Source organism: Halodesulfurarchaeum formicicum, assembly GCF_001886955.1.
GTDB lineage: Archaea > Halobacteriota > Halobacteria > Halobacteriales > Halobacteriaceae > Halodesulfurarchaeum > Halodesulfurarchaeum formicicum.
Genome location: NZ_CP016804.1, coordinates 111,729 through 165,984, shown reverse-complemented (window position 1 = coordinate 165,984; position 54,256 = coordinate 111,729). Strand labels below are relative to the sequence as shown.

Annotated in this window: 59 protein-coding genes and 1 tRNA gene (1 of these 60 running past the window's edge); 27 read left to right on the top strand and 33 right to left on the bottom strand. The window is 65.6% G+C overall.

Annotation, left to right across the window (positions count from 1 at the left end):
* Positions 1 to 35 precede the first annotated feature (35 nt).
* From thsA to eif1A, 4 genes are all read right to left on the bottom strand, one after another.
* Positions 36 to 1,721: a thermosome subunit alpha gene (gene thsA / locus HSR6_RS00840; protein ID WP_070365884.1), complete on the bottom strand. Its 1,686-nt coding sequence runs from the start codon at positions 1,719 to 1,721 to the stop codon at positions 36 to 38.
* Between the two features lie 137 nt (positions 1,722 to 1,858).
* A complete protein-coding gene (locus HSR6_RS00835; RefSeq protein WP_070364157.1) occupies positions 1,859 to 2,410 on the bottom strand; it encodes a KH domain-containing protein in 552 nt (183 codons plus the stop codon).
* Positions 2,411 to 2,456: 46 nt separating this feature from the next.
* The gene (rio1, locus tag HSR6_RS00830; protein WP_071932547.1) at positions 2,457 to 3,293 is read right to left on the bottom strand and encodes a serine/threonine-protein kinase Rio1; all 837 of its coding nucleotides are present in this window, start codon (positions 3,291 to 3,293) and stop codon (positions 2,457 to 2,459) included.
* Between the two features lie 3 nt (positions 3,294 to 3,296).
* A complete protein-coding gene (gene eif1A / locus HSR6_RS00825) occupies positions 3,297 to 3,584 on the bottom strand; it encodes a translation initiation factor eIF-1A (RefSeq protein WP_070364155.1) in 288 nt (95 codons plus the stop codon).
* 100 nt (positions 3,585 to 3,684) lie between these two features.
* Between eif1A and HSR6_RS00820 the strand changes: the two genes are divergently transcribed.
* The gene (locus HSR6_RS00820; protein WP_071932546.1) at positions 3,685 to 4,143 is read left to right on the top strand and encodes an arsenate reductase ArsC; all 459 of its coding nucleotides are present in this window, start codon (positions 3,685 to 3,687) and stop codon (positions 4,141 to 4,143) included.
* Here HSR6_RS00820 and HSR6_RS00815 read toward each other — a convergent pair whose 3' ends face one another.
* Both HSR6_RS00815 and HSR6_RS00810 read right to left on the bottom strand, forming a co-directional pair.
* Positions 4,144 to 5,124 carry a tyrosine--tRNA ligase gene (locus tag HSR6_RS00815; protein ID WP_070364153.1) on the bottom strand — a complete coding sequence of 327 codons (981 nt, stop codon included), beginning with the start codon at positions 5,122 to 5,124 and terminating at the stop codon, positions 4,144 to 4,146. It abuts the gene before it with no gap.
* 44 nt (positions 5,125 to 5,168) lie between these two features.
* On the bottom strand, positions 5,169 to 7,160 hold the full coding sequence (locus HSR6_RS00810; protein WP_071932545.1) for a DUF460 domain-containing protein: 1,992 nt from the start codon (positions 7,158 to 7,160) through the stop codon (positions 5,169 to 5,171).
* Between the two features lie 262 nt (positions 7,161 to 7,422).
* On the opposite strand from HSR6_RS00810, the gene HSR6_RS00805 reads away from it, so the two are divergent.
* Genes HSR6_RS00805 through HSR6_RS00790 form a run of 4 tightly spaced genes read left to right on the top strand, consistent with a single transcriptional unit; the run spans position 7,423 to position 10,864 of the window.
* On the top strand, positions 7,423 to 8,208 hold the full coding sequence (locus tag HSR6_RS00805) for an electron transfer flavoprotein subunit beta/FixA family protein (protein WP_070364151.1): 786 nt from the start codon (positions 7,423 to 7,425) through the stop codon (positions 8,206 to 8,208).
* Entirely contained in the window at positions 8,209 to 9,222 is a 1,014-nt protein-coding gene (locus HSR6_RS00800; protein WP_071932544.1) for an electron transfer flavoprotein subunit alpha/FixB family protein, read from the top strand. It begins immediately after the preceding gene.
* Complete coding sequence (locus tag HSR6_RS00795) at positions 9,219 to 10,556, top strand: FAD-binding protein (protein WP_071932543.1); 1,338 nt, start codon at positions 9,219 to 9,221, stop codon at positions 10,554 to 10,556. Before HSR6_RS00800 ends, HSR6_RS00795 begins: the two co-directional genes overlap by 4 nt.
* Positions 10,553 to 10,864 (top strand): ferredoxin family protein, encoded by a 312-nt coding sequence (locus HSR6_RS00790; RefSeq protein ID WP_070364148.1) that lies wholly within the window; start codon positions 10,553 to 10,555, stop codon positions 10,862 to 10,864. The genes HSR6_RS00795 and HSR6_RS00790 overlap by 4 nt, the downstream gene beginning before the upstream one ends.
* On the opposite strand, the gene rnz is transcribed toward HSR6_RS00790, so the two are convergent.
* Positions 10,861 to 11,790 carry a ribonuclease Z gene (gene rnz / locus HSR6_RS00785; RefSeq protein WP_071932542.1) on the bottom strand — a complete coding sequence of 310 codons (930 nt, stop codon included), beginning with the start codon at positions 11,788 to 11,790 and terminating at the stop codon, positions 10,861 to 10,863. The genes HSR6_RS00790 and rnz overlap by 4 nt on opposite strands.
* A gap of 90 nt (positions 11,791 to 11,880) precedes the next feature.
* Between rnz and HSR6_RS00780 the strand changes: the two genes are divergently transcribed.
* Positions 11,881 to 12,906 (top strand): AAA family ATPase, encoded by a 1,026-nt coding sequence (locus HSR6_RS00780; protein ID WP_070364146.1) that lies wholly within the window; start codon positions 11,881 to 11,883, stop codon positions 12,904 to 12,906.
* Here HSR6_RS00780 and HSR6_RS00775 read toward each other — a convergent pair.
* Positions 12,872 to 13,840, bottom strand: a complete 969-nt coding sequence (locus HSR6_RS00775) for a methyltransferase domain-containing protein (protein WP_071932541.1) — start codon at positions 13,838 to 13,840, stop codon at positions 12,872 to 12,874. The genes HSR6_RS00780 and HSR6_RS00775 overlap by 35 nt on opposite strands.
* Positions 13,841 to 13,965: 125 nt before the next feature.
* Here HSR6_RS00775 and HSR6_RS00770 point away from each other — a divergent pair, with 125 nt between their 5' ends.
* Positions 13,966 to 14,526, top strand: coding sequence for a TATA-box-binding protein (locus HSR6_RS00770; protein WP_070364144.1), 561 nt, complete (start codon positions 13,966 to 13,968; stop codon positions 14,524 to 14,526).
* On the opposite strand, the gene hisG is transcribed toward HSR6_RS00770, so the two are convergent.
* Entirely contained in the window at positions 14,527 to 15,375 is an 849-nt protein-coding gene (hisG, locus tag HSR6_RS00765; protein WP_070364143.1) for an ATP phosphoribosyltransferase, read from the bottom strand.
* 97 nt (positions 15,376 to 15,472) lie between these two features.
* On the opposite strand from hisG, the gene HSR6_RS00760 reads away from it, so the two are divergent.
* Positions 15,473 to 16,756 (top strand): amidohydrolase, encoded by a 1,284-nt coding sequence (locus tag HSR6_RS00760; RefSeq protein WP_071932540.1) that lies wholly within the window; start codon positions 15,473 to 15,475, stop codon positions 16,754 to 16,756.
* Between the two features lie 40 nt (positions 16,757 to 16,796).
* Positions 16,797 to 18,077 (top strand): adenosylhomocysteinase, encoded by a 1,281-nt coding sequence (locus HSR6_RS00755; protein WP_071932539.1) that lies wholly within the window; start codon positions 16,797 to 16,799, stop codon positions 18,075 to 18,077.
* 69 nt (positions 18,078 to 18,146) lie between these two features.
* On the opposite strand, the gene HSR6_RS00750 is transcribed toward HSR6_RS00755, so the two are convergent.
* Entirely contained in the window at positions 18,147 to 18,602 is a 456-nt protein-coding gene (locus HSR6_RS00750) for a 30S ribosomal protein S19e (RefSeq protein WP_070364140.1), read from the bottom strand.
* A 92-nt stretch (positions 18,603 to 18,694) separates the two neighbouring features.
* Here HSR6_RS00750 and thiL point away from each other — a divergent pair, with 92 nt between their 5' ends.
* Complete coding sequence (gene thiL / locus HSR6_RS00745) at positions 18,695 to 19,588, top strand: thiamine-phosphate kinase (RefSeq protein WP_070364139.1); 894 nt, start codon at positions 18,695 to 18,697, stop codon at positions 19,586 to 19,588.
* On the opposite strand, the gene HSR6_RS00740 is transcribed toward thiL, so the two are convergent.
* The 3 genes from HSR6_RS00740 to HSR6_RS00730 all read right to left on the bottom strand — a co-directional run bounded on the left by HSR6_RS00740 (position 19,575) and on the right by HSR6_RS00730 (position 21,469).
* Positions 19,575 to 20,687, bottom strand: a complete 1,113-nt coding sequence (locus HSR6_RS00740; RefSeq protein WP_071932538.1) for a site-2 protease family protein — start codon at positions 20,685 to 20,687, stop codon at positions 19,575 to 19,577. The two genes, thiL and HSR6_RS00740, sit on opposite strands and share 14 nt — an antisense overlap.
* A 141-nt stretch (positions 20,688 to 20,828) precedes the next feature.
* Complete coding sequence (locus tag HSR6_RS00735) at positions 20,829 to 21,191, bottom strand: PIN domain-containing protein (RefSeq protein ID WP_233488543.1); 363 nt, start codon at positions 21,189 to 21,191, stop codon at positions 20,829 to 20,831.
* A gap of 29 nt (positions 21,192 to 21,220) precedes the next feature.
* A complete protein-coding gene (locus HSR6_RS00730) occupies positions 21,221 to 21,469 on the bottom strand; it encodes a hypothetical protein (RefSeq protein WP_070364134.1) in 249 nt (82 codons plus the stop codon).
* 116 nt (positions 21,470 to 21,585) lie between these two features.
* Between HSR6_RS00730 and HSR6_RS00725 the strand changes: the two genes are divergently transcribed.
* Positions 21,586 to 21,783 (top strand): DUF7557 family protein, encoded by a 198-nt coding sequence (locus HSR6_RS00725; protein WP_070364133.1) that lies wholly within the window; start codon positions 21,586 to 21,588, stop codon positions 21,781 to 21,783.
* Positions 21,780 to 22,175 (top strand): PIN domain-containing protein, encoded by a 396-nt coding sequence (locus HSR6_RS00720; protein ID WP_071932536.1) that lies wholly within the window; start codon positions 21,780 to 21,782, stop codon positions 22,173 to 22,175. Before HSR6_RS00725 ends, HSR6_RS00720 begins: the two co-directional genes overlap by 4 nt.
* A 482-nt stretch (positions 22,176 to 22,657) precedes the next feature.
* On the opposite strand, the gene HSR6_RS00715 is transcribed toward HSR6_RS00720, so the two are convergent.
* The 3 genes from HSR6_RS00715 to HSR6_RS00705 form a co-directional block, all read right to left on the bottom strand.
* A tRNA-Pro gene (locus HSR6_RS00715) sits at positions 22,658 to 22,730 on the bottom strand.
* 47 nt (positions 22,731 to 22,777) lie between these two features.
* Entirely contained in the window at positions 22,778 to 23,371 is a 594-nt protein-coding gene (gene trmY, locus HSR6_RS00710) for a tRNA (pseudouridine(54)-N(1))-methyltransferase TrmY (protein ID WP_071932535.1), read from the bottom strand.
* Between the two features lie 20 nt (positions 23,372 to 23,391).
* The gene (locus HSR6_RS00705) at positions 23,392 to 24,384 is read right to left on the bottom strand and encodes a DUF7544 domain-containing protein (RefSeq protein ID WP_070364130.1); all 993 of its coding nucleotides are present in this window, start codon (positions 24,382 to 24,384) and stop codon (positions 23,392 to 23,394) included.
* A gap of 88 nt (positions 24,385 to 24,472) precedes the next feature.
* Here HSR6_RS00705 and HSR6_RS00700 point away from each other — a divergent pair, with 88 nt between their 5' ends.
* Positions 24,473 to 25,768, top strand: a complete 1,296-nt coding sequence (locus HSR6_RS00700; RefSeq protein ID WP_071932534.1) for a tRNA pseudouridine(54/55) synthase Pus10 — start codon at positions 24,473 to 24,475, stop codon at positions 25,766 to 25,768.
* A gap of 24 nt (positions 25,769 to 25,792) precedes the next feature.
* Positions 25,793 to 26,437: a ribonuclease HII gene (gene rnhB / locus HSR6_RS00695; protein WP_071932533.1), complete on the top strand. Its 645-nt coding sequence runs from the start codon at positions 25,793 to 25,795 to the stop codon at positions 26,435 to 26,437.
* On the opposite strand, the gene HSR6_RS00690 is transcribed toward rnhB, so the two are convergent.
* Genes HSR6_RS00690 through HSR6_RS00680 form a run of 3 tightly spaced genes read right to left on the bottom strand, consistent with a single transcriptional unit; the run spans position 26,434 to position 29,490 of the window.
* On the bottom strand, positions 26,434 to 27,981 hold the full coding sequence (locus tag HSR6_RS00690) for a preprotein translocase subunit SecD (RefSeq protein ID WP_070364127.1): 1,548 nt from the start codon (positions 27,979 to 27,981) through the stop codon (positions 26,434 to 26,436). The two genes, rnhB and HSR6_RS00690, sit on opposite strands and share 4 nt — an antisense overlap.
* On the bottom strand, positions 27,978 to 28,838 hold the full coding sequence (secF, locus tag HSR6_RS00685; protein WP_070364126.1) for a protein translocase subunit SecF: 861 nt from the start codon (positions 28,836 to 28,838) through the stop codon (positions 27,978 to 27,980). The genes HSR6_RS00690 and secF overlap by 4 nt, the downstream gene beginning before the upstream one ends.
* A gap of 25 nt (positions 28,839 to 28,863) precedes the next feature.
* Positions 28,864 to 29,490, bottom strand: a complete 627-nt coding sequence (locus HSR6_RS00680; protein ID WP_335589184.1) for a metal-dependent hydrolase — start codon at positions 29,488 to 29,490, stop codon at positions 28,864 to 28,866.
* Positions 29,491 to 29,589: 99 nt separating this feature from the next.
* Here HSR6_RS00680 and HSR6_RS00675 point away from each other — a divergent pair, with 99 nt between their 5' ends.
* Genes HSR6_RS00675 through HSR6_RS00665 form a run of 3 tightly spaced genes read left to right on the top strand, consistent with a single transcriptional unit; the run spans position 29,590 to position 32,620 of the window.
* Entirely contained in the window at positions 29,590 to 30,192 is a 603-nt protein-coding gene (locus tag HSR6_RS00675) for a hypothetical protein (protein ID WP_071932531.1), read from the top strand.
* 43 nt (positions 30,193 to 30,235) lie between these two features.
* The gene (locus HSR6_RS00670; protein ID WP_070364123.1) at positions 30,236 to 31,531 is read left to right on the top strand and encodes a glucose-6-phosphate isomerase; all 1,296 of its coding nucleotides are present in this window, start codon (positions 30,236 to 30,238) and stop codon (positions 31,529 to 31,531) included.
* A gap of 3 nt (positions 31,532 to 31,534) precedes the next feature.
* Positions 31,535 to 32,620, top strand: a complete 1,086-nt coding sequence (locus tag HSR6_RS00665; protein ID WP_070364122.1) for a CPBP family intramembrane glutamic endopeptidase — start codon at positions 31,535 to 31,537, stop codon at positions 32,618 to 32,620.
* Here the strand turns inward: HSR6_RS00665 and HSR6_RS00660 are convergent.
* Positions 32,617 to 33,075: an NOB1 family endonuclease gene (locus HSR6_RS00660; RefSeq protein WP_070364121.1), complete on the bottom strand. Its 459-nt coding sequence runs from the start codon at positions 33,073 to 33,075 to the stop codon at positions 32,617 to 32,619. The genes HSR6_RS00665 and HSR6_RS00660 overlap by 4 nt on opposite strands.
* Entirely contained in the window at positions 33,076 to 33,318 is a 243-nt protein-coding gene (locus HSR6_RS00655) for a PRC-barrel domain-containing protein (RefSeq protein ID WP_070364120.1), read from the bottom strand.
* A gap of 112 nt (positions 33,319 to 33,430) precedes the next feature.
* Here HSR6_RS00655 and infB point away from each other — a divergent pair, with 112 nt between their 5' ends.
* Positions 33,431 to 35,227: a translation initiation factor IF-2 gene (infB, locus tag HSR6_RS00650; protein ID WP_071932530.1), complete on the top strand. Its 1,797-nt coding sequence runs from the start codon at positions 33,431 to 33,433 to the stop codon at positions 35,225 to 35,227.
* Positions 35,228 to 35,449: 222 nt separating this feature from the next.
* On the opposite strand, the gene HSR6_RS00645 is transcribed toward infB, so the two are convergent.
* The gene (locus tag HSR6_RS00645; RefSeq protein WP_071932529.1) at positions 35,450 to 36,268 is read right to left on the bottom strand and encodes a hypothetical protein; all 819 of its coding nucleotides are present in this window, start codon (positions 36,266 to 36,268) and stop codon (positions 35,450 to 35,452) included.
* 95 nt (positions 36,269 to 36,363) lie between these two features.
* Positions 36,364 to 37,056 (bottom strand): hypothetical protein, encoded by a 693-nt coding sequence (locus HSR6_RS10835; protein WP_148661788.1) that lies wholly within the window; start codon positions 37,054 to 37,056, stop codon positions 36,364 to 36,366.
* Positions 37,057 to 37,434: 378 nt separating this feature from the next.
* Between HSR6_RS10835 and HSR6_RS10950 the strand changes: the two genes are divergently transcribed.
* Positions 37,435 to 37,572, top strand: a complete 138-nt coding sequence (locus HSR6_RS10950) for a hypothetical protein (protein WP_157754347.1) — start codon at positions 37,435 to 37,437, stop codon at positions 37,570 to 37,572.
* Between the two features lie 75 nt (positions 37,573 to 37,647).
* Here HSR6_RS10950 and HSR6_RS00640 read toward each other — a convergent pair whose 3' ends face one another.
* From HSR6_RS00640 to hemA, 4 genes are all read right to left on the bottom strand, one after another.
* Complete coding sequence (locus tag HSR6_RS00640; RefSeq protein ID WP_070364118.1) at positions 37,648 to 38,013, bottom strand: DUF5811 family protein; 366 nt, start codon at positions 38,011 to 38,013, stop codon at positions 37,648 to 37,650.
* Between the two features lie 48 nt (positions 38,014 to 38,061).
* Complete coding sequence (locus HSR6_RS00635) at positions 38,062 to 38,535, bottom strand: pyruvoyl-dependent arginine decarboxylase (protein ID WP_070364117.1); 474 nt, start codon at positions 38,533 to 38,535, stop codon at positions 38,062 to 38,064.
* A 46-nt stretch (positions 38,536 to 38,581) separates the two neighbouring features.
* A complete protein-coding gene (gene pan2, locus HSR6_RS00630) occupies positions 38,582 to 39,811 on the bottom strand; it encodes a proteasome-activating nucleotidase Pan2 (RefSeq protein ID WP_070364116.1) in 1,230 nt (409 codons plus the stop codon).
* Positions 39,812 to 39,873: 62 nt separating this feature from the next.
* A complete protein-coding gene (hemA, locus tag HSR6_RS00625; RefSeq protein WP_157754346.1) occupies positions 39,874 to 41,130 on the bottom strand; it encodes a glutamyl-tRNA reductase in 1,257 nt (418 codons plus the stop codon).
* Between the two features lie 104 nt (positions 41,131 to 41,234).
* On the opposite strand from hemA, the gene HSR6_RS00620 reads away from it, so the two are divergent.
* Genes HSR6_RS00620 through HSR6_RS00610 form a run of 3 tightly spaced genes read left to right on the top strand, consistent with a single transcriptional unit; the run spans position 41,235 to position 44,098 of the window.
* Positions 41,235 to 42,332, top strand: a complete 1,098-nt coding sequence (locus HSR6_RS00620) for a radical SAM protein (protein ID WP_071932528.1) — start codon at positions 41,235 to 41,237, stop codon at positions 42,330 to 42,332.
* Positions 42,333 to 42,368: 36 nt separating this feature from the next.
* Positions 42,369 to 43,634: a protoporphyrinogen oxidase gene (hemG, locus tag HSR6_RS00615; protein ID WP_071932527.1), complete on the top strand. Its 1,266-nt coding sequence runs from the start codon at positions 42,369 to 42,371 to the stop codon at positions 43,632 to 43,634.
* Positions 43,631 to 44,098 (top strand): GNAT family N-acetyltransferase, encoded by a 468-nt coding sequence (locus tag HSR6_RS00610; protein WP_070364112.1) that lies wholly within the window; start codon positions 43,631 to 43,633, stop codon positions 44,096 to 44,098. The genes hemG and HSR6_RS00610 overlap by 4 nt, the downstream gene beginning before the upstream one ends.
* Here HSR6_RS00610 and pepF read toward each other — a convergent pair whose 3' ends face one another.
* Genes pepF through HSR6_RS00585 form a run of 5 tightly spaced genes read right to left on the bottom strand, consistent with a single transcriptional unit; the run spans position 44,099 to position 49,607 of the window.
* A complete protein-coding gene (gene pepF, locus HSR6_RS00605; RefSeq protein WP_071932526.1) occupies positions 44,099 to 45,886 on the bottom strand; it encodes an oligoendopeptidase F in 1,788 nt (595 codons plus the stop codon).
* Between the two features lie 24 nt (positions 45,887 to 45,910).
* Positions 45,911 to 46,726: a tRNA pseudouridine(38-40) synthase TruA gene (gene truA, locus HSR6_RS00600; RefSeq protein ID WP_071932525.1), complete on the bottom strand. Its 816-nt coding sequence runs from the start codon at positions 46,724 to 46,726 to the stop codon at positions 45,911 to 45,913.
* A gap of 6 nt (positions 46,727 to 46,732) precedes the next feature.
* Positions 46,733 to 48,031 (bottom strand): histidine--tRNA ligase, encoded by a 1,299-nt coding sequence (gene hisS / locus HSR6_RS00595; RefSeq protein ID WP_071932524.1) that lies wholly within the window; start codon positions 48,029 to 48,031, stop codon positions 46,733 to 46,735.
* A gap of 42 nt (positions 48,032 to 48,073) precedes the next feature.
* Positions 48,074 to 48,430 carry a DNA-binding protein gene (locus HSR6_RS00590; protein ID WP_070364108.1) on the bottom strand — a complete coding sequence of 119 codons (357 nt, stop codon included), beginning with the start codon at positions 48,428 to 48,430 and terminating at the stop codon, positions 48,074 to 48,076.
* 43 nt (positions 48,431 to 48,473) lie between these two features.
* Positions 48,474 to 49,607 (bottom strand): ABC transporter ATP-binding protein, encoded by a 1,134-nt coding sequence (locus HSR6_RS00585; RefSeq protein WP_071932523.1) that lies wholly within the window; start codon positions 49,605 to 49,607, stop codon positions 48,474 to 48,476.
* A 149-nt stretch (positions 49,608 to 49,756) separates the two neighbouring features.
* Here HSR6_RS00585 and HSR6_RS00580 point away from each other — a divergent pair, with 149 nt between their 5' ends.
* The 4 genes from HSR6_RS00580 to HSR6_RS00565 are packed head-to-tail and all read left to right on the top strand — an operon-like array spanning position 49,757 to position 53,583.
* Complete coding sequence (locus tag HSR6_RS00580) at positions 49,757 to 50,914, top strand: extracellular solute-binding protein (protein WP_083426069.1); 1,158 nt, start codon at positions 49,757 to 49,759, stop codon at positions 50,912 to 50,914.
* Positions 50,915 to 50,919: 5 nt separating this feature from the next.
* Positions 50,920 to 52,524, top strand: a complete 1,605-nt coding sequence (locus HSR6_RS00575; protein WP_071932522.1) for an ABC transporter permease — start codon at positions 50,920 to 50,922, stop codon at positions 52,522 to 52,524.
* 46 nt (positions 52,525 to 52,570) lie between these two features.
* Positions 52,571 to 53,071, top strand: a complete 501-nt coding sequence (locus tag HSR6_RS00570) for a TRAM domain-containing protein (protein ID WP_071932521.1) — start codon at positions 52,571 to 52,573, stop codon at positions 53,069 to 53,071.
* Positions 53,072 to 53,112: 41 nt separating this feature from the next.
* Positions 53,113 to 53,583, top strand: coding sequence for a Tfx family DNA-binding protein (locus HSR6_RS00565; RefSeq protein ID WP_071932520.1), 471 nt, complete (start codon positions 53,113 to 53,115; stop codon positions 53,581 to 53,583).
* A 1-nt stretch (position 53,584) separates the two neighbouring features.
* Here the strand turns inward: HSR6_RS00565 and HSR6_RS00560 are convergent, their stop codons facing one another.
* The gene (locus HSR6_RS00560) at positions 53,585 to 53,851 is read right to left on the bottom strand and encodes a DUF7091 family protein (RefSeq protein ID WP_070364103.1); all 267 of its coding nucleotides are present in this window, start codon (positions 53,849 to 53,851) and stop codon (positions 53,585 to 53,587) included.
* Between the two features lie 105 nt (positions 53,852 to 53,956).
* Between HSR6_RS00560 and HSR6_RS00555 the strand changes: the two genes are divergently transcribed.
* Positions 53,957 to 54,256: the 5' portion of a replication factor A gene (locus HSR6_RS00555; RefSeq protein WP_071932519.1), read on the top strand. The gene runs 630 nt beyond the window's last position; only the first 300 of its 930 coding nucleotides appear in the window; the start codon lies at positions 53,957 to 53,959; the stop codon falls past the right edge of the window.

Genomic DNA, 54,256 nt, shown 5'->3' with positions numbered 1-54,256 from the left:
GGCGCCGAAGGCGCCCCGCAGAGCAAAACGTGCGTTTACATCGCGCCGCCCATGCCACCCATACCGCCCATACCGCCCATGCCGCCGCCCATGCCACCGGCACCGCCGGGGCCGCCAGCGGGCATGTCGTCATCGTCGTCACCGTCGACGGCCCCACCCTTGAGGTCGCCGGCGGCGATCACGTCGTCGATGCGGAGGATCATCACGGCGGCCTCCGTGGCGGACTCGATCGCCTGGGTCTTCACGCGGAGGGGCTCGACGACACCTTCACCTTCCATGTCGACCACGTCGCCCGTGTAGGCGTCCAGCCCGGCACCGGTCGAGCCGCTGTCGTGCTGGCTGCGCAGGTCGACCAGGGAGTCGATCGGGTCGTGACCCGCGTTCTCGGCCAGGGTGCGCGGGACGACCTCAAGCGCATCGGCGAAGTGCTCGATGGCCAGGGCCTCGCGCCCACCGACCGAATCTGCGAAGTCCCGAAGCTCCAGGGCAAGCTGGGTCTCGGGGGAGCCACCGCCGGGGACGACCTTGCCGTCCTCCAGGGTGACCCGAACCACGTGCATCGAGTCCTCGATGGCTCGCTCGACCTCGTCGACGACGTGTTCCGTGCCGCCCCGCAGAATCATCGTGACGGACTTGGCTTCCTCGACGTCCTCGATGAAGATGCGCTCGTCGCCACCGACGTCACGCTGGGCGATCGAACCGGCCTGCCCGAGGTCCTCGCTGGTGATGTCACGGACGCTGGAAACCGGGGTCGCACCCGTGGCGCGGGCGAGGCGGGTCATGTCGTCGGACTTGACCCGCCGGACGGCGAGAATGCCCTCCTGGGCCAGGAAGTGCTGGGCCATGTCGTCGATACCGCCGTCGACGAAGACCACGTCGGTGTCGACCGCGACGAGGGCATCGACCAGCTCGCGGAGCTGGGCTTCCTCGCGCTCCAGGAACTCCTCGAGCTGATCGGGGTCGGTGACGTTGACCTCGGTGTCGATCTCGGTCTCCTCGACCTCCAGCCCGGAGTCGACGAGCGCGACGTTGGCGTCCTCGACCGCGTAGGGCATGTTCTCGTCGACGCGAGTCTTGTCGACGATGACGCCCTCGACCAGTTCGGAGTTGTCGATGGAGCCGCCGACGACCTTCTCGACTTTCACGTTGTCCGTGTCGATGCCAGTCTCGTCGGCGACCGACTGGACGGCCGAGACAACCAGCGAGGAGAGGGTGTCCTTGGCGGTTTCTGCACCCTTGCCGGTCATCGCCGTCGCGGCGATCTGTTCGAGGTGCTCGGTGTCCTCGGTGGAGATCTCGATAGCCTGCTCCTCCAGGAGGTCCTTGGCCTCCTCGGCGGCCTCGCGGTACCCCTGGGCCAGCGTGGTCGCGTGGATGTCCTGGTCGAGCAGGTTCTCGGCCTCCTTCAGGAGTTCGCCGGAGACGATGACGGCGGTCGTGGTGCCGTCACCGACCTCGTTCTCCTGGGTCTCGGCGACCTCGACGATCATGTTGGCCGCCGGGTGCTCGATGTCCATCTCCTTGAGGATGGTGACGCCGTCGTTTGTCACCACGACGTTGCCCGTCGAGTCGACGAGCATCTTGTCCATGCCTTTCGGGCCGAGTGTCGTGCGGACGGACTCGGCGACGGCCTTGCCGGCCGTGATGTTCATCGACTGTGCGTCTTCGCCGGATGTTCGCTGGGACTCCTCGGAGAGAACGATGAGGGGTTGATTACCCATCTGTGCCATGTTCGAGAGGGAGTTGTTTTGCCATTCTATATAAGTGCTTTGGACGAGCACGAAAACCGGCGGCCCAGCGCCCCAGAAGTGTGTAACCCACTCACATAGAACTGCCCTTTAGGAGGAAATCCTGGCACTCAGTCCGAGTACTCGTGGTAATCCATGCCCTGGCTCTTCAGCTCCTCGACGCGCTTTCGCTCCAGGAAGGAGTACACCGCACCGTGTGGCGCGCCGTCGAGCAGCATGTCCGCGGCGCTCCGCACGATCTCGACCTCGCGTGGCTGACCGATGATGCCCATGGTCGACCCGTAGATGACCACGCTCGCCCCGGTCAGCTCCTCCATCAGTTCGCGGGTGCGTCCACCCTCACCGATGAGTCGGCCCTTCTGACGTCGCAGGTCGTTGTCGTTCCGCGCGGCCCGCTCGATGTCGATGACGTCGAACATCCGGAGCTCGTCGTCCAGCAGGGTCAGCGCCTCCTCCGGCGAGAAGCCCCGGCCGATGGCTTCCACGATGTCCGTCGCCGTCATGGCCTTCACGGAGTCCCCCACGGACTCCACGCGGACGGCCCCGTTCTCGGAGTCGACGGTGAGTTCGACCTCCGCCAGTCGCTCGATGGTCTCGACCGTCTCACCCCCTTCGCCGATGAGGACCCCGATCCGCTCCGTCGGAATCTTCACGTGTTGCATGGGCGGACGTACCCACTCAGCGGGTTTAAGCGTTCGTTCCGCCGGGCTACGGCGGGGACGCTTCCGCGTCCAGATACGCCCGCAACGAGTCCGTCGTGACGTCCACGCCCAGATCGGCAAAAAACGAGGCGACGTTTTTGCAGTCCCGTTCGAGGAAGTCCTCGGCGTTCGGGTGGTGGACGGTGACCGCCTGGCCCACGTCGATCACGGTGATCTGGCCGTCGTGGACGACCAGATTGTACTCGCTGAGATCGCCATGCACCAGGCCCGCGTCGTAGAGCCGTCGCATGTACTCCCTGACGACCGAGAAGGCAGTCTCGGGGTTCTCGATCTCGACCTCGTCGAGGGTCGGTGCCGGCCCGTCCTCGTCACCCAGATACTCCATCACGAGGACGTTGCGCTGGACGGCGATCGGGTCGGGGACGGCCACCCCGGCCTCCCTCGCCCGACGCAGGTTCGAGAACTCCTTGCGCACCCACGCGATGACGACCTTCGTGGTGGTACCCCTGATCCCCTCGAATCGGGGGTCGCCGGCCAGGTAGTCGCTCATCTGCTGGAAGTTGCTCGTCGTCGTGAGATAGACTTTCACCGCGACGGTCTCCCCGTCCTCGCCGATGGCCTCGTAGACGTTTGCCTCCTTGCCCGTCGAAATCGGCCCCCCGAAGGCCTGGAGGTAGTCGTCCTGGACGAGTTTGTACAGGGCGGCGTAGGTGGCATCATCGAAGACCGAGCCCTCGACTTTGAACTGCTCGGTGTCCTTCAGCCGTTTCCGGAACTCGGAGAACTCCCGGTCCTGTCGGCGCGCGATCCGGTCGGCTTCGGTGTCCCGAACCTCGATCTCCTCCCACTCGGCGGAGTCGCCCGATTCGACGAACTCAGTCACGGGTCATTGGATGTGCCCTTCCTCGCGGAGTTGGTCGGCCTCGCTTTTCTCGTATCGCCAGACGATGTCGCCCTTCTCGTCCTGCCAGTCCCAGGGTTCGACCAGGACCACGTCGTCCTCGCGGATCCAGATCCGTTTCTGCATCCGGCCCGGAATGCGGGCAGTGCGCTCGACGCCGTCCGCACACCGGACCTGCACCCGGTTCGCTCCGAGCATGTTCTCGACCACGGCGAATACCTCGTCCTCGTCGGGCATCCTGAGGTCAGTCCGGCCACGCTCGTTCTCGCTCATGACTCCGGATTGGCGACACAAACGCTTAAACCCAATCACACGAGTCCGGGCGACCACCCATAGGAGCACCCCTTTACTTTCGGCCGCTCAAGGGACAGCGATGAGCGAGCCCACCCGGATCGCCTTCGTCTGTGTCGAGAACGCCGGCCGGAGCCAGATGGCGGCGGCATTCGCCAGGCGGACCGTCGAGGAGCGCGACCTCGACGGGATCGAGATCCACTCCGGCGGCACGGACCCCGCCGCGGCGGTCCACGACGTGGTGATCGAGGCCATGGCCGAGACGGGAATCGACATCTCGGAGAACCAACCCCGAAAACTCCCGCGCGAGACGGTCATGGAAATGGATTACGTGATTACCATGGGCTGTTCGGCCGACGACGTCTGCCCGGCCACCTGGCGGGGTGACAGCCGCGACTGGGGGCTTCCGGACCCGGGTGGGCAGCCACTCGACGTGGTCCGAGAGATCCGCGATGAGATCGCCGAGCGAGTCGAGTCGTTGCTCGAAGCAGTCCGAGCCGAGGACGAACCCACGTCGGGCGAAATCGAGCCCGAATTCTGATCAGGACCGCAGTTCTTGCAGTCGTTCCCGGCCGGGTGCGATGAGTTCGTCGAGGTGGGCGGCCAGCCCGGACTTCGCGTCGGCCGGGTGAAGTTCGCCCGACTCCAGATCAGCCGCGAGCGCCTCGAACGAGTCATAGACCAGGTCGCCGCCGTACTCCTCGGGACGGTCGATCCGCACCGTCTCGAAGCGGGGGAAGACGTGGTACTGGTACAGCTGGAGGACCGGATTGACCAGGTCGCCCTCGGGATCCCGGGTCGGCGGACAGAACGCCGCGTTGACCTTCTCCTCGATGTCCTCGCGGGAGTCTTCCATCGAGATGGTCAGCCCCGCACTGGAGGACATCTTCCCGTCGCCGCTCTCCAGATCCCCGAGAATCGGGGTGTGAATCGCCGGGCGCACGTCGTACTCCAGGCTGCGCAGGCCCTCGCGAGCGAGCATGTGGACCTTGCGCTGGTCCATCCCGCCCACGGCCAGGTCCAGATCGAGGTACTCGATGTCTAAGGTCTGCATCAGGGGGTAGACGACGTGTGAGACCGTGACCGTCTCGTCGCCCTTGATCTCGGCCATGGCGCGCTGGGCCCGGTTGAGCGACGTGTCGACCGCCAGGGCGTGCACGTCGAGCACGTACTCCTCGTCGAGCTGGAACTCCGAGCCGTACCGGAATTCGGTCTGCTCGGGGTCGAGCCCGTACGCGACGAACTGGGCCTGCATCTGCTCGGCCGTGGCCTGGATCTCCTCGAAGGTGCCCTTCCCGTTGAGATAGGCGTGGACGTCCGCCAGCAGCACGACGACCTCCATCCCGGCCTCCTGCAGGTCGATGAGCTTGTTCGCGGTCAGCAGGTGACCCAGGTGGAGCACGCCGGAGGGCTCATACCCCACGTAGGCCCGCTTCCCGTCGGGATCGGCGGCCAGGTCCCGAAGCTCCTCCTCGGTAACCACCTCCGAGGCGTTCCGCGTCAGGAGGTCGAACGTATCCATACAGCCCCGGAAACGGCCCGGCGGGTTAGTATTTCTGAAAGCACTCAGGAGTCGAGCAGTTCACTCGGGTCCGCGTCCCGCCGGTCCGCCCGGTGCTCGGAGATAAGCTGATCGACCATCGCGGCGTTCTGCGAGCGGGAGCGTTCCTCGGCGCGATCCGCCCAATCCGCGATAGCCGCCTCGATATCGTCCTCGCGGGCGACCGCCAGTTCGTCGACCTCCTGGATCGTGACCATCTCGGCGGGGGCGACTGGCACGTCGGCCTCGAAGAGCAGTTGATCGGCCACGTCCGAGATCCCGCCGTTCCGGACGACCAGCCGGGGTTCGTGCTCGATCAGTCGCTCGGCCGTCCGGCGACCCGCCCCGGAGGCGTCCCGCAGGTAGACCACATCCCCCGCCGCGATACCGTAGGCCGCCTCGGCGGCCTCGATGGCCTCGACGGTGAACTTCTCGATCACCTTCACTGGGGTCAACCCCTCCTGGGCCACGTCCGCGAAGTTCGAGTGATCGAGCTTCCAGAGGGCCTTCAGCCGTTCGAGTTTCTCTTCGAGGGTCTCCCGGGCCCGGCGCTGTTCGTCGAGTTCGGCCTCCAGGCGGTCGTTCTCCCAGCGGAGTTTCGACACCTCCCGCCTAGTCCGGGCCTCGGTGCGTTCCTCGCGTTTGGCGTCCGAGAGCTTGTCCCGAAGCTCCGCGATCGTCTCGTCTTTCGTATCGAGTCGGCCCTTGAGGTCCTCCACGTGTGATTGCAGCCGGTCGACCTGAGTCTCCAGGTCGTTGATCCGGCGCTGTTCGGGCGAGGGCTCGGCCGGTTCGGGTCCGGCGGATTCTTCGGCCCCCGTTTCGGGTTCCGCCCGGTCCCGGAGAACCGCCTCGACGGAGAGGTCCTCGGCGATCACCTCGCCCACGATCTCGTCCCGATCTGCCGACCGGGGCACCTTCCGGGTTACCCGCTCGATCGTGTCCGCGTAGTCGTCGTGGGCGAACAGTGCCGCCGCCAGGGCGTCCCGCTCGTGGTCGTTGGCCGTGGCGGCGTTCCGGGTTCGATGGAGCTTCTCGTCGACCGGGAGGTCCGCGGTGGGCGTCCAGGCCGCCGCGTCGAAGGAACGACGGATCTTCTCGACAGTCTCGGGTATCGGCGTGACGTCGGCCGCGACCAGCACTGGTCGACCGCGCTCGATGATCCACTCGATAACCGTCGCCATGTCCGCGGTTCGGCTGTGCCAGGTCTCCAGGGGCTCGCCGTCGAGGTCGACGATCCCCACCGCGGTCGTCGTCCCCGGGTCGACGCCCACAAAGACCCGGTCCCGGCGGGTGACAAGCGGTTCGAAGTCGATACCGTCCCGTTCGACCGGTTCGATCTCGATGCGGGTGTCACCGGAACGACCGCCCGAAACCGGGATCTCGCTCATTGGGGCCTCGACGGTGAAGACGGCATTCGAAAAACCGCCGTACTTCTCGGTGACCGAGCGCTCGAAGTCCAGGCCGGCCTCCTCCAGGGCCGAGGCCACCCGGCGAGCTTCGGTCTTGACGTGCCCGTGGATGCGCCGGGTGTATCGGTCCTCGCTCGACCCGCCCTTCCCGATGGAGCGGCCCCGGGAGACCTTGACCGTCGTCCGGTCCGTAAACGCCCGGACCGCAAACCCCACGTTGCGGGCGGCGAGTCGGGCTGCCGCCTCGGCCTCGGCCATGGGATCGGAGTCGTAGGGCACGCCGTGGCGGTTGGCCACCCGGGAGAGTGGCTCCGGGCGCTGATCGCCCGTGACCTGGACGAGCCGGGTCTCGGCGGGAAGGCGTTTCAGAAAGCGGACGAGATCGTCCTTGTCCGCCGCCAGCTCGTACATGTTGTCCGTCGCGAGGAGGGCCGGTTCGGTCTCCTGCACCCGACGCAGGAGTTTGTGATAGCTCACGGTCGTCCGTTCGAGGTCCGTCCCGTCGAAGACACAGAGGGCATACGACGGCGTGTCACCTCGCACGTCACCGCTCTGCACGTCGACGCCGAAGACCACGGCGTCGAGGGCGTCGGTCCGCGTACTCACGGACGGACATAACGGCGAGGCGAATAAGTTCGTTCCGGCCGGGGCAGCCCTGAGCGGACGTGTACGGATCGGACACTGCCGCCAGTCGGGAAAAAGGGGTGGATTGATAGCCGATGCCCGCAAACTTTGCCAACACTGGTGAGAGAGACCCGGGACGCGACTGGCCGACGGGCGAACGATTTGCCCGTCAAGAGCCAGTACGACCGACAATACGGGACTGGAAAGCAATTCGCGTAGCCGGGCAGCCACCACCGACACTCATATGTCACAGGAATGGAACATCGTCGTTTGCGTCAAACAGGTACCCGACGCCGACGACGTCTCGATCGACCCGGATACCGGAACGCTGAATCGCTCCGACGCCGAGGCCGTGCTGAACCAGCCGGATTACAACGCCGTCGAGTCGGCCCTCCAGTTGCGCGAAGCGGTCGGCGGGACCGTCACCGCCGTCACGATGGGGCCGCCCTTCGCCACGGCCGTGCTACAGGAAGCCGTCGCCCTGGGTGCCGACGACGGCGTCCTGCTGACCGACCGTGCCTTCGGCGGGAGTGACACCTGGCCGACGAGCCTGGCGCTTGCCGCGATCGCCGAGGAACTCGACGCCGATGTCGTGATCTGTGGCGAGGAGAGTACGGACTCCTCGACGGGGCAGGTCCCGCCGGGGATCGCCGCGCACAACGACTGGTCCCAGCTCACCTACGTCGAGGAACTCGAACCGAACCCCGAGGAGGACGAACTGATCGCGGTCCGTGACATCGAGGGCGGCCACGAGAAGGTCGCCGCGAGTCTCCCCGTGGTCGTGGCGGTCGGCTTCGGGCTGAACGAACCGCGGATCGCCGGCCTGCACCGCAAAATCTACGCCGAGAACGAGTTCGAGCCCCAGGAGTACTCCGCGAGTGACCTGGGCATCGAGGAGTCGGTCGGCCTCGCGGCCTCACCGACCTCGGTGGGTGGGATGGCCACCGCCGACCCGGTCGAGCGGAAACGGGAGATGGTCGAGGACGTCGAAACGCTCTTCGAGGAACTCGAAAGCACGGGGGCGATCTAGATGCCCGGGGAAGTCGACACCGAGGACTACGCGGACGTCTGGGTCTTCATCGAACAGCACGACGGCGAGGCCGCGAAGGTCTCCTGGGAACTGCTGGCGAAGGGCCGGGAACTCGCCGACGAGAAGGGCGAACGGCTCGTGGCACTGGTCATGGGCGACTCCGTGACACACCTCGCCGAGGAGGCGATCGAGCGCGGGGCCGACGAGGTCCTGGTGGCCGAGGATCCGATCTTCGAGCCCTACCTCCCCGGCCCCTACGGGGAGCAGTTCCGGTACCTCGTCGAGGAGCGTCACCCGGACGTTGTGCTCATCGGCGGGAGCCACACGGGCCGGGACTTTGCCGGTCGCGTGGCCGTCCCGACCTACGCCGGCCTGACTGCTGACTGTACCGAACTCGACATCGAACCGGACACGGGCTTGCTCCTGGCGAAACGGCCGACCTTCGGCGGGGACGCCATGGCGACGATCAAGTGTGTGGAGCATCGCCCGCAGATGGCGACGGTCCGCCCCGGAGTCTTCGACGCAGCCCAACCCGATCCGGACCGCGAGGGCACGATCACCGAGGTCGAGGTCGTCGTCGACGAGAGCCACCAGCGCTCCCGGATGATCGAACGAGTGGTTGGAGACATTACGGACATCACCGACGCGAACGTGGTCGTCGCCGGCGGGTACGGCACCGAGGGCGACTTCGGTCCGGTCGAGGATCTCGCTGCGGCCCTCGGCGGCGAGGTCGCCGCGACCCGTGAAGCCGTCGAGGAGGGCTGGATCGAAGCCGCGAGGCAAGTCGGGCAGACGGGCAAGACCGTCAAACCCGACCTCTACATCGCCTGTGGGATCAGCGGCGCGATCCAGCACCTCGAGGGGATGAACGACTCGAAGACCATCGTCGCGATCAACGACGACCCAAACGCGCCGATCTTCGACGACGCCGATTACGGTATCGTCGGGGACCTCTTCGAGATCTGTCCCGCGCTGACTGAACTCATCGAGCAGAAACGAGGTGAGACCGCATGACCGAGACGCCGAACTACGACGATCACTTCGACGCGATCGTCGTCGGGGCCGGCCTGGCTGGCAGCGCGGCCGCCCTGACGATGGCCCAGGAGGACCTGGAGGTGCTGCTCCTCGAACGTGGCGCCTCGCCGGGTTCGAAGAACGTCTTCGGCGGGACGATGTTCACGCCGCGGGTGCGAGACCTCGTCGGCGAGGACTTCGAGGACGCCCCGACCGAGCGCTACCTCGGTCGCAAGCAGTTCAGCCTGCTCTCACCCGAGGACGAGACAGCCGTCTCGGTCCGGCCCTCGGCGTGGCAGGACCCCCCGCACAACGACACGCACATGGTCCTTCGAGGGGACTTCGACGAGTGGTTCGCCGACCAGGCCGTCGAAGCGGGTGCGACCCTGCTCACCGAGACCACCGTGACCGACGTGATCCGTGAGGGCGAAGACGGCCCGATCGTGGGCGTCGAGACCGACCGCCCTGATGGGGCCATTCGGGCCCCAGTCGTGGTACTTGCCGAAGGAGGTAACTCCCTGGTTTCCGAGGCCGCGGGGCTCAAGGAACCCGACAAGCGCCAGGAGGTCGCCATCGGGGCCAAGGAGGTCCGGAAGTACGACCGCGAGACCATCGAGGACCGGTTCGGACTCGGCGAGAAGGATGGGGCCTCCCACCACTACTTCGGCGAGGGGGCCTGCGGTGGGGCCGTCGGTGGCGGCTTCATTTACACCAACAAGAACACCCTGGCCATCGGCGTCGCCTACACCATCAGCGACGCCGTCGAGGACCCACGGAAACCCGACGAGTTGCTGGACGACTTCAAGCAACACCCGGCCGTCGCGCCGCTCGTGAAGGGTGGGCGGCTGGTCGAGTACTCCGCGAAGGCCATCCCGGAGGGCGGGGCGTCTGCCGTCCCCGATCTGGCCCACGACGGGGCCGTGATCGTCGGCGACGCCGCCAGCCTCGTCCTCAACAACGGCATCCACCTCGAAGGGACGAACATGGCCATCGAGAGCGGGTACTGGGCCGGCAAGGCCGTCGCCGAGGCCGCCGCGGCCGGCCAGTACGACGCCACGGCCCTACAGGCCTACCCCGAGAACCTGGAGGACTCCTTTGTCATGGAGAACCTCGAACACTACGACTGGTTCGGGGACTTCGCCCACGACGAGAAGCAGTTCCTCTTCCAGGAACTCCCGAAGGCCCTCACCGAGGCCGAACTGGAGTTCTTCAAACAGGATCGCGAACCGAAGGAAACCCACGCTAAACGGGCCAAGAACATGGTGATTCGGGCCCTGGGCGGCTGGACCGGCGCGGCCAAACGTGCCTGGAAGTACCGGAAACTCCTGTCATGAGCACACCCAAAACACCCGACATCGAGACCCCGAGCATCGAGGATCGCCTGTACACGAACAAATACACCGACCACGAGGAGTCCCACCTGGGCGTCTTCGAGGAACAGACCTGCCTGGACTGTGAGACCTACGACTGTGTCTCTGTCTGTCCGGCCAACGTCTGGCGCGATGAAGGCGACGGTGACGTGCCCTTCATCGCCTACGAGAACTGCCTGGAGTGTGGGAGCTGTCGGTGGGCCTGTCCCTACGACAACGTGATCTGGGAGAACCCGCCGAACGGCACTGGCATGACCTACCGGTACGGCTAGGCCGACTCCGGATAGGGCACCTCGATCGTCCGGCCGTCCTCGGCCAGGACGATTTCGCCGTCGAAGGCATCCCTGGCCTCCCGCAGCAGGAGCCCAGTGTTGCCGGCGTACCGCGGTGAGACGTGGGTGAGTACGAGTTGTTTCACGCCGGCGTTGCTTGCCAGCCGGGCCGCCTCGCGAGCCGTCGAGTGGCGAGTTTCCCGGGCCCGACCGGCCTCGTCGTCGGCGAACGTGGCGTCGTGGATCAACAGATCGGCGTCTTCCGCCGCTGATTCGACCGTGTGGGTGGGCCGGGTGTCCCCCGTGTACACGACCGTCCGACCCGGTCGAGATGGACCGACGACCTGGTCCGGGTCGACGACCGTCCCGTCTTCGAGTTCGACCGACTCGCCCTCGTGGAGCCTGGAGAACAGCGGGCCAGCCGGGACACCCAGTTCTTCGGCTCGCTCGCGGTCAAAGCGACCCTTGCGATCGGCCTCGACCAGGGCATAGCCCACCGCCGGAGCGTCGTGATCGACCGCGATGGTGCGGATCGTATACTCCTCACGGTCTCTAATGGTCGATCCCGGCGAGACCTCTTCGACCGAGACCGGGAAATCCGGTTCGTGACCGATCGCGTGAATCAACTCGACCACGCTGGTCCGGGTCCCCTCGGGCGTGTAGATCACGAGCGGTTCGCTCCGGCCGTTGAACCCCCAGGTCTGGATGAGTCCCGGGAGCCCGAGGACGTGATCGCCGTGAGCGTGGGTCAGAAAGACCGCATCGACGTCGAATCCGGTCCCAAAGCGCATCATCTGGCGCTGGGTGCCCTCGCCGACGTCGAAGAGGAAGGCCTCGCCGGACCGGCGCAGAAAGATCGAACTGGGGTTGCGGTCGGTCGTCGGAATCGCCCCGCTGGTCCCCAGAAAGGTGACGCGTAGACTCATAGCGGGGGTTCGGCCGGTTCGGATAAACGCGTTTGGACTTCGGGCCCCGAACCGACCGATTCTTACCCGCCGGACGGGTAGTGCCCGGCGATGGAGCGGCCCCTCTGGATCGACCGCCACGCCCCCGAACTCTCGGAGTTGCCACAGGAGCCGGTCCGGGAGCGACTGACCGATGCGGTGAGCGATCCGGTCAACCTGGTCCTGCACGGACCGGCCGGCGTGGGCAAGACGGCCGCGGTCAGAGCGCTCGCCGAGGCGGCCCACGAGGACCCCGAGGGCGATCTGATCGAGATCAACGTCGCTGACTTCTTCGGGATGACCAAGGCGGAGTTGAGCGAGGACCCCCGTTTCGAGCGGTTCATCACGCCCAAGCGCAAGCGCAACTCCTCGAAGGCCGATTTGATCAACTACGTCCTCACCGAGTCCGCGAGCCACCCGCCAGTTTCGGGCTCCTACAACACGATTCTGCTCGACAACGCCGAGGCCATCCGGGAGGACTTCCAGCAGGCCCTCCGGCGCGTGATGGAGCAGTACTACGAGGCGACCCAGTTCGTGCTCACGACCCGCCAGCCGAGCAAGCTCATCTCGCCGATCCGCTCGCGCTGTGTCCCGATTCCCATGCGGGCCCCGACCCGCGAGGAGACGGTCTCGGTCCTCGCGGACATCGCCGAGGCCGAAGGGGTCGACTACGACGAGGAGGGCCTGTCCTATCTGGCCTCCTACGCCGAGGGCGACCTCCGGGAGGCGATTCTGGCCGCCCAGACCGCCGCGGAGAAGCAGGGCGAACTGCTCGGGACCGCGGTCCTGGATCCCCTCCAGGACGTGGGTCTGGCCGACCGAATCGAGGAGATGCTCGCGGCCGCCGAGGACGGACAGTTCACGGACGCCCGCTCGATCCTCGATGACCTGTTGGTCGAAGAGGGCCGGTCCGGGGAGGAACTCCTCGAAGAGCTACTCGCGGTCGCTCGCACCCGATACAGCGGGGACCGCCTCGCCACGCTGCACGCAAAAGCTGGCGAGATCGAGTTCGACCTGACCCAGGGCACCAGCGACCGGATCCACCTCGCCCACCTGCTCTCGACTATCTCGGCTCCAGAACGTGAACGAACCGCGTGAGCGAGCGGTGAACCCGGCGGTCGTGTCGCTCGCGTAGCGTCCAGCCGGCCTCGCGAACCAACTGATCGTACGCCCGATCGGCGACGACCACGGCCCGCGAACTGACCCGCCTGGCCTCCGTGAGTGCGCCCCGGACCAGCTGTTCCAGACCGTGGGTCGCGATTTTCGACTGCCGACCGTAGGGAGCGTCGAAGACGACGGCGTCGATGCTGTCATCGGGAAGCGGCAGTGCAGTGGCATCACCCCGACCAACCAGGAACGGCCCGTCGAGGGCCGCCTGGAGGTTCCGTCGCGTGCCGTGGACCATCTTTGCCTGGGCGTCAAACCCGATGGGGACCCCACCCAGCCGACCCGCTTCGATGAGCAGACCGCCCGTCCCACACATCGGGTCGAGCACGCGATCCGCGGGACCGACCCCGGCAAGGTTCAAGACGGCCCGGGCCAGTCGGGGATCCATGCTCCCGGGCTGGAAGAACGGTCGGTCGGTCGGCTGGCGGCCGTAATCCCGGCGGGCAGTGAGTACCTCCCAGCCCAGCACCGCCAGGTCGTCGGCAAAGAGCGCCACGAGCGTGTGATCCGGGTTCGAGAGGTCAACGGCAAAGCCTCGATCCACGAGCACCTGACCGAGTCGCCGCTCGGCCTGCTGGGTGTCGATCCCGGCCGTGCCCCGAATATCTCGGGCTCGAACCGCGACCGACCCCGAGCGGGAGATCGACGCGGATTTCAGTACTGACGCCGCCGCTTCAGGGTCCCCAGCACTCGTTCCCACGGCCTCGCTGACCCGTCGAGTGAAGGCCAGCCCCCGGGCGCGATCCGGACTCACTGACTCGGCCCGCCCGAGCCCCGGCGCGAGAATCTCGACGTCCGTAGCCGCCGCTCTGGCCTCCGCGGCCGAGAACGGGTCGTCCTCGCCGGCAAACTCAAGGACGTACACGATCGGTCAACGGGTGGCCACGTTCCTGAGCGTGTCGGTCCGGCCCGACTGACTCATCAGTTACCGTGAACACCTGCCATCGACTACAAATATTTATAAGCCTTAAATACAAGTTTAAAACGCACATGACTGATCCCAAGGAAACCATCAACATCGAGAACGTGGTCGCCTCGACCGGGATCGGGCAAGAGCTCGATCTCCAGTCGGTCGCCATGGATCTCGAAGGGGCCGACTACGACCCCGAACAGTTCCCCGGACTGGTCTACCGGACCCAGGACCCCAAGTCGGCCGCGCTGATCTTCCGCTCCGGCAAGATCGTCTGTACCGGCGCGAAAAGCACGGATGACGTCCACGAGAGCCTCCACATCGTCTTCGACAAGCTCCGGGACCTCAGCATTCAGGTCGAGGAGGAGCCCGAGATCGTCGTCCAGAACATCGTCACCAGCGCCGATCTGGGCCGCCAGCTCAACCTCAACGCCATCGCGATCGGCCTGGGTCTGGAGAACATCGAGTACGAGCCCGAACAGTTCCCCGGACTGGTCTATCGACTCGACGAGCCCGAAGTCGTCGCGCTGCTGTTCGGCAGCGGCAAGCTGGTCATCACCGGCGGGAAACAGCCCGAAGACGCCGAACACGCCGTCGACAAGATCGTCTCTCGGCTGGAAGAACTCGGCCTGCTCGAGTAGTTACTCGACGAGTCGCTCGATCTCGGTGATGAGGATGTCCGTCGCCCCTTCTGCTTTGAGTCGGGTGACCGCCCGGAAGACCTCACTCTCCGGCACCACGGCGTGGATCGCGACCTGATCGGTATCCGCGATGTCCATCACGGTCGGGCCGCCCATCCCCGGAATGACCTCTTTGATCCGTTCGAGGTTCGCCGCCGGCGCGTTCAGCATGAGATAGCGGCGATCCTCGGCCGCGAGCACGGATTCGAGCGCGCGGTCGATCTCGGAAGTCTTCCGGTCGTTCAGCACGTCCTCGTGGGCGAAGAGGTGCGCTGAACTCTCCAGCACCTCGTCGATGATCGCGAGGCGGTTGACCGCGAGGGTCGTCCCGGTGCTGGTGATGTCCACGATGGCATCGGCCATCTCGACGTGGGGCGTGAGTTCGGTCGCGCCGGTGACCTCGACGATTTCGGCGTCGACTCCGGCCGCCGCGAAGTGCTTTTTCGTGATGTGGGGGAACTCCGTCGCGACGGTCTTGCCGTTCAGGTCCTGAATGTCCGTGATCTCGCCCTCCTCGGGAGCGGCGACGACGATTCGGCACTGGCCGAATTCGAGGTCCAAGAGCGGTTTCACCACGTCACAGTCGGCCTCCTGGGCCTGGTCGAAGCCGGTGATCCCCAGGTCGGCCGCACCGTCGGCGATGTACTCGGGAATGTCCGCCGCCCGCGCGAAGAGGATCGTGATCTCGGGGTCGACCGTGTCGGCGTACAACTGTCGGTCCTCGCCGTCGACCACGTGGATGCCCGCCCGGTCCAGCAGGTCGACTGCCGGATCGTGGAGCCGGCCCTTGTTCGGTATCGCGATACGCATTAGCGGCCTCTTATAGGCGGGTGCGTATTTGCGTTTCCATCGGACGGCCGAGTACGCAAGCGGCAGATTCAGGGCCGCCCACCGAGAACCGGCGGCCATGTCGACAACGCTCACCAACGGGCACGTCCTCCATCCCGACGGCTCGGTCTCGCGGGCCGACGTTCGTTTCGAACAGTCCACCGGCGAGATCGAGGCGGTCGGCCAGGGACTCGCCGCCGACCGGACCCTCTCCGCCGCGGGCGGCCTGGTCATGCCCGGGCTGGTGAACGCCCACACACACGCCGCGATGACGCTCCTCAGGGGCTATGCCGACGACAAGCCACTCGATGCCTGGCTCAGCGAGGACATCTGGCCGGCCGAGTCGGCCCTGGAACCGGCCGACGTCCGGGCCGGCACCGAACTGGCGCTCCTGGAGATGATTCGGTCGGGCACCACCGCCTTTGCGGACATGTACTTCCACATGGACGAAGTCGTGGCCGCCGTCGAGCGGGCTGGCCTGCGGGCCCGACTCGCCCACGGGATCGTGACGGTCGGCAAGGACGAGGAGGCAGCCACAGCCGACCTCCAGGAGGGCATCGACTTCGCACGCCGGGCGGACGGCGAAGCCAAGGGCCGGGTTCAGACCGCCATCTCACCTCACTCGTTGACGACCGTGGACGAGTCGACGCTGCGAGAGGCGATCCAGGCCGCTCGCGAACTCGGCGTCCCAGTCCACCTCCACGCGAACGAGACCACCGAGGAAGTCGAGCCGATCGTCGAGGAGCGAGGGGTTCGCCCACTCGCCTACGGCAGCGAGCTGGGACTGTTCGACTCCCAGGACTTCTTCGCTCACGGGGTCCACCTGGACGAGACGGAACTGGAACTCCTCGCCGACCGTCAGCCCAGCGTGGTCCACTGCCCGGCCTCGAACATGAAACTGGCCTCCGGAATGGCCCCCGTCGAGGCCCTGCTCGATGCGGGTGTCCCGCTCGCACTTGGGACGGACGGGGCCGCTTCGAACAACGACCTCGACATGTTCGACGAGATGCGAGACGCCGCGCTTCTGGGCAAACTCGCTGCGGACGACGCCAGTGCAGTCCCGGCCGAGGCAGTCATCGAGATGGCCACCGCCGGTGGCGCACGGGCACTCGGCCTTCCGGGGGGCCAGGTCACACCGGGTGCGGCTGCGGACCTGATCGTCGTCGACTTCGAGGCGCCGCGGATGACGCCCGTTCACGACCACGTCTCGCATCTGGTGTATGCGGCCCAGGGGAGTGACGTGCGCCACACGATCGTCGACGGGACGGTGCTCATGCGCGATCGAGACGTTCTGCCCCTCGACGAGCAGGCCGTCCGGGAGACGGCCCAGACCCGCGCGGAACGCCTGGCCGACCGCGCCTGATCCCGGTAACGTTTAAAGCGCGCTGGCCCTCCATCCGGACATGACCGTTTCTCCGATCAGCGACCGGCTCGCTGACGTCGAGTCCGCCGTCGCCGACGGCCGGACGAAAATCGACTGGGCGTACGAACACATGCCGATCCTCCAGTCCCTGCGGGCGGACTTCGAGGCCGAGCAGCCATTTGCGGGACTCACCATCGGAATGGCCCTCCACGTGGAGGCCAAGACTGCGGCCCTCGTCGAGACACTCGCCGCGGGCGGGGCAGAAGTCGCCATCACTGGCTGTAACCCACTCTCCACGCACGACGACGTGAGTGCAGCGCTGGACGCCCACGAGGCAATCACCTCCTATGCCGAACACGGCGTCGACGAGACCGGCTACTACGACGCCATCGAGGCCGTCATCGCCCACGAGCCCGACATCACCGTCGACGACGGCGGCGACCTGGTCTTCCGGATTCACGAGGAACACCCCGAGCTAATCGACTCGATCATCGGCGGCTCCGAGGAGACGACCACCGGGGTCCACCGGCTCCGCTCGATGGACGCCGACGATGCACTCGACTACCCCGTCTTCGCCGTGAACGACACGCCGATGAAGCGGCTGTTCGACAACGTCCATGGCACCGGTGAGGCTTCCCTTTCGAGCATCGCCATGACCACGAACCTCTCCTGGGCCGGCAAGACCGTCGTCGTCGGCGGGTTCGGGCAGTGTGGCCGTGGCGTCGCGCGAAAGGCCGCCGGACAGAACGCCTCGGTCGTCGTCACGGAGGTCGATCCGCGGCGGGCCCTGGAAGCCCACATGGAGGGCTACGAGGTCCTGCCGATGGCCGAGGCCGCAAAGAAAGGCGATGTCTTCATCACCACCACGGGCAACCGGGACGTCATCACACCCGAACACGTGCAGCACATGCAGGACGGCGTGATTCTCGCCAACGCGGGGCACTTCGACGTGGAGATCGACCTGGACGGTCTGGCCGACCTCGCCGTCGAGCAGCGGGCGGTCAGGGACGGTGTTCGGGAGTACAAACTCGAAGATGGGCGCCGGATCAACGTCCTCGCCGAGGGGCGGCTGGTAAACCTCGCGACGCCGGTCTCGCTTGGCCACCCCGTCGAGGTCATGGACCAGAGCTTCGGGATCCAGGCCGTCGCGGTCCGGGAACTGGCGACGAACGGCGACGCCTACGACGCCGGCGTCCACGAGGTTCCCGACGCACTCGATCGGGAGGTCGCGACGATCAAACTCGAAGCCGAGGACATCCAGATCGATGAGTTGACCGACGAACAGGCGGCGTACCTGGACAGCTGGTCACAGGGAACCTGATCGACGGCGAGTGAACTTCTTCGGCTGAGAAGCAGCGCAAAAACGCCCCGTTCGAACCGCTGTGCCCGATCAGGCGTAGCGTTCCAGCGCCGGATCGTCGAGGGACTCGATGACGGCGCCGGCCGTCTCGTCGAGGAGTTGTTGGCCTTCGGCCGTAATGTCCCGGCCCTCACCCTCGCGAGTCATGAGCAGGCCCTCGTCCTCCAGGTCCTGGAGAATCTCGCGGATGACCTTCTGGGACCCGTCGCTGCGCTTGCTCGGGGCGACCGCGTAGCGGTTCGAGCCGCCCTTCGTGCCGCCGTAGGCCGTCGAGAGACTCTCGACGCCGATCGGCGCGTTCATCGCGACCTTCCGAAGGAGACTGGCGGCCCGGCGGGCCCAGAAGTCCTCCTGCTCGGGCGGCAGTTCCCGGTTCGCACCGGTCTTCGTGTAGTCGGCCCAGTCGGGCGCCTCGATTCGGTCCGCGAGCTCCCCGGCGAGCGCGTCGATGAGCTCGTCCGCGGGGGCGTCGTAGAGAGTTGCCATGCCCGCGGATTCTCGATGGCGCTGTTTAAACTATTCGTTCGGCGTTCAGGCTGGACCGGGCGACTTTTTGAGTGGGCTCCCGAGGAGCGAGCATGGACGAACAGGCGGCCCGGTCGGTCGTCGAGGGCCTCGTGAACGCCGCCGGAGACGACGCGGCGGTCGTGGACGGAACGGTGCTCACGATCGACATGCTCCACGAGCGGACGGACTTCCCCCCAGGAACGAGCCGGTATACGACTGGCTGGCGATCGGTGGGTGTCTCCCTCTCGGATGTCGCCGCGATGGGCGCGACCGCGACCGCCACCGTCGCCGCGTTCGGCGTCCCCGAGTTCGATGCGGACGTCCTCGAAACGTTTCTGGAGGGGGCACGGGACGTCTCGACGGCCGTCGGCGCGCAGTACGTCGGGGGCGATCTGGACCAGCACTCGGAGTTCACCGTGGCGACGGCCGCGATCGGAACCACCGAGCAGCCAGTCCGTCGGTCGGGTGCCAGCCCAGGCGAACTCCTCTGTGTCACGGGAACGCTGGGCCGGGGCGCGGCCGGCGTCCGGGCCTTCGAAGCGGGTGCGATCGGTCTCGGGAACGACCTCTTCCAGTTCACCCCCCGGGTCGAGGCCGGCCAGGCGCTCGCCGGGGTCGCGACCGCCATGATGGATTCCAGTGACGGGCTCGCTCGCTCGTTGCACCAGCTCGGGGCGGCAAGCGACGTGGGTTTTCAGGTCGACGGCAACGCGATCCCGGTCGCCGACACCCTCGATCGGTTTCTCGCTGTCGGCGAAACCGGCAGCGAGGTGGCTGGGACATACGGCGGGGATTTCGAACTCGTCTTCACGATTCCAAAAGCCGAACTCGAAGCCGTCCGATCGGCGCTCTCGGTTCCTGTGACAGTTATCGGCGAGGTCCGGCCAGCGGCTGCCGGGATCGAACTCGACGGCGAGCCCCTCCCGGACCAGGGCTACACCCACGGCGAGTCTACAGACCGGTGATCTCGATCGGGACCGGCGTAAAACAGAGCAGTCCGAGGGCGAAGGTTGCCACCCCGAGGAGCTGTCGCCGGCGATCGAGCGGGGTGTCGACGACCGGCGAGGCAGAACCGATCCAGGCCGCGAGCATCGCCATGAACCCCCAGATAACCCACACCGTGACCATCTGGCCGGCGTCGGTCAGCGCGTAGAGCCCGCCGGCCAGCCCGAAAAGCGACAGGGGCACCAGCGGGGCGATCCGCTCCTGGGCCGGCCCGACCATCGCCCGCAGGAGGTGGCCCCCGTCCAGTTGGCCCACCGGAATGAGATTCAGGAAGGTGATGAACATCCCGACCCAGCCGCCGATGACGACGGGGTTGACGACCAGCCGGGGATCGGCATAGGAGAGTGGCTGGCCCATTACGGCGGCGATCGCCTGCAACAGGAGCGGGTAGTTGAACTGCACCTCCACGGTCGACTCCGCGGCCATGACCCACTCGGGGACTTGCACCGGCGGCAGGGACAGTCCGATGACGGTCACGACGACGGTCGCAACCAGGCCCGCCAGTGGGCCGGCGACCCCGATGTCGAAGAGCGCCCGTCGATTCGGGATGCGGCCCTTGACCTTGATCACCGCGCCCATCGTCCCGATGATCGACGGGAAGGGGATGAAGTAGGGGAGGGAGGCCGGGACGTCGTAGTAGCGACTCAGCACGTAGTGACCGAGTTCATGGGTCCCCAGCACGCCCATCACCGCGAGCGTGAACGGGAGGGCCTGCAGGATCGCCGGCGAGAACAGGTCCTCGACGTAGTACCACTGCGTGCCGACCAACAGCGTCGAGAAAATGGTCGCGACCGCGAGGATCACGTTCGTCCAGGGGACCCCGTCGTCGGTTCCCTGGGGGGTCGCCACGAGCACGTACTCACCCAGGCGGCGCTCCAGGCGGACCTCGTAGCCGGCCGCCCGAAACTCGGGCCAGACGGCCTCGACGAGTCGCTCCCGATCCACCAGCGGGTCGCCGTAGTAGTGGATTCCCTCCTCGGCCTCGCTCACCTCGTACACGCGGAAGACCGAGCGCATGGCCTCGGGCGAGGGAAGCCTGTCCGGAGCGGCCGGCGGCATGGGCGGCGATTCGTATTCGAACAGTAAAACGGCGTCGCGTTCGGAGAAGCGACCCGTACGGGGCGAAACGATGGTGGAGCGATCTGCACGTGGGAGTTCCCACGTCGGGAGCCTGGCCCGAACGGCTGAATGCTGGCAGTCTCAGTAGGTTTCGACTGGGACACCCAGCCGTTCGAAGTCCTCGACGTTCGCCGTCAGGACGGCGTCGTCAAGAACCGAGGCCATCGCAGCGATATACGCGTCGTTTGGACCAACGCCGGCGTGGCCGCCGGCCTGATCGTCAGCCGCCGCAAGTAGCTCCCCTGCCGTTCGAGCGATTTCCGCATCGACTGCAACCCGTGGATAGCCCAGCATGCGATTGCGCACCTCCTGACTCGTCGTATCGCTTCGCGCTGTCCCAACACCGTAGTAGACCTCGGCGATAACTGGCGTCGGCAACCATTGCATTTCCCCGTTTTCGACGAGTGTTGTGCCCTTCGCAAACGCACCTGGATCTTCTGCCATCAAATCGAACAGATACGAGGAGTCGATGATCATTCGCCAGTCTCGTTGGTTTCAAACGCGTCGTGAGCGTTTTCGAGGCGGTCCCGATCACCGTTCCGAAAGCGCTCGGCCGCTTCTTTGGCGTTTCTGGCCTCCGCCTCCGTCAGCAACCCGGCGACATCGCCCGGGGGCGGGCCGCGAGTCATCCGGCGAAGTGTCTCTTCCATCGTCTCCCCCTCGTTCTTGTGGGCGCTCAGCCACTCGTGGTATTCCTCGGAGACGCGGATGGTTTTGACCATGGCATATATTAGGATATATGAGTCGAAGAGTGTTACGGCCACTCCCGAGCACGCTCACCGAGCGCGTACGCGAGAGCGGCGAAAGGTAATTACAGCTGTATACAGTTTGCATACACATGAGCACGTCACTTCGGGTTTCCGAGGAAACGAAAGCCATCCTCGAACGGCTGAAACGGGAGGACGAAACCTTCGACGAACTGCTGGCACGGCTTGCAACGAACGAACAGCCGATCAACGTCGGTGCCTGGAGTGAGGAGCAGGCAGACCACGCACGAGAGGCTGTGAAACGCTCCCGGGAGAGTTTCGAGCGATAATGTTCCTGGACTCCTCGGTTATCATCGACATGCTCGAAGGCGTGCCGGCGGTCGTCGAGTACGTCGAAGATCGCGGACAGCCCTACCTCACGTCCACACTGTGTGTGTTCGAGGTCATCAATGGCGAAGTCGGCTTCGGGGCCACAGATGTCGTCGCGATTCGCCAGGAGTTCGGTGGGGTTCGAGCGCTCGATCTCACTGAACAGATCGCCCTGGAAGCAGGCCGGATGCAGAGCCAGTTGATGGACGACGGGGAGCGGATGGCGACACGGGATCTCTTGATTGCCGCGACAGCCCGATCGACGGGGGACGAACTCGTGGTCTCCGATGGGGATTTCGAAACGCAACTGCTCGCGGATCTGATGGACGTGACCTATCTAGGCGAATCGTAGTGGTGGCGACTCTTCTCGATCGTCTGAATTGAGGTGTATCGCAGCCGGTTTCAAGCGATTTCAAAGGTCCAGGACTGCTCACGATAACACGCCTGCGGTCCACCGTCAAGCACGCTCACCGAGCGCGAAGCGCTCGGGCCGAGGAACCCCCGAAGGGGGTGACGACGGCTTTTGGTCTGCTCACGAAGCGAAGCTTCGTGGCAGTGCCAGACCGCTTTGCGGTCTGGCTTGCAGTCAGAAGCAGCGCTTCTGACGACATCCAGCAGGAGCTCCGCTCCTGCGCGACAGATTTTGCCAGCGAGGTCGCTCCGCGACCGAGCGCAGCAAAAGGTGGGTGTGAATGGGCCGGCGCGAATTTGAATCTCGGTCACAAATCAAAGATTTGTTCCCTGATTCAAATTCCCGTGGCAATTTCCCACCGCCGAGGGACTCGCGGCGCGACCTGCCGGGTCGCACCGCTCGTCGAAAAAGCGGTGGGAAAATGGGCCGGCGCGAATTTGAATCGCGGTTACGGCCACCCGAAGGCCGAAGGATACCAAGCTACCCCACCGGCCCGCATCCAAAGCGAAGGCACGACACGGGTTTAACGTTTCGAAAGCGCCCTAGAACGAGTAGCCGTCGGTGTCCAGATAGTTGTGCACGACCGAAATCGTGTGATCGGCGTGCAGGGCTTTGGGCCCCACGCTGACCCGGTAGTCGGCGTACTCCCTGAGAAGCTCGCTCTCCGCAGCGGTGAAATCGAGGTGATCCGAGAGCACGAACGCCGGATTCTCCGGCGGCTCGACGCTCGCGAGCGGGTCCCCGTCCTCGTGGAGCTGGACGATCGCTCCCTCGCGGGCCGCCGCCTTGAGCACCGGTTCGAAGCCCCGATTCGAGACGTAGATCCCCGGGGTCGATTCGACCTCGCTGTGGCCGATGGCGTCCGCCCGGGCCTCCAGGGCCTGGCGCAGCAGGCTGGCGATGTTCCGCTCGTCGGGGTTCATGTAGCGGAGCTCCACCCCCTCGATCTTGATCGTGACCGTATCCGAGAGCACCAGATACACCCGGACGTTCTCCCGGATCGCATGCGAGAGGAAAAACGCCGAGTTGACACACCGGGCGAGCACGTCCAGGCGACCCGCCCCGCCCGCGAGGTCGTCGAGGTCGAAATCCGGGTCCGTCGGGGCGGTGTGCCCGAGGACGATGAAACGGCGCATACCCTACCCACGGGGGCCGCTCACGAAGGCGTTTCGCCTCTGACGGCCTGGCGCTGCTCGGAAATGAGATCGAGTTCGGGCTCGACGTCCCCCAGCACCAGCAGGGCCCAGTACCGGAGGTAGGTCTGGACCGGCACCTGGACCAGCGCCCAGGCGACGATCCCCACGATCGCGAAGGGGATGGCGAGAAGCCCGGCCCAGAGCGGGCCCGCGGCGATCAACACCGCCACGACCGGCAGCGCGACTGCAATGCCGATCACCGCCATGGCGATCCCCACGACGATCCCGATCCCGATCATCAGGAAGAGCCCGACGAGGAGATAGACCAGAAAGTCCTTCCAGGCGGCCTTGAAGACACCCCAAAACCGCTTCCAGGCCGAGATGACACCCCGATTCTCCAGGAGCATGATCGGGGCGACGAAGGCGGTCGTGAACACATAGACGATCGAGCCGAGGATCCCGAAGACCAGCAAGACCGGCATCACGAGCAGCAGAACCAGAAGCGGCCCGCCCGGGGCGACACCGGCGAGGATGGGACCGAGGGTGAGCAGGAGCACGGTCCCGACGATCAGGAGCGTGAGCAGGCCGAACACCAGGCGGAACGCGAACAGCCGCGTCCCGAGTCCCTGGAAGGCACTCACATACCGGCGAACCCGTACCTCGTCGGTTCGCAGCGATTCGAGGAAGGCAAACTCGAAGGTCGCCGCGAGCCACTGGACGACGAGCAAGACGAGAAGCCCGACCAGGGCCACCAGCGCGATGACACCGAGATGTTGTGAGAGCAGGGCCCCGAGTTGGTCCATCGTGAGGTCTCCACCCGGGGTCTGCCCGGGGGTAGTCCCACCGTTGAAGGGCATCTGGACGTTCCCCGACGGGGCACCGCCACCGCTAGTGCCCGCGACGAACACCGAGAGGAGCGCCAGTCGAAGCCAGCGTCCCCACTCGATGGGGAAGAGAAAGGCACGCGTCGCTCGATACGCGTCCGAAAGGTCATCGACTGCGTGGAGGGCCATCGTGTGGACCGTCAACCGGCCAACACATAGATGTACCTCTTGAAACCGGACCGAAGCATACGAACCCCTGCCTGCGTAACGGGAGAGCATGACGCTACTTCGGGACGCGGCGGCGGTCCTCGAGAACGGGCCGGTCTGTGATCCCTGTCTGGGGCGGCCCTTCGCCGACCTGAGCCACGGCCTGACGAACGCCGAACGGGGCCGGGCCCTGCGGGTCGCCGTGGCCCTCGACGCGGACGAGCCCTTCGAGCCGAGCGAGGAGTGCTGGGTCTGTGAGGGGGAGACAGCGGCCTTCGAGGACTGGGCCGATCGAGCCGTCGAAGCCATCGGCGACGTGGAATTCGAGACCTACCAGGTCGGGACGCGTCTCCCACCGCTGATCGAGGAGAACGAGACCTTACTTCGGGAACTGGCCGGGCTGGACGAAGCGGCCGGCGAACGGCTCGGGTCGGAGATGAACCGCGAGGTGGGCAAGCGGGTCGGACAGCAGACGGGAGCCGAGGTCGACTTCGGACGGCCTGACGTGCAGTTGCTCCTCGACGTCGACGCTGGAACCGTCGACGTGACGATCAACTCCGCGTTCGTCTACGGCCGCTATCGCAAGCTCGAACGGGGGATCCCACAGACCGAGTGGCCCTGCCGGGAGTGTCACGGCAGCGGCACCCGAGCGGGCGAACCCTGTGTGTACTGTGACGGAACCGGCTATCAGTACCCCGAGTCGGTCGAACAGTTGACCACACCGCCGGTCGAGGCGGCCATGGACGGCCGCGACGCGACCTTCCACGGGGCCGGTCGCGAGGACATCGACGCCCGGATGCTGGGGACCGGTCGGCCGTTCGTGATCGAGGTCGCTGCGCCACGGGAGCGATTTCCGGACGTCGATGCGCTCGAAGCCGAGATCAATGACTTCGCCGACGGCAAAGTCGAGGTCGAGGGACTACGACTCGCGACCTACGAGAGTGTCGAGCGGGTGAAACGCCTCCCGGCCTCCAAGACCTACCGGGCGACGGTGAGCTTCGAGGAGCCGATCACCGAGGACACACTCACGGCGGCACTTGAGGCCCTCGACGGGGCGACCATCGAGCAGGAGACCCCGACCCGGGTCGACCATCGCCGGGCCTCGAAGGTCCGGACCCGCTCCGTCTACGCCATCGAGGGTGACCTCGACTCGCCGACCGAGGCCACCGTCGAGATCCACGGCGAAGGCGGACTCTACGTGAAGGAACTGGTCAGCTCCGACAACGGGCGGACCGAACCGAGCCTGGCCGGCGAACTCGGGGTGTCCTGTCACGTCACCGCCCTGGACGTGCTCGCCGTCGAAGGCGAGGACGAATCCTTCGAGGACGAGGCCTACTTCCGGACGGCCCCAAGTCCCAAGAGCTAACCCGGCACCGAGCGAGGAAAGCGTATGCCCTTCGGGGTCGACGAGGCTGGCAAGGGACCGGTGCTCGGTTCGATGTTCGCGGCCGCTGTCGTCGCCGACCCCGAGGATCTCCCGGACGGGATCGCGGATTCGAAGACACTTACCCCACAGCGACGGGAACGGCTCGCGGCGACACTCCGGGCTGCGGAGGCCATCTCGATCGGCGTCGCGGAGATCCCGGTCGCGAGGATCGACGATCCCGAGACGGACATGAACACCCTGACCGTCAGCGCCCAGGCCCAGGCCATCGACGCGACCGGGGTGAGCGGAGAAACAGGGTACGTCGACGCCGGGGACGTTGACGCCGAGCGGTTCGGGCGACGGGTCGAGAAGCGAGTTGACACGGACGTGCGGATTCAGGCCGAACACGGGGCCGACGAGACCTATCCCCTAGTCGGGGCCGCAAGCGTGATCGCGAAGGTCAGCCGGGACACACATGTAGCGGCGCTCCGTGCCGAGTACGGGACCGACCTCGGCAGTGGCTATCCAAGCGACGAACGCACCCGATCGTTTCTCGAAGCCTACGTAAAGCGAACCGGCGAATTACCCGACTGCGCGCGTCGCTCCTGGCAGACGAGCAGTGATATTCTTTCAGCGGCCACCCAGACTGGCCTCGAAGACTTCGATTAGTCCTCGGAGACGACCAGGTGGCGCAGAATGTCACCGTAGGCCGGGCGGGTGATGAAGACCCCGATGAGGACCCCGACGATGGTAATGATGGCAAAGCCGGAGAGATCACCCAGCGAGAGCACCGTGAGCGGACTCATCGCCACGATGGTCGTGGCGGCGGCCGCCCCGATCACCCAGAAGGCCTTCCGGAAGCGACTCTGGAAGACCCGACCGGTCGCCACGTTCCCCTGCTGGAGGATCTCGTCGGCGATGATCACCAGGTCGTCCACCCCCGTCCCGATGACCGCGATGAACCCGGCGATGTGTGAGAGATTGAGCGGGTACTGGACGAAGGCGACGAAGCCGAGCAGGAGATAGACCTCCGAGAGGGCGGTCACGACCATCGGCGCGGCCACCTCGGGCCGACGATAGCGGCCGTAGACGACCAGGCTCACCGCGATGACCGCCAGGATACCGACGATCAGCGAGTTGCTCTTGAACCGGTCAGCCAGCGCGGGCGAGAGCGAGAGGCTGTCGGAGTTCTCGAAGTCCAGCGGTGCCGGCAGTCGCCCGGCCTTCAGGCTGAGTTCGAGGTTTCGGGCCTCCTCCATCGAGGTGGTGGTCATGGTGAAGGTGGGGCTCTTGGCGAAGTCGCCACTCCGGAAGTCCTCGCCCAGTCCGGGCTCCACGCCCCCGACGAAGACGGGGTTCCCGTTCAGCGTCGTGACCATACAGTCCCCCTCGATGCTCTCGATCGAGTCGTGCTCCTCGGCCGCTGCGGTACAGGTCGAACCGTCGCCGAAGCCGAGTTCGACCATCTCCTGGGAGAAGGACTCCGCACTCGCCTCCGCGATCGTGACCTGCACGCCAGGTTCACCGTCCTGGTTTGTCGTCGCCGACCCGACGCGGGCAAACTCGTCCTGGTTCAGGACCTGTGTCGGCTCGTAGGCACCGCTCTCGTTCTGCGAGACCGCGTAGATCCGGACGACACCGCGGTCCTCCAGAATCCTGACGAGTTCCTCACGGTCCCGATCGGGGGCCGTGATACTGATAACCTGTCGTCCACCAAGCGTGATCTTCTGGACCGAACCCCCGCTGAGTGCGGACTCGCTTAGCTTCTCCTCCACGCGTTCGACGAGATCGGTGGCCGTCTCATCGGTCACTCCGTCCCGGACCGTGCCGGGGTCATAGCCCTCAGCTTCGAGTGCGCTCCGCAGTTCGTCCCCAGAGACGTCCTTCGTGAACACTTCGACGGTGTTGGTCTCGTTTGCGACCCGGATGTCGATCGGGTCGATTTCCAGGCGATCGGCGAGTGAGGCCGTGAGGGCCGTCTCCTCCTCGACAGAAACGCGCACCTCCTCGGCCGTGATCCCGACCGGTGGGGCCCGAATTCGGGTCCCGCCGCTGAGTTCGATACCGTACTGCAGGTTCGTCGTCGCGTCCGATTCGGCGACCTGTTCTCCAGTGCTGCCGGCCGGGGCCCCCGGGACGAACAGCGCGACCGAACTCAGGACGACCAGGACCACGAGCAGGACCAGGCGCCAGTTCTCGCGGATGGCGCTCATCGGGCCACCCCCTCGTACTTGTACCAGCGAAGCAGGGAGACGTTGAACATGTACGTGTTCAGCAGATCAGTCGTGAGTCCGATGACCAAGATCAGTCCGATCGAGGCCATGAGGTCGATCCCGAAGAACGTCGCGGCGACGGCCATCACGGCCATCGCGGCGATCGAGGTCACGGTCATTGTCACCCCGGTCTGCATCGCCCGGTAGGTCGACTCGTAGAAGTCCCCGGAGCGTCGGAGCACGTGGTTGGTCAACAAAATGTCCGAGTCCACGGAGTACCCGATGAGCATCAACAGCGCCGCGACGGTCCCAAGCGAGAGTCTGATACCCAGCAGGTTGAGGACGGCGATCGGAACGAGCATGTCGGAAAAGGCCGAGACCACGATCGCCAGGCTGGGAATGAACGTCCGGAAGAGAGCAAAGGCGAGCACACTCATCCCCAGGAAGGCGATCGCGAGCCCGATGATCGCCCACTTCTTGTTCTCGTCGCCGAAGATCGCGGATGTCTCACCACTCCCGAGGACCGTGAGGCCATCAGCGCTCTCGGCGGTTGCCCTGACCGAATCAACATTCGCCGTCTCGAAGGTCACGACGTAGGTGTTCTGTCCCTCGATTCCCTGGACGGAGACCACCGGTTCGTCGAACTGGGCGGCGATATCCGCCTGTGAAAGTGAGGATTCGACGGTGAGCTCTGAGCCACCGGCGAAATCGACCCCCATATGGGCCGGTGACCCGGTGATCGCCCACATTCCGCCGACGATCAACACGGCGACAACGAGGACCGCCAGCGGGACCGCCACGAGCTGGCGGTTCGAGTACCGGCTGTAATCGACTTCCGGGACCTCGAACTGCGGCATATCGGCGTGTGAGGCGGGGCCCGGGTTAAGACTTCGTATCTCCGTTGACAGTCTCCTCGAGGAACCGATCGGGGAGGCGGGTCTGTACGGTCGACGGGACCCGTTCGAACAGCCACTCGGCGGCCGCGACCATCGGTTTGCGGACCAACGTGTACACGACCGAGACGAGCAGCAGCGCCCAGATACCCAGCGCGATTGGGCCCTCGACGGTGACCAGTACTGGCACAGCCACGATCGCACCCAGCGCGAGGTCCTCGGGCGCGCCGTCGTAGCGCACGTACCGGCGAGGTCGGAGCCATCGCCGGTGATAGTGGCTGTAGACGGCCCGCTGGGAGCGACCCCGCCAGGGGCGGAGTTCGAGTCCACCACCAGCCGCATCCATGATCGAGTGGGCCGCCGCGGCGAGGAGGAAAAGAGCCAGCGCCCAGGCGACCGGCGTGGCGACCACCAGTGCCAGCAAAACCGCTGGGACCGCTGCGAGACCGAAGTAAACTGGATAGTGCAGCGTCCGGCGATGGCCAGCGTACAGGTCCAGGTCGGGAAACACGCCGCCAGCGGCAGCCGCGATAAATCCCAGAAGCGTGACTTCGGGAACCGCCACGGCGGCCGCCGCTGCGATCGCGATTCCCACGAGCGCGTGGGTGGTCGCCATCATCGTGGCCATCCTACAGCGCGAGCGGGTATATGACTGTCGCCTGTTCGAGGTCAGAATGGCGAGTTATAGGCCCCCGGAACTTACAGGCCGCTAGCCGTGCTCCTCACGGGACTCATCCGTGCCATCCAGGTGGCGATCGCCCTGGTCGTCATCTACGGGACGGTGACAATGGATCTGGTCGTCGTCGTGAACGGCCTCCTCGGCCTCGGGACGACTCTACTTCCGACGGGCCTGAAACGGGCCTATGGAGTCTCCTTCCCGACCACAGTCGTCCTCTGGGTCGCCGTCGCGGTCCTCCTCCACACCCTCGGCATGGCGGGCCCGTACACCACGGTCTGGTGGTGGGATCACCTCACCCACACCCTCTCGGCGACGCTGGTTGCGAGTGTGGGCTATGCCTTCGCCCGGGCTTTCGAGGAGCAGGCCCCGGGAATCACGCTCCCTGCGGACTTCCTCTTCGTGTACGTGGTCCTTTTTACGATGGCCGCGGGGGTGCTCTGGGAGGTCCTGGAGTTCGTGGGGCGGCTGCTCGCAAGCTGGCTCGGCCACCAGCCCTTGCTCGTCCAGTACGGGCTCCAGGACACGATCCTCGACCTGCTCTTCGACGCGGTGGGTGCGATCGTCGTGGGCGTGTTGAGCCGCGGCCGGGTCGACTGGCGCGAGACGCCGATTCGGGAGCTGGTGCAACGCACGCGCTAGGGAGAACCGGAAAACGCCTTAGGCCCGCGGTCCACCCGAGGGTATGGAAGTGACCATCGAGAGCGCGCTGGCCGAACACAGCCCTATCGGCGTGCCGCGAGCCGATCTGGAGGAACTCGACGCGGCGGTGCGTTCGGCCGCCGAGCGCATCGCGACCGGTCGGGAACAGGACGAACACGGCTATGCAGCCCTGAATCTGCCCGACGAAACGGACCCGGAACCGATCGAAGCGGCCGTCGAGTCGGTCACACCGGCGGAGAACTGGCTGACGATCGGAATCGGCGGGAGCGCATTGGGCGCGGCGACGATCACCGAGGCCCTGGACGGCGACGGAGCGACCTACTCCCTCGATAACGTCGACCCCGCCGCGATCGAGGCTTTGCTCGCGGATATTGACCTCTCCGAGACCGCGATGAACGTCGTCTCCCGCTCCGGGAGGACCGCCGAGACCCTCGCGAACTTCCTGGTCGTCCGTGAAGCCATGGAGACAGCGGGGGTGGAGTGGACCGAGCGGACCGTCGTCACCACCGGCGAGTCGGGGCCACTCGCGACCCTCGCCGACCGCCACGACCTCCCGACGCTCACCGTCCCGGAGGGGGTCCCCGGACGGTTCTCCGCGCTCTCCGCTGTCGGCCTGGCCGCCGCAGCCTTCCAGGGGCTCGATCTCGAGGCCATCCTGGCCGGCGGTCGCCAGGCCGAAGCGAGCCTCGCGGACTCGCTGTTCGAGTCCCCGGCCTACGCCTACGGCGCGACGATGTACGCCCTCGAAGCGCGGGGCGCGAACGTCGCGGCGATGATGCCCTACGCCGAATCCTTGGAAGCCTTCGCGGAGTGGTTCGCTCAGCTCTGGGCCGAGAGCCTGGGCAAGGACGGGCGCGGGCAGACCCCGGCACGGGCCCTCGGTGCGACCGATCAGCACTCGCAACTCCAGCTCTACCGCGCCGGTCCGAAGGACAAGGTCGTCACGCTCGTGCGCCCACGCGAACGGCCCTCCGTCCCGATTCCGGAGACCGACCAGGACGCCATCGACTACCTTGGCGGCAGCGACCTCCGGGCACTGATCGATGCGGAGTTCGACGCGACCGAGGCCAGCCTCCGGAAAGCCGGCGTGCCGGCCATCCGGATCGAGATCGACGCGCTCGACCCGGCCGGGATCGGCGAACTGCTCTACACGATGGAGGCGGCGTGTATCATGGCCGGCGAACTCGCTGGCGTCGACACCTTCACACAACCCGCCGTCGAGTGGGGCAAGGACACCGCCCGAGCGCTCCTGCGCGGCGAGCAAACCCTCGAAACGGTGGACGGGCTTTCGGTTCGCACCGGGCCCGAGTCCCAGTAACTCATGAGCCGGGATCGCGGAGACTTCGCGCCCGCCCTCGGGTTCGTCCTGGGTGGGCTCGGCCTGGGGACTGGGTTTCTCCGGTGGACGAACCTCGTCGCCGTCGGCCCGGTAGAGAGTCTGCCAGGGGTGCTCTTCGGCCTGCTCTCGCTCGTGGGCTTTGCGGCGCGACGCTACGGAGCCACCGATCGCCGGTGGAGTCTGCTCGCGGGCGTGGGCGCTGGGGGCCTGGCAACCGCCGCCGGGGCCGCGACGCTTCACCCATCGGCGATGGCCGACCCGGGAGTCGGCCCCGGGGTGCCAGTGGCGTTCGTCGTCGGCGTGCTGGGAGTCGGCATCGCCTACGCCGACTATCTGGGACAGGATCGGGCGCAAGTCTTGGTTCGCAGCCACGCCACCTCGACGGCGCTGTTCATCGGACTCACCGGCTTGCTGGTCGGGTTTGCGTTCTCGACGGTCGCCGTCCTGGCACTGTTCCCCGGTGGCTCCATCGCCAGCAACGGGGTTGCGACCGCGGCGTTCAGCGTCGGGCTGGGCGTGGTCGCCGTGGGCTATGTCATCCGGACCGATCGGGGCTGGGACTTCTTCGACGTGGCCTGGCCGACCCGACGGGACTGGCTGTACGTGATCGGGGGCACGATCGCGATGTTCGTGATCCTGGGGGTCTCGGGCTGGCTCGCGGAGCTCGTGGGCGTTCCATCCGTGGAACACGGACTCATCGAGCAGGCCCGGGAGGATCCGGTGATTCTGCTCGCGTTCATCCCGCTCTCGTGGCTCGCGATCGGGCCGGGCGAGGAGCTGCTCTCCAGGAACGTCGTTCAGAAACACCTCTACGACGCGTTTTCCCGCCCTTCGGCAGTGATCGTGGCGACGGTCGTCTTCACCGTGATTCACCTGCCCGCCTATGCGACCGGCCCACCGCCGGCGATCTTCGCGACGCTCTTGCGGCTGTTCGGGATCTCGCTGGTGCTGGGGGTCGTTTACGAACGAACGGAGAACGTCGTGGTGCCCGCCCTGGTCCATGGCACGTACGATGCCATCCAGTTCGGCCTCGCCTACGTGGCGATCACCGCCGGCGTGCTGGGCTAGTTCGGGTTCTTGCGGGCCAGGTCGGCCCCACAGATCGGACAGCGGTCGTGTTTTTCGTCGAACTCCTTTCCACAGCCCTGACACTGCCACAGCCAGTCACGCTGTTCGGTGATTCCCTCCTGGGCGATGACCTCGATGGCCACGTCGAGTGATTCGGCGACGTTCTGGATGGCATAATCGTCGGTCACCAGGGTCCCGTCGAGTTCGAAGGCCGCGGCGAGCAGGCGCAGGTCGGTCTCGGAGAGAGTGTCCAGGTCGCCGGTGGACTCGGCGGCGCGTTTGACCCGATCGAGCACGTCGGGGTCGGGAATGTGGACGTGCATCCCCGCGCCCTCCATCGCGTCGTAGCGATACCCGGCCCCGTCGACCAGTTCTTCCCGAACGGCGGGAATGGTCGCGACGGGTTCCTCCGTGTCGAACTCCTCGATGAACGCCGACGCGTCGAGGACGTACATCTACCGGTCGACGACGATGTAGTCTTTGACCGCCTGTACCCGGGCAACCGGGATCTGGAAGCGGCCCGACTCGTCCTGCGGGAAGTCGACGTGGGCCGAGCCCTCCTCCAAGGGTTCGACCAGGAGGTTCTCGATCCGACCCGATTCCAGGTCCATCGTGACGTTGTACAGTTTTCCGAGTTCGGTGCCGTCGGCCCCCATCACCGACTTGCCGGAGAGGGTCTCAGCGAGCATATCGGCCATACGCCATCGGACTCGACCCGCGACCATAAATGCCCTGGGCTGCCCGGGCCGGGTGACGATGCTCTTAACTGCCGCCCGTTGATCTGTAGGAGTAACCGGGTTCTTTACTCGCATGTCGCCTGACCCAGCCCAAACCGACGCGTTTCGAACCCCCATCGTGGCCGTCCTGGGCCACGTTGATCACGGCAAGACGAGCCTCCTCGACAAGATTCGGGGCTCGGCCGTGATCGAGGGCGAATCGGGAGCGATCACCCAGCACATCGGCGCGACCGCAGTCCCGCTGGACGTGGTTTCGAAGATCGCCGGCGACCTGGTCGACCCCGAGGAGTTCGACCTGCCGGGCCTGCTCTTTATCGACACGCCGGGCCACCACGCCTTCACCACGCTGCGGGCCCGGGGCGGGGCGCTGGCGGACATCGCCATCCTCGTCGTGGACGTGACCGACGGCTTCCAGCCACAGACCCACGAGGCAGTCTCGATTTTGCAGGACAGCGAGACGCCCTTCGTCGTCGCCGCGAACAAGGTCGATACGATTCCGGGCTGGAATCCCAGCCCCGACGCCCCGATCCGGGCGAGTTACGAGGCCCAGAGCGACCGCGTGCGCGGGGACCTCGACGAACGGCTCTACGAGATCATCGGCGACCTCTCGGATGCGGGCTTCTCCGCGGACTTCTACTGGCGGGTGAAGAACTTCCGACAGAACGTGGGCGTGATCCCGGTGAGCGCGGAGACCGGCGAGGGCATCCCGGACCTGCTGGCGGTCCTGATGGGGCTCTCCCAGCGCTACATGGGCGAAGAGATGGAGGTCGACATCTCGGGCCCCGGTGCGGGCACCGTCCTCGAAGTCACCGAGGAGCGGGGCTTTGGCTCCACGCTGGACGTGATCCTGTACGACGGCACGATCGAGGAGGGCGACGAGATCGTCGTCGGCGGGACCCAGGGCCCGATCGTCACGACTGTTAGAGCGTTGCTCCAGCCACGTGATCTGGCGGAGATCCGCACCGAGAAGCGCTTCGAGCAGGTCGAGTCGGTCTCGGCCGCGATGGGGCTGAAGATCGCCGCGCCGGATCTCAAGGAGGCCCTCTCTGGAGCGCCAGTCCGGGTCGTCGGGGACCGGGAGACCGAGGCCGTCGTCGAGGCCGTCCAGGAGGAACTCGCGGAGGTGGCCGTGAGCACCGAGGAGGAGGGCATCGTCGTCAAGGCCGACACCCTGGGCAGTCTGGAGGCCATCGCCAACTCGCTGCGCGAGGCCGAGATTCCGATCCTCCGGGCCGAGGTCGGGGACATCGCGCCCCGGGACGTGAGTGTGGCATCCACAGCCGACGAGGACACCCACCAGGCGATCCTGGGGTTCAACGTCGACGTACACGACGACGCCGCGGAGTTGGCCGCCGAGTCCGACGTCCGGCTGTTCATGGACGACGTGATCTATCAGCTCATCGAGGACTACGAGGCGTACGTCGAGAACATCCACCGACGGCAACGCGAGGCCGTCTTCGAGAACGTCGTCCGGCCCGCCCGGTTCCGGATCCTCCGGGATCACGTCTTTCGGCAGTCCGGGCCCGCCGTGGTCGGCGTGGAGGTCGCGACGGGCACGCTGGGACGGAACGTTCCCGTTGGCTACTTCGAGAACGGCGAGTTCGAGCGCGTGGGCGTCCTCAAGACGATCCAGGACGAGGGCGAGGACCTGGACGAACTTCGGGCCGGTGAGCGCGCCGCGGTCTCGATCGACGGCCCGACAGTGGGCCGGGACATCGAGGAAGAAGACGTGCTCTGGGTCGACCTCCCCGAGAATCACGCCAAAGTGCTCGAACAGGAACTCCGCGAGGACTTGCCGGCCGACGAGCGGGAGGCGCTCGCCCAGTTCCTGGAGACCCGGCGCGAGCGCGAGCCATTCTGGGGGAAGTAGGCGTTTTGTGTAATCAATTGTTTACACAAATTCGGAGGTTTTAGCCGGTGGTCGGGGTCAACCCCGCCAGACTGCTCTACCAATCTGATAGATAGCCGCTTCGCCAGTTCTCGCGCGTCACTCAAACCGACGGACACCACCCCCAAACGACCCCGTCAAGATTACAGAGCGGACGGGTCCCTATCGCTCCATGGTAGGGGGTGGATTTGAGGGCGCCAAGCGTTACCTAAAGTCCATATTCTCGGGATTGAGCGGTATCATAGCCGCGGCGTCATCTTCGGTAAGAGGGTCACCAATTCGACTATGCTTACTTCCCCGCTCAAGAGCCTCCTCAAATGTCAAATCCATACTGAGCGGAATATCCGAGTAACTCTCCACATGCATTCCATACTCCTCACCCACTACGTCGGTGAAAAATACGAACAGGTCAATAGCGATATGGTCAACATCGTTCCATTCCCGACTAAGCCTCTGCATGACTTCGGAGAAAGGGGCATCGTAGGGTTCAGACCCGCCACTGAACGGCTTGAGTTTGATCACACCATCAAGTAGAATATTCATCTCTCCCGCCTCAACGGTACTTTCTCCTACCTTGTTCATATCGGGCGGCTTGTCGTCATGCATCGACGTAGTAGGTTTACGAACCATGGGGTTTAGCGCTGAACTGACGACCGTTCCAGCCCCTTGGTATCCAGGCTTAAATTGGGGACCGTCGCCACCAAACTCTTGTTCGTAAATCACACACTGTGAATGGATATTGTCCGCGGGACCCTCGCCACTATTGTCTATACTAAGTTTCAGGGTATCGTCGTCCCCCCGATGGCTGTCAAACGTTAGTCTCGGCTGATGGTTTGCCGCCATCAAAGCGGTCTGTCTCTGCATCAGCCTATTTTGAGTTCGCTGAATCGTATTCTGTTCGTCCTGAATATTCCTCATACTGAAATAGACCAAAAACAGTCCCACCGTCAAAAGTAGTGAAACAACATCCGCGACATCAACAGACCAAAAATTGGGAGGAAGCGACTGCAATATAGTCGGCATACAAGCATGCACCTACCTTGATGAAATAAGCGTTTTCCCTCTGCAGGTTACATGGCTCCCCGAATGGCCCACGGCGGTGTGACCGTTCTTGAAAGTCAGTGGAAACAACTTGTAGAGACTTGACTATCATCCGTCGTCTCTGCATATTGTTCCCATATACCCCTTGGCGTCACCTCGTGGGGGATCTCATCAATTAAATTATCAAGTGAATATACTTCTCCCTCACTTTCTACAATCCGACGAGCGTGACTATCGAACAAATTTTGAGCATCCTCATATTTGCTATACTGATCTCTCGTATGATGGTTGCAACTTGGACATTCCCAAAAGTCTGGCCCTCCACCCGCAGTGGCCACAGCAACAGGAGCGCGATTTTCACCGTCATACATCACTGTCTGGCAATTTGGACAGATTGCTTTGTATTCCACGTCAATATCAGATATCCTTTCATCTGATATTTCAGCTGTTCCTCTCCAACAACTTCCCTCCACCTCAATACACCCCTCAATTTCTGAGACTTTAGCATCACCATTGATGTCTGTCCCAGTTTCTTCGTCCGGCGCAATATCCCTCTCTGACTCGTTTTCCCCTTCCCAAATGCCCCTCACAATCCACCCGCTCATAGCCCCGATAGCGAGAATTCCTGTGCGGGCCATCCAGGAGAAAATGACGTTAATCGGTAATCGATCAGCCAAACCAGCAAATAAGGGCGGATAAAAATTGGCAGCAGTGGGAATTCCGATTAGAACAACTGTAACCAAAATGGAGATAATCGTCCACCTGCTCATGACATAGACCACTTCACGGACACGCCAAATGCCAGGCTCTTCAGGTTATTTGTTTGTTGTTCACTTCTCATTTTTATCCAGTCTTGGAAAATCACGAGCGACCAGATGGTGGGCTACCATTGAGAGGTCCTTTCTATACATAATCCACAATCCAAACAATGAGTGGACATAAGATATTGTATTAACGATTATCTATACAATTCCACACACCTTTTGGGAGAATGGGAATTTAAAGGGCACACACAGTCAGTTTTGGACACCAGCACCGAGAACAAGCGCCGCCGCTTGCCAGACCTTATATGAATATAAGGTTCTAATATTGTTTCAATTGGTATCAGGGGAACCCTTATGTGCACAACCATGAACGATAGGGATGTGATGCAACACACCACGGAATTCCACCAGATCCGGGAGTGCCCCAACTGCAACAGCTACTGGCGACGAACCGGCCGCCACGCGGTCGGCCTGGTCGACTACAAGCAAGACGACACCTGTCCGACGTGCCAGGCGAGTTAGTACAAGAGCGACTGCTGTCTCAGGTTCCTCGGGACAACTCGGGTTTTTCGGACGGTCTCGACGTTTTCAAGCGAGCTATCGTGCCATTGGCGGCACGTCGTCACCGATCGCCTGCTTGACCTGCAGCGCCGCGCTCGCGGCCAGGCCGCGGGCGACCTCGTCGACGTCCTCGACCGGGATGAGGTCCTCCTCGCTGTCCATGTCGGGGGTGAAGCCCGCGCTCACGGGGTTGCCGACCGGTGGTCGGACCGAGATGGTGACCTGGGGCCCCGAGTTCGACTGGCCGACACGGGAGCCGACCTGGTAGTCATCGGGCAGAAAGCGACGGGTCGCCCGCTCTACGTCGGAGACGCCCTCCTGGAGGGCGCGCCGCGCCGCGGGAGAGAGTTCCGGAACCTCCTCGTCGCCCGGACGGCCCGCGTACGGCGTATTTCCATACATTACCCACGCATAGCCGGGCGGGCTGGGTAAACACTTCGGTCCCAGCAGTCAGAGAATCGGCTCGGCGGTCCCGTAGGCCGCGATGACGACGCTTGCAGCGTATTCGCCGCTCTCGGCTTCGATGCTCGTCGTCTCGACCGCCGGACCATCCATCTCCCAATCCCGCAGGTCCTGACCCGCCGCGATCCCCTCCCGCACCCGGGCCTCGACCGTGGCGCGGTCGGTCGGGCCAGCCGACTCGTAGAACAGTCCCGGGCCGTCCCCGGTCGTCCAGGCGAGGCCGGCCGAGGCAACCCCGGGTCCGGCGACGGTCGTGGCAGCCTCAACGACGGTCAGCCGGTGGCCGATCGGCCCCAGGTCCGGGGCCGTCCCGACTCGCGAAACCGTGGCGTCGGCCGGAATGACCGAGGAGACCGCGACGAGGTTGTAGTTGTGCACGTTCGCCGCGGCCAGGGCGGCGTCGTACGCGGCGGTCTCCGTGGGGCCGCGGCCGGTCCCCCAAACGATTCTGATCTGACCCATCGACTCGGAGAAGGCCGGTCCCGAATTAATCCGTGTCGGTTGCGAGCTACTGGATGTAGGCCGTGTAGGCGGGCGAGTCGCCCTCGGCGGCGGTCTCCAGCTTCTCGACGGCGTCCCGGAAGTCCGCCATTTCGACTGTCTCGCGGTCGTCCCGAATCGCGAACATCCCGGCCTCGGTACTCAGACTCTCCAGTTGCGCGCCGTTGAAGCCCTCGGTCTCCCGGGCCAGGCGGTCGAAGTCCACGTCGGCTGCGATGTTCATCGACTGGGTGTGGATCCGGAGGATCTCCGCCCGCGCCTCGCGAGTGGGCTCTGGCACTTCGATCAGGCGGTCGAACCGACCGGGCCGCAGGATCGCCCGATCGAGCATGTCAAAGCGGTTGGTCGCGGCCATCAGCCGGACCTCACCGCGGTCCTCGAAGCCGTCCATCTCCGAGAGCAGTTGCATCATCGTCCGCTGGACCTCGGCGTCCCCGGAGGTCTTTGAATCCGTGCGCTTGGCCGCGACGGCGTCGATCTCGTCGATGAAGATGATCGAGGGCTCGCGCTCGGCGGCCAGCTCGAAGAGGTCCCGGACCATCCGGGAGCCCTCGCCGATGAACTTCCGGACCAGTTCGGAGCCGGCCATCTTGATAAAGGTCGCGTCGGTCTGGTTGGCCACCGCCTTGGCCAGCATCGTCTTCCCGGTGCCGGGTGGGCCGTGGAGGAGCACCCCACTCGGTGGCTCCACCCCAACCTTCTCGAAGCGCTCGGGCTGTGTGAGCGGGTCCTCGACGGCCTCCTGGACCTCGCGGATCTCGTCGTCGAGGCCGCCGATGTCCGCGTAGGTGACATCCGGGCTCTCCTGGATTTCCATGGCCTGGGCCCGGGCGTCGGTCTCGTCGTCGAGGATCTGCTGGACGGCAAAGGAGTCGTTGATGGCGACACGATCGCCCATCTCCAGTCGCTCGGCGAGCTCCCCTGAGACCTCGGTGAGGACCTCCTGGTTGTTGCCGTGCTGTTTGACGATGACCTCGTCGCTTTCGGTCCGATCCTCGACTGTCGCGAGGTAGAGCGAGGCCGTCTTCAGCGTCTCGTTCTCGCGCTGGAGACTGTCAACCTCCTCCTGGAGGTCCTCGCGACGCGACGTGACCCGGTCGAGCTGGGCCTGTAGTTCCCGGTGGACCGAGAGAATATCTACGTAGTGGGACTTCAGCGCCTCGAGACGTTCGCGAGGCGGCGATTCTGGGTCCAGATCGAGCGTTGGGCGATCCGGAAGGGAGGGACTCCGAGACATTTTGGCGTGAGTACGGTCCGGATAATCAAGTCCCTTTGGGTCCACGGGGTATCCTCCGCTCTTTATCCATCCGCTTGCTCCTCGGTGTCGGGCTCGACCGGCTCCTCGGGCGGGGCCTCTGGCACCTCGAAGACGTCCGCGACGGTTCGGAGGGTCTCGTAGTCCTCGGCGACCGCCGCCTGCTTGATCGACCGGGTCGGCGTCGAGAGCAGCTTGTTGACCAGCGCCGAGCCCAGGTCGTCCAGGATCTCCCGTTCTCGCTCCGTGAGCCCGCCGTTCTGGTTCAGTCGATTCTGTGCCCGATTGACCTCCGCCTGCCGCAACTCCTCGGCCCGATCGTAGATCGTCGAGAGCATCTCGTCGGCCTCGCGTTTCTTCAGGTCGCGTTCGAGGGCCTCCATCTCGGTGTCGACGATCCGCTCGGCCTCGGTGGCCGCCTCGGTCCGGGTCGCCATCGCGCTGTCGACGATCGAACCGATGTCGTCGATGTCAAAGAGCGTCACCGAGTCCAGATCCCGGGCCGGGTCGGCAACGTCGGGGGGATTCGCCAGGTCCAGCACGGTCACGTTCGTCTCGTCGAAGGTCGCCGCATCGAGGATCGGGTGGGGGGCGTCGGTCGCGGTCACCACGAGGTCGACCTCCGAGAGACTGCCGTGAATCGCCTCGAAACAGATGGGCGTGCCAGCCACCCGCTGGGCGAGTTCCTTCGCGGAGTCGTAGGTCCGATTCGTGATCAACAGTTCGGCCCCGCGGTCCGCAAGCGGTTTGGCGACGAGTTTGCCCATCTCGCCGGCCCCGATCACGATCGCCCGCACGTCGGAGAGATCGCCGAGCTGGCGGCTGGCGAGTTCCGCGGCCGCGGTCCCCATCGAGGGGTTGCCCTCGTTGATCCGGGTCTCCGAGCGGACCCGTTTACCTACCCGGATCGCCTTCTCGACGATGGGGCCGAGCGTGCCGTTCAACTGGGAGAGCCCCTCCTCCTGGGCCCGGGAAACCTGGCCGAGGATCTCGTCCTCGCCGACGACCATGCTCTCCAGGCCAGCCGCGACCCGCAGGAGGTGCCGGGCGGCCGCCGGGCCCGAGAGCCGCTGGATAGTGTCGGCGGGCAACTCGATGTCCTCGACGACCGCCTCGCGGGCCGTGCTGGATCCCGTGACGTAGTACTCGGCCCGGTTGCAGGTATGCAACACGTAGACTTCCTCCGCCCCGGCGTTTGCCAGCCGATAGCGGAGTTGCCCCACGTCTCGTTCCGTCAACCGCCGGATCTGGTCGACGGAAGCCCGTTTGTGCGAGACGATCAGGGCGTGAAGATCGTTCATCGTCACTGATTCTGTGTAGTCCTAGTCGGGCGGGGCGATATAAATTCGCGGCTCTTGGTCCGCGGAGAACTGGGCTTTTATCCGTTGCTCCCCTACCCCCGCCAATGGCACACGGACATCCGGGTGGCCACCCCGGTGGCGGCGGTGGGCGGAACTACGCGCAAACCCCGCTCATCGCGACCTGGGAGGTAACACAGGCCTGTGATCTGGAGTGTGATCACTGCCGAGCGGACGCCCAGCCCGATCGCGACCCGAACGAGCTCTCGACCGCCGAGGGGAAGGCCCTGATCGACCAGATCGCGGACTTCGGGCACCCGCCCCCGGTCTTTGTCATCTCCGGTGGCGACCCGCTCAAGCGCCCGGATCTCTACGAACTCATCGAGCATGCCACCGACCAGGGACTCCCCACGGCGGTGACCCCGGCCCCGACCTCGCTTCTGGACCGCGACGTGCTAGAGACCTTCGCGGACCTGGGGGTCAAACGCATCGCGCTCTCCCTCGATGGAGCCACCCCGGAGAGCCACGACACCTTCCGCGGCGAGGAGGGGTCCTTCGAGCTGATCATGGACCGGGCCGAGATGGCAAAAGAAGCCGGCCTGGGCATTCAGATCAACACGACCGTCACCGCGAACACCGCCGACGAACTCCCCGAAATCGCGGATCTGGTCGAAGAGCTGGGGGCGGCGATGTGGGAGGTGTTCTTCCTGGTCCCCATCGGTCGGGGCACCGAACTCGACCAGCTCGAACCCGAGGCGACCCGTGACGTGATGGAGTTCCTCTACGAGCGCCAAAAATCGGCCCCGTTCCGAACCATCACCGTCGAAGCGCCCCACTACCGCGTGGTGGCAAAGGAAGTCGAACAGGCCGCGACGGGCAACGACGTCCGGGTCGGCTCGACGCGGGCCGGGAAGGGCTTTGTCTTCGTCAGCCACGAGGGCGACGTGTTCCCCTCCGGCTTCTTGCCACTCACCGGGGGCAACGTAACCGAGACCTCCCTCGTGGACATCTATCGGGACGCGGACCTCTTCGAGATGCTCCGGGACGATTCCCAGCTCACCGGCACCTGTCGCACCTGCGAGCACCGCGAGCTCTGTGGCGGCAGCCGCTCACGGGCCTACGCCGTCACGGGGAATCCGATGGCGAGTGATCCACTCTGTCCCTACGTCGAGGAACTGATCTCCGAAGACCCACCCGAAGCCTGAGATGTGGGCTCACACCACAATGGAGGCGGATCGCCCGTGACTGTCGGCGTCGTCGGGGCCGGCATCTCCGGGCTCGCACTGACACATTACCTCCAGCAACAGGGCATCGAGACGGTGACCTTCGAGGCGACGGACCGTCCAGGCGGCATGATTCAATCCCGGACCGTCGACGGCCGGGTGCTCGAACTCGGTCCCCAGCGACTCCGGCTCGCGGGCCCGGTCAAAGCCCTCGTCTCCGAGCTGGGCCTCACGGACGAACTTCGCGAGGGGCACACCGACCAGCCACTCTATATCTACCACGACGGCGCGTTCAGGGAGGCCCCGCTCTCGGTTCGGGCCGCGGTCACCACCGATCTGCTCTCCTGGCGCGGCAAACTCCGGGTCCTGGCCGAACCCCTGACCAGGGGCCCACAGCCCGGTGAGTCCGTCGAGGCCTTCCTCACCCGGAAGTTCGGTCACGAGGCCGCCCACCGCGTGTTCGAACCGCTCTACACCGGCCTCTATGGCTCCTCGGCGGACGAGATGCTGGTCGAGTACTCACTCGGCAAGGCCCTAAAGCGCCATGGCATCGAGGGCTCGATCCTCGCAGCCGTCATCCGCTACGTGTTGCAGGGACGGGACCCGCCCCCGATCGTGACCTTCGAGGACGGCCTGGCACGGTTGCCGGTGGCCATGGCGAACCGCTATGCCGACCGGATTCACTTCGACACCCCGGTCGAGGCGATCGAGTCCGCCGGCGACGGGTACGAGATCCACACGCCAGACGGCCCCACCGCCGTGGACGCGGTCGCGCTCACCACACCGGCCCCGGTCGCAGCGGACATCCTCGAACCGCTGGAAGAGACCCTCGCCGGGACCCTCCGCGAGTTCAACTACAACCCGATCGTGATGGCCCACCTGCACTCCGCAGCCGAGTTGACCGGTCACGGCTGTCAGATCCTCCCCGAGGCGGGGTATACCACCCTCGGAATGACCTGGAACGCCAGCATGCTCGACCGGGACGGCGTCTACACCGCCTACCTGGGCGGGAGCGAGCGGCGACAGCTGCTCGACCGCTCGGACGAGGAGATCGGGGCGATCGCGGCCCGGGAGTTCGAGGACCTGCACGGCGAACCGGCCGACGTCCTCTCCGTGAACCGCTGGGAGCCCGGCATGCCCGCCTACGACCAGTCCTGGACCGCACTGGACCGGCTCGATCCACCAACCGGGATCGACTTTGTCACCAACTACACCGAACGAGCGGGGATCATCGGCCGGATCGCCGACGCGAAACGGACGGCCGAGCGACTGGCCGAACCGTGACCCGATCGATCCGCCGGGCCCAGGAGCACGATCGGGACCAGTTACTCGCCGTTCGCCGGGCCGCGATCAGCGGCCTGACGGAGAGTGCGGCCGAGCAGGCCTGGATCGAGGCGGACGAGCCAGTTCGAGCGGCACTGGCGAGTCCGGACACGGCCGTCTTCGTCGTCGAAGACCACGGATCGATCGCGGGCTTTGGCTGGCTCGAAGCCGGGGCCGCCCAACGGTTCGAGCCACCCGTGGACGGCCAACTGGGCGGTGTCTTCGTCCATCCACACGCCGCCCGATCCGGGATCGGGACGCTCCTCGTCGAGGCCATCGAGACCCGGGCCGTCGAGTCCGGCCTGGAGGCGCTCGGACTCCTGACGCCTGCGGACACGGTACCGTTCTTCGAAGCCCAGGGATACAGCCAAGCGGAGGTCGCCGGATCCGAAAGCAAATTCCAGCCGATGGAAAAGCGACGCTGATCAGGCGAGCAGGTCGGCCATCTCCTCGATACGCCGTTCGTACTCCCCGATCGCCGTCTCGATGGGTTCGGAGTCGGCCATGTCGACCCCCGCCGTCTGGAGCACATCGAGAGGGTACTCGCTGCCGCCCAGTCGGAGGGCATCGAGGTAGTCCGTCGCGGCGGCCGAATCGGATTCGATGCGGTCGACGATAGCGACGGCCGCACTCAGCCCCGTCGCGTACTGGTAGACATAGAAGTTGTAGTAGAAGTGGGGAATACGCATCCACTCCGTCCGGATGTGCTCGTCGAGGTGGGCCGGGGCGTAGTACCGCGCCTTGCGCTCACCGTACAGTTCGTCGAGTCGGTCGGGCGTCAGGGGTTCGCCCGCGGCCGAGCGCTCGTGGATCTCGGCCTCGAAGGCGGCAAAGAGAGTTTGGCGGTACAGGGTCGAGCGGAACCGCTCCAGGAACTGATCCAGGACGTGCGCGCGGAAGTGTTCGTCCTCGACTGTCTCCAGGAGGTGATGGGTCAACAGCGTCTCGTTGACCGTCGAGGCCACCTCGGCGACGAAGATCTCGTAGTCGGCATCGACGTAGGGCTGGGCCTCGCTGGCCAGTTCGGAGTGCATCGAATGGCCGAGTTCGTGGGCCAAGGTATACAGCGAGGTGACGTCGTCCTGCCAGTTCATGAGGATGTAGGGGTGGGTGTCGTAGGTCCCACCCGAGTAGGCGCCCGAACGCTTGCCCCGGTTCTCGTGGACGTCGATCCACCGGGACTCGATGCCCGCTTCGACCCGGTCCTGGTAGGCCTCGCCCAGCGGGGACAGCGCCTCGATCACCATCTCGGTGGCCGCCTCGTAGGAAATCTCCGGGCTCTCCCCGGGCGCGGCGGGCGCGTACACGTCGTACATTTCGAGTTCGTCGACACCCAGCGCCGTGGCCTTCAGGTCCAGGTGGCGGTGCAGCGTCTCCAGGTTCCCCTCGACAGTCTCGACGAGCGCGTCATAAACCGACACGGGGACGTTCGAGCCGTCGAGCGCTGCCTCGCGAGCCGACTCGTAATCGCGGATGTCCGCGGTCTTGACGTGTTTGCGGACCTGATGGTTCAGCGACGTCCCCAGCGTGTTCCGAACCGTGGCGAGTTCCCCGTAGAAGGCCTCGTGGACGCGCTCTCGGAATTCTCGGTCGGGACGCTGCAACAGGGAGGTGAAATTCGACTGGGTGATCTCGACCTCTCCCTCTTTTCCCTCGACGGTCGGGAAGGTCAGATCGGCGTTCGTGAGCTTCCCGAACACCTCCGAGGGAGCGGAGAGAACCTCCCCGAGTTCGGAGAGGACCCCCTCGACTTCGGCCGAGCGGGTGTGGGGTTTGAGCCGGAGGACGTCATCGAGGTAGTGCTCGTAGGTTGCTAGTTCCGGGGTGGAGTCGAGCAGTTCGGTCACCCGCGATTCGGGCAGTTGCTGAATTTCCGGCCCGATGAAGGAGTTCGCACTGTTGAATTCCGCGGCGAGGGTCCGGGCCCGGGTCGCCCGCCCCTGGGCCGCCTGATCGCGGGTGTCCTCGTCGGAGCGCATCCGGGCGTAGGCCGCGACCTGATCGAGTTCGCGGGCGAGTTCGTCACGGGTCTGCAGCGCCGCGAGCAACGTCTCGCCGTCCTCGCCCAGCCGACCCTCGTAGGCCCGGATCTCGTCGATCCGCTCCGAGACGGCTTCGAACGCGGCCTCCCAGTCCGCAGTCGACTCGTAGATCGCTTCCAGATCCCAGGTGTACTCGGTCGGGATCGCCGCTCGCTCGGGGACGCTGTCCATACCCGCCGTGGTACGGGCGCGGGGTTAAGGGTTGTCGCCAGTCGACCCGCCGATCCCCTGCTGGAGGGTTCGACCGACGGCGGCCCGGGTTCGGTCCGCACGAGCGCGCCGCTCGAACACAGTCCGGGCCGCCTCGACCGCATCCGGGTCGGTGTCGAAAGACTGGTCGTAGTCCACCCCGGTCAGAACGAGGGGATAGGCTGGCGCAGGCGGGAAGCCCTCGGGCCCGGGCAATGGTTCAGGGGCGAGCACGCGATCGATGAAAGCGAGATCGCGCTCGCCACGGAGCACCCGGTCGTAGAGCGCGAGCAGCCGTCTGACGAGTTGTCGCGGGAACCCACCCGCCCGGACCCGGACCCGGAGGTAATCGCCCGTCCGATCACTTCGGACCGAGAGGTCTCGAACCGTGCCCGCATCCGCCGCCGCGAGGTTGTGGAAGTCGTGCTCGCCGGCGAGCCTGGCCTCGATTTCGGCCCGGCGCTCCGGATCGTCGCTGGGGGCGTGTAGCAGGTAGGTGTACTCCCGCCACCGGGCGTGGTGGGTCGCGTGAAAGTCAGCCGGGACCGGCGTGCTGGCCCAGACGTGCACGTCCTCGGGCAAGTAGGCGGTGAACGCTTGGGCCGAGAGCCACGCGGGTGCGTCGAAGGCGATCGTCTGGGCCAATGCCGAGACCCCAGCATCGGTCCGGCCGGCCGCCGCATATTTCGACGGGGCGCCCTCGAATTCGATGCCGTGGTCCGCGAGGGCGTCGAAGAGTGCGCCCTCGACGGTTGGAAGCGACGGCTGGCGCTGAAAGCCGTGGTAGGCCCGGCCGTCGTAGGCAACCCGGTAGGCCCGCATGCGCTCCTACTCGAAGTCCGCGAGGCGCGGGGCCTCGTGGTCGCCGGGGAACGCTTCGATCGGGACCTGGGCCTGATCACCCGAGGCCATGTCCTTGACCGTGACCATCCCCTCGGTGAGGTCCTGCTCGCCGACGATGACGACCGTCTCGGCGTTGATCGAGTCCGCGTACTCCAGTTGCGCGCCGAACGAGCGCTCCGAGACGTCGGTCTCGACGACGTGGCCCCGCTCGCGAAGGGCCCTGACGATCCGGGCCGCCTCGGACCGCGTGTCCCCGATCTGGAGGACGTAATAGTCCGTCGAGAGGGCCTCCTCGGGCCAGACGCCGGCCCGCTGGAGGAGCAGCGAGAGCGGTGCCAGTCCGGGCGCGACACCCACCGCGGGGGTGGGCTGGCCACCGACGCTCTCGATCAGGTCATCGTAGCGCCCACCCCCGAAGACCGCCCGGGAGACGTCCCCGGTCGAGTCGAAGCACTCGAAGACGACCCCCGTGTAGTAGTCCAGACCGCGGGCCGTCTCCAGCGAGAGGGTGATGTATTCCCGGACACCGAAATCCTCCGCGGCCGCGAGGACCGCTCTGAGGTTCTCGACAGCCGCCTCGACGCGGTCGGTGCCGGCGAACTCGATTAGTTCGTCGAGGTCCCCATTTTCAAGGAGGGCCTCGAACTCGACGGCCTGCTCCCGGGAGAGGCCGGCGTCGACGAGCAGATCGTGGTATGCGGCCCGCTCGATCTTCTCGCTTTTGTCGACGGCCCTGATCGCGGCCCGGGTGTCCACGTCACCGCCCATCGATTCGAGCAGGCCACCCAAAATGTCCCGGTGGGAGATGCGGAACTCGAAGTCCGCGGCGGTCAGGCCCAGCGCGGTCATGGCGTCGGCCGCGAAGGCGAGAATCTCGGCGTCTGCCGTGGGGGCCGTGGAGCCGAAGATGTCGGCGTTGAGCTGGTAGAACTCGCGGAATCGACCCTGCTGGGGCTCCTCGTAGCGCCAGAAGGGGCGGGTCGAGTACCACTTGATCGGCTTCGTGAGTGCCTGCTGTTTCGCCACGACCATGCGGGCCACGGTGGGGGTCAGTTCCGGGGTCATGGCGACCTCGCGGCCCCCGTCGTCGGTAAAGGCGTACAGTTCCTCGACGATCTCCTCGCCGCTCTTGTCGACGTACATCTGGGTCCGCTCCAGTGCCGGGGTGCCGACCTCCCGGAACCCGTACTGGGACGCGGTGGCCTCCAGCGTGTCGATCATCGCCCGACGGGCGGCCATCTCCTCGGGGTAAAAATCACGAAATCCCTTCAGCCGGTCGTACATAGAGCCGAGTTGGGCCACCCGGCGCTTGTACCTGTCCCTTGCCTACCGCCGCGAGATGTTGAAGCTCTTCGAGTCGGGTTTCATCTCGCGCAGCAACTCTTTCATCTTTTCCTCGTCGATCTTCTCGCGCAGTCGGCCGGACTGGGCCAGCGCGACGATCTGCTGTTCGACCTGCTCGCCGAAGCTCTCGCGGCTCATCTTGACCGTGTTGAGTCGCTTGCGAGCCCCGTCGGTGAGATGCTGGCGGAGCACCGCCTTCCGCTGGGCCTCGGCCTGCTCGCGCTGGGCCTCCATGGCCTCCTCGCGGCCACCGTCGCCGCCGCCCTGCTGTTCCTGTAGCTCCTGTAGTTTCTGCTCGCGAAGCTCCTCCAGACGGTCGTCATCGGGGTCCTGGCTCATGGTGTGGGATTGTCGACAAACGCTCAAAACCGTTACGCACCGGTCAACGCTCGGCCGGGAACCAGGCGAACTCGTGGTCCGCGATCAGGTCGATCCTGACGGGATCGCCCTGGGTCAGTCCCGCCGTGTGGTTGTGTCGCACTTCGACGGCGGTTCCATCACCCAGCTGCACGCGGTAGCGAACCGTCGACCCCTCGTAACTGCGACGGTGGACGGTCCCGTGGGCGCTGTCCGGTGGAGCAGCGACCGCGTTCACGTCGTCGGGCCTGAGGATCACGTCGACCGGCCGGCCGGCATCAGCCGCCGAGAGCCCCGGGAGTTGTCCCAGTGGAATGGGCCCGATCGACGTCGAGACGGCCCCGTCTTCGACCTGTCCAGCCAGGAAGGTCGGGTTCCCGAGGAAGTTCGCGACAAAGCGAGTCGCCGGGTTCGAGAACACCGCTTCGGGGTGACCGACCTGTTCGAGGCGGCCGTCGTGGAGCACGGCGACCCGATCCGAGATGGAGAGGGCCTCAGTCTGATCGTGTGTGACAAAGACCGTGGTCACGCCGGCGGTGTCGAGGATGTCCCGCACTTCCTCGCGCATCCGCTCGCGAAGGTCCCGATCCAGGCTGGAGAAGGGTTCGTCCAGGAGCAACAGTTCCGGTTCGGGCGCGAGTGCGCGAGCGAGCGCCACTCGCTGCTGTTGTCCGCCGGAGAGGTCCGTCGGCGAGCGATCCTCGGCCCCGGCCAGGCCGACGAGATCGAGGAGCTCCTCGATCCGGGCCGTCCGTTCGGCCGCCGGCCAGTCCTCGATCCCGAACCCGACGTTCTCGGCCACCGAGAGATGCGAGAACAGCGCGAAGTCCTGGAAGACCAGGCCCACGTCCCGGTCCTCTGGCGGCGTCGAGCGGGTCCCGTCCGCGACCCGTTCCCCGCCGATAGCGACCTGGCCGGAGTCGGGGGCTTCGAGCCCAGCGATCGTCCGGAGTGCCGTGGTCTTCCCACACCCCGAGGGCCCCAAAATCGAGAGCAACTCGCCGTCGCGTACGGCCAGCGAGACGTCCTCGATGGCGGGCTCACCCTCGAAGGCCGTCGTCACCGAATCCAGTTCGAGAACCGTGCGGGCCGCCGCTTCCGTGCCCGCCTGTTCCGCGTGGCTGTGTTCGACGGCGGGCGAGGAGGTGTGTGTTGCCATAGGTGGAGATCCGCAGCCGGATTCGGTTCGTCGTTGGCCACACTTGTTTAGGTAGCCCTAAAAACGTCCCGATACGGGCACGGCGCCGTTTTTTGGTTCGCCTAAAACCGCCACGCCTAAGTATGTTTTAGGGCGACCTAAAACCTGGAATGAGCGACACAGATCACACGGATACGACAGCACAATCGGGGAGTCGGGATCGGACCTGGAGCCGACGCCGGTTGCTCGGGACCGCCGGGGCCGCCCTCACGATGAGTGTCGGGCTGGCCGGCTGTCTCGGTTCGGGCGGATCGGACCCCTTCGAAACCGACGAGCCCCAGGGCGAACCGGTCGACGGGGAGGGAGTAACCTGGGACGATCTGGGTGATCTGGAGGGCGAGTTGACCGTCTACTCCGGGCGGACTCGCGATCAGATCGATCCGCTGTTCACGAAGCTCGAGGAGTTCTACCCGGATTTCTCGATCGCCCGGGACTACGACAGCAACGAGGCCCAGCTCAACAGCCTCGTGGAGGAGGGGGAGTCCACGCCGGCCGACCTGTTCTACACCCAGTCCTCGGGCGCGCTCGCGGCACTGAAATCCGAGGGGCTGGCCCGAACACTCCCGACCGACGTTCAGGATGCCGTCCCGGAGAACAAGCGCGATCCCGACGGCCAGTGGACGGGGGCCTCCGGGCGCGTGCGAGCGGTCCAGTTCAACAGCGACACCTGGAGTCGGTCCGAGTTGCCGACCGACATCTTCGCCTACGCCACGGACGAGCGCTTTGCCGGCGAGATCTCCACCCGCCCGAACTCCGGCACCTTCCGCTCGTTCATCGTCGCCATGCTCGAACTGGAGGGCGAAGAGCGAACCCGGGAGTGGATTCGGGGCCTCCTCGAAGACCAGGACGTCACCCTTTATTCGAGCGGCACACAGCAGGCCGAAGCCGTCGCGAACGGCGAGGTCTCCGTGGGCCTTGGTAACCAGTACTACGCCGCCCGCGTCATCGAGAGCCAGCCCGAGATCTCCCTGGACGTGACCTTCACCCGGAACGACCCGGGGAGCCTGTTCAACGTCTCCGGGGTCGCAGTGCTCTCGGGAGCCCAAAAGCCGAATCTCGCCGCCGAGTTCGTCCGCCACGTCCTCGCCGTGGAGGGCCAGCAGTTCTTCGTCGACACGAACGGCGAGTACCCGGTCGTCGACGGGGTGGCGTACGACGGCCCGCTCCCGAGCCTCGAGGCCCTCGAACCGCCCACCTTCGACCTCAACGAACTGGGCGACCTGGAGCCGGCCATCGACCTCCTGCGCGAGGAAGGGATGACCGTCTAAACTCGATGCCGCGACTCCCCGATCGACTGTTCGAACGGTTCCAGAGGCTCGATCAGCTCCGCGAGACGCACTCGCCGTTCTATCTGGCGGCGCTCCTGCTCGGTGGATTCGTCGCCGTCCTCGTGGTCGCCCCGCTTTTCTGGCTCGTCCTCCGGGCCGGCACGGTCGAGCCCGCACGGGCGATCGAGCTACTGAGTTCCCGCCGCAGCGTCCTGATCGGGGCCCGAAGTATCGCGCTCGTGTTGGGGACGACAGTCGCGTCTGTGCTGCTCGGGGTGCCACTGGCCGTACTCACGACCCGGACCGACCTGCCCGCCCAGCGTCTGTTCTCCGTCGTCATCGCCCTGCCACTGGTGATTCCCAGTTACATCGGGGCCTTCGCTTTCGTCTCGGCGTTCGGTCGCCACGGTGAGGTCGGCTCCCTGCTGGGCCTGAATTTGCCCCGCATCGACGGGTTCGCGGGGGCGGTGCTGGTCATCACGCTGTACACCTATCCCTACGTGTTCCTCGGAACGCGGGCCGCGCTTCGATCGATGGACGCCTCGCTGGTCGAGGCTGCACGGAGCCTGGACGCCGGCCCCGTCGAGGCCTTCCGGCGCGTGACCCTCCCCCAGATCCGGCCCGCGATTTCCGCCGGCGCGCTGCTCGTGGCCCTCTATGCGCTGTCCGATTTCGGCACGCCGGCGTTCATGGGCGTCTCCGTGTTCACGAGTGCCATCTACATGGAGAGCGAGGCGTTCAACGTGGGATATGCGGCGTTGCTCTCCCTGCAGTTGCTGACCCTGGCGGGCGTCATCCTCCTCGTCGAATCCAGGACGGGTCGCGCCACCGGGCAGACCGCCCGCCGACGAGGGAGTCCGATCGAACTCGGGTGGCTGCGGTACCCGGCGATGGCGCTCGTGGGGCTGCTCGGTGCGGTGACGATCCTGCTCCCGGTGGGCCTTTTCCTCTCCTGGATGGTGCGCGGGACCGGCGGAGCGGTCCCCTCACTCGCCTTCCAGCCCCAGCACGCCCTGAACTCGGTCGGGTTCTCGCTCGCGGCCGCCCTGGTCGCGAGCGTGATGGCCCTCCCCGTGGCGTATCTCGGAGTCAGCGGCCGGAGTCGGCTGGGCCGACTCCTCGAACGGGGGACCTACGTGGGCTTTGCCGTCCCCGGAGTCGTCATCGGTCTGGCCCTCGTCTTTCTGGGCTCCTCAACCGCTCCGTGGCTCTACCGGACGGCCCCGCTGTTGGTGTTCGCCTACGTCGTGCGATTTCTCCCCCAGGCGGTCGGGACGACCCGATCGGCCCTGGAAGGGTTCGACGACCAAATCGCCGAAGCCGCTCGCACCCTGAACGCCGGCCCCTGGCGGACGTTCAGGAAAGTGGTCTTTCCGGAGATCGCACCGGGGGTACTCGCGGGTGCCGCCCTGGTCTTTCTCACGACGATGAAGGAGCTCCCGGCGACGCTCATGCTCCAGCCGATCGGGCGTGACACCCTGGCGACCATGATCTGGGCCGCCCACGGGAGTCTTTACTACCGGTATGCGGCGGTCCCCGCACTGGTGCTCATCGTCGTCTCGGGGGTCTCGATGCTCGTCCTGCTCGCCCAGGACGAAAGCGGGATCTGAGCCCAGGACGGTGGAGTTTAATGGGCTGAGCCGCTATGCGCCTGTAATGGCGATGTGCCCACTCGCGGACGACTGTCCCCACTTCTCAGAGCAGATCGACGGCATGGGATGTCAGCACTTCGGGGACCGGGGCGGGATGGAGTGGTGCAAACACTACAACCAGCCCATCGAGGACCTGAAGACCGCCCCGGTGGTCCCCGGCGAGGAAGTAATCGTCGAGGTCACCGACATGCACGAGAGTGGGGCCGGTGTGGGCCACCACCAGGAGACCGGTTTTGTCATCATGGTCGACGGCGTGCTGCCCGAAGCCTGGGTCGAGGCCACGGTCGACACCGTAAAATCGAATTACGCCCGTGCGAGCCTCGAACAGAAACTAGACGGCCCCCCAGGCGACGATGGAGACACGGAGGTGGAAGGGGAGGACACCGCGGAGACGGCCGAAACGAGTGATGACGAGACGGAAGCCGAGGACGCGACCGAGGAACGGAAAACGCGCGCGAAAGACGATCCGCGACTGGGCAGTCGGGAGAACTTCTGGGGAAGCTAAGCGTCGGTTGCCTTTTTGGGCCGGGCGATCAAGTGCTGGCAATGACCGAGGTCCCAGACGTCACTGCGATCCTGGCCCGGGCCGGTTTCGACCCGTCCGAAAGCGTGTTGACCCGACGACAGGCAGAGGTCCTCGCGCTCCGCGAACGAGGACTGCCACAGGCGGCCATCGCCGACGAACTCGGCACCTCGCGGGCCAACGTCTCGAAAGTCGAGACCAGCGCCCGGGACAACATCGAGAAGGCCAGAGAGACCGTCGCCTTCGCCGAAACCCTCCAGGCACCGGTCCGGATCGACGTGGATCCCGGGACGGATCTCTACGAGGTGCCGGACCTGGTCTACGACGGCTGTGACGACGCCGGGGTGAAAGTTCCGTACTCCGCGCCCGAGGTGATGAAACTGGTGAGCGAAGCCGCCGGGGACGCCATCGCCGGCCGCGAAGTGAAACAGCACATTCTCGTCGGGGTCACAAGCGACGGCACGATGCGCGTTCGGGTCCAACCCGAGGACTGACTCACCAGGTTTCGACGGTTCCGTCCTCGATATCGGCCAGACAGGACTCACAGTCCGGATCCTCGGGCTCGAAGCAAGTGGGTCGTCCCGAGTCGATTTGCACAGCCCGCCGTTCTGCGTGTTTTCGGCACACGATCCGAGCGCGCCCGTCTTCCTCGCGTGGGAGCGTGCCCTCGATGCGCCCGCCCGAGAACTCCGACGACGCCGCGCCGACGGTGCGGCCCACCCGGCGAGCCGCCTGTTTGAACAGCGTGCCGAGATCCGCCATGGGACACCTACCGGATCGAGGGCTTTCAACCTCCCGCCCAGGTACCCAGGTTTAAGAACGAACGCGGACTATCTTGCATCGTCACCCACTGGGGACCGATCCATCATGAGCGACATACAATCCGCGGCCGAAGACATTCACGAGGAATTCACCGAACACCTGGACATCCAGATCGAGGACGTGGCCAACCGGCTGGACCGACTCGTCACCGAGTACAAGGTCCCACTCTCCGAGGCCCGTCGCAGCGTGGAGAATCACTACCTGGAAGAGGCGGGCCTCGAACGGGAGGACCTCTCGGCCGGCAGCGAGACCGAGGTCTCGGTCGCGGACATCGACCAGCCCGAAGAGTGGGTCAGTCTGACCGCCCAGGTCGTCGAACTCTGGGAGCCCCGCAGCGATGCAGTC

Coding starts and splice junctions, on each gene's coding strand:
- HSR6_RS00655 (WP_070364120.1), bottom strand. CDS start 33,318: ATGGCCGATATGCTCGCTGAGACCCTCTCCGGCAAGTCGGTGATGGGG.
- HSR6_RS00805 (WP_070364151.1), top strand. CDS start 7,423: ATGTCACAGGAATGGAACATCGTCGTTTGCGTCAAACAGGTACCCGAC.
- infB (WP_071932530.1), top strand. CDS start 33,431: ATGTCGCCTGACCCAGCCCAAACCGACGCGTTTCGAACCCCCATCGTG.
- HSR6_RS00580 (WP_083426069.1), top strand. CDS start 49,757: ATGAGCGACACAGATCACACGGATACGACAGCACAATCGGGGAGTCGG.
- HSR6_RS00560 (WP_070364103.1), bottom strand. CDS start 53,851: ATGGCGGATCTCGGCACGCTGTTCAAACAGGCGGCTCGCCGGGTGGGC.
- eif1A (WP_070364155.1), bottom strand. CDS start 3,584: ATGAGCGAGAACGAGCGTGGCCGGACTGACCTCAGGATGCCCGACGAG.
- pan2 (WP_070364116.1), bottom strand. CDS start 39,811: ATGTCTCGGAGTCCCTCCCTTCCGGATCGCCCAACGCTCGATCTGGAC.
- pepF (WP_071932526.1), bottom strand. CDS start 45,886: ATGGACAGCGTCCCCGAGCGAGCGGCGATCCCGACCGAGTACACCTGG.
- HSR6_RS00730 (WP_070364134.1), bottom strand. CDS start 21,469: ATGGTCAAAACCATCCGCGTCTCCGAGGAATACCACGAGTGGCTGAGC.
- HSR6_RS00760 (WP_071932540.1), top strand. CDS start 15,473: ATGTCGACAACGCTCACCAACGGGCACGTCCTCCATCCCGACGGCTCG.
- HSR6_RS00690 (WP_070364127.1), bottom strand. CDS start 27,981: ATGAGCGCCATCCGCGAGAACTGGCGCCTGGTCCTGCTCGTGGTCCTG.
- HSR6_RS00755 (WP_071932539.1), top strand. CDS start 16,797: ATGACCGTTTCTCCGATCAGCGACCGGCTCGCTGACGTCGAGTCCGCC.
- HSR6_RS10835 (WP_148661788.1), bottom strand. CDS start 37,056: ATGAGCAGGTGGACGATTATCTCCATTTTGGTTACAGTTGTTCTAATC.
- rnhB (WP_071932533.1), top strand. CDS start 25,793: ATGCCCTTCGGGGTCGACGAGGCTGGCAAGGGACCGGTGCTCGGTTCG.
- secF (WP_070364126.1), bottom strand. CDS start 28,838: ATGCCGCAGTTCGAGGTCCCGGAAGTCGATTACAGCCGGTACTCGAAC.
- HSR6_RS00815 (WP_070364153.1), bottom strand. CDS start 5,124: ATGGATACGTTCGACCTCCTGACGCGGAACGCCTCGGAGGTGGTTACC.
- truA (WP_071932525.1), bottom strand. CDS start 46,726: ATGCGGGCCTACCGGGTTGCCTACGACGGCCGGGCCTACCACGGCTTT.
- hisG (WP_070364143.1), bottom strand. CDS start 15,375: ATGCGTATCGCGATACCGAACAAGGGCCGGCTCCACGATCCGGCAGTC.
- HSR6_RS00590 (WP_070364108.1), bottom strand. CDS start 48,430: ATGAGCCAGGACCCCGATGACGACCGTCTGGAGGAGCTTCGCGAGCAG.
- HSR6_RS10950 (WP_157754347.1), top strand. CDS start 37,435: ATGCAACACACCACGGAATTCCACCAGATCCGGGAGTGCCCCAACTGC.
- HSR6_RS00640 (WP_070364118.1), bottom strand. CDS start 38,013: ATGTATGGAAATACGCCGTACGCGGGCCGTCCGGGCGACGAGGAGGTT.
- HSR6_RS00750 (WP_070364140.1), bottom strand. CDS start 18,602: ATGGCAACTCTCTACGACGCCCCCGCGGACGAGCTCATCGACGCGCTC.
- HSR6_RS00620 (WP_071932528.1), top strand. CDS start 41,235: ATGGCACACGGACATCCGGGTGGCCACCCCGGTGGCGGCGGTGGGCGG.
- thsA (WP_070365884.1), bottom strand. CDS start 1,721: ATGGGTAATCAACCCCTCATCGTTCTCTCCGAGGAGTCCCAGCGAACA.
- HSR6_RS00665 (WP_070364122.1), top strand. CDS start 31,535: ATGAGCCGGGATCGCGGAGACTTCGCGCCCGCCCTCGGGTTCGTCCTG.
- HSR6_RS00635 (WP_070364117.1), bottom strand. CDS start 38,535: ATGGGTCAGATCAGAATCGTTTGGGGGACCGGCCGCGGCCCCACGGAG.
- trmY (WP_071932535.1), bottom strand. CDS start 23,371: ATGCGCCGTTTCATCGTCCTCGGGCACACCGCCCCGACGGACCCGGAT.
- HSR6_RS00820 (WP_071932546.1), top strand. CDS start 3,685: ATGAGCGAGCCCACCCGGATCGCCTTCGTCTGTGTCGAGAACGCCGGC.
- HSR6_RS00575 (WP_071932522.1), top strand. CDS start 50,920: ATGCCGCGACTCCCCGATCGACTGTTCGAACGGTTCCAGAGGCTCGAT.
- HSR6_RS00565 (WP_071932520.1), top strand. CDS start 53,113: ATGACCGAGGTCCCAGACGTCACTGCGATCCTGGCCCGGGCCGGTTTC.
- HSR6_RS00740 (WP_071932538.1), bottom strand. CDS start 20,687: ATGCCGCCGGCCGCTCCGGACAGGCTTCCCTCGCCCGAGGCCATGCGC.
- HSR6_RS00660 (WP_070364121.1), bottom strand. CDS start 33,075: ATGTACGTCCTCGACGCGTCGGCGTTCATCGAGGAGTTCGACACGGAG.
- HSR6_RS00670 (WP_070364123.1), top strand. CDS start 30,236: ATGGAAGTGACCATCGAGAGCGCGCTGGCCGAACACAGCCCTATCGGC.
- hemA (WP_157754346.1), bottom strand. CDS start 41,130: ATGAACGATCTTCACGCCCTGATCGTCTCGCACAAACGGGCTTCCGTC.
- HSR6_RS00790 (WP_070364148.1), top strand. CDS start 10,553: ATGAGCACACCCAAAACACCCGACATCGAGACCCCGAGCATCGAGGAT.
- hisS (WP_071932524.1), bottom strand. CDS start 48,031: ATGTACGACCGGCTGAAGGGATTTCGTGATTTTTACCCCGAGGAGATG.
- HSR6_RS00725 (WP_070364133.1), top strand. CDS start 21,586: ATGAGCACGTCACTTCGGGTTTCCGAGGAAACGAAAGCCATCCTCGAA.
- HSR6_RS00795 (WP_071932543.1), top strand. CDS start 9,219: ATGACCGAGACGCCGAACTACGACGATCACTTCGACGCGATCGTCGTC.
- HSR6_RS00645 (WP_071932529.1), bottom strand. CDS start 36,268: ATGCCGACTATATTGCAGTCGCTTCCTCCCAATTTTTGGTCTGTTGAT.
- HSR6_RS00570 (WP_071932521.1), top strand. CDS start 52,571: ATGGCGATGTGCCCACTCGCGGACGACTGTCCCCACTTCTCAGAGCAG.
- HSR6_RS00705 (WP_070364130.1), bottom strand. CDS start 24,384: ATGGCCCTCCACGCAGTCGATGACCTTTCGGACGCGTATCGAGCGACG.
- HSR6_RS00780 (WP_070364146.1), top strand. CDS start 11,881: ATGGAGCGGCCCCTCTGGATCGACCGCCACGCCCCCGAACTCTCGGAG.
- HSR6_RS00700 (WP_071932534.1), top strand. CDS start 24,473: ATGACGCTACTTCGGGACGCGGCGGCGGTCCTCGAGAACGGGCCGGTC.
- rnz (WP_071932542.1), bottom strand. CDS start 11,790: ATGAGTCTACGCGTCACCTTTCTGGGGACCAGCGGGGCGATTCCGACG.
- thiL (WP_070364139.1), top strand. CDS start 18,695: ATGGACGAACAGGCGGCCCGGTCGGTCGTCGAGGGCCTCGTGAACGCC.
- HSR6_RS00835 (WP_070364157.1), bottom strand. CDS start 2,410: ATGCAACACGTGAAGATTCCGACGGAGCGGATCGGGGTCCTCATCGGC.
- HSR6_RS00735 (WP_233488543.1), bottom strand. CDS start 21,191: ATGGCAGAAGATCCAGGTGCGTTTGCGAAGGGCACAACACTCGTCGAA.
- HSR6_RS00680 (WP_335589184.1), bottom strand. CDS start 29,490: ATGGCGACCACCCACGCGCTCGTGGGAATCGCGATCGCAGCGGCGGCC.
- HSR6_RS00800 (WP_071932544.1), top strand. CDS start 8,209: ATGCCCGGGGAAGTCGACACCGAGGACTACGCGGACGTCTGGGTCTTC.
- HSR6_RS00770 (WP_070364144.1), top strand. CDS start 13,966: ATGACTGATCCCAAGGAAACCATCAACATCGAGAACGTGGTCGCCTCG.
- HSR6_RS00585 (WP_071932523.1), bottom strand. CDS start 49,607: ATGGCAACACACACCTCCTCGCCCGCCGTCGAACACAGCCACGCGGAA.